Below are 57,671 nucleotides of genomic sequence, written 5' to 3'. Positions count from 1 at the left end.
GTCGAAGTGACGCTGTCGCGTCATACCGCGCAGGACATGCGCCGCTTCGAAGAACGGGTCAACGCGGCGTCCGAAATCGTGCAGTGCTATGCGACGGGAGGCGGTGTCGATTACGTGCTGCATGTCGTCGCACGGGACATCGATCACTATCAGCGTTTCATTGATTCCTTGCTGGTGGAGGAACTGGGCATCGAACGCTACTTCACTTATATCGTGACCAAGGTGGTGAAGAAAGTCGCCGAGGGTCCGCCGTATTGGGCTGAAGAAGCGCTCTGAAAAATCGGCAAGCCAATCGAGATAAAACAGAAAGAACCTCAAGGGAACAGGCGCGAAACGAAAAACAATCAATGCGCCTGAAGCCTAAAGTCGATGCATCGAACGCATCTTCCAGACGGAGACCTCACATGTTGCTCGGACATCCCGTACTCTTCAAATCACACTGCTATATCGACGGCCGTTGGGTTCATAGCGATAGCGCAGCATCCATCGCGGTCACGAATCCGGCGGACCAGAAAGTGATCGGTCATGTCCCGATGCTCGATCAGCCGCAGATCGTCAGTGCCGTCGATGCCGCCGATCGCGCATTTCAATCCTGGCGCTGGGTGCCGCAACACAAGCGCAGCGCACTGCTATTGCGCTGGCATGAACTCATCATGCGGCATCAGGCCGATCTCGCCGACATTCTGTCGCTGGAACAAGGCAAGCCGCTTGCCGAATCGAAAGGCGAAGTCGCCTATGCGGCTAGCTTTGTCGAATGGTTCGCGAACGAAGCAAAGCGGCTCTCGGGCCGCACCATTCCGACGCATATCGATGGCGCGCATCTCGGCACCGTCATGGAGCCAGTTGGCGTGGCCGCACTCATCACGCCCTGGAACTTCCCCGTCGCGATGATCACGCGCAAAGCCGCCGCGGCGATTGCGGCGGGCTGCACAGTCGTCGTCAAGCCCGCGCAAGAGACGCCGTTCTCCGCTATCGCGCTGGCACAACTTGCGGAAGAAGCAGGATTACCGGCGGGCGTGTTCAACGTCGTTATCGGCGAGCCTCAAATGGCGATGGAAACGCTCGTCTGCGACACGCGCGTGCGTGCCGTCAGCTTCACCGGTTCCACGCGCGTGGGCAGCCTCGTTGCGCGGACTGCGGCGCACGCGGGCATCAAGAAACTCGCGCTCGAGTTGGGCGGCAATGCGCCGTTCATCGTGACGGAAGACGCTGATGTGGAACAGGCCGTACGCATTGCGGTTGGCGCGAAGTTTCAAACGTCGGGACAGGATTGCTGCGCGGCCAATCGCATTCTCGTTGCTCGTCCGGTCTATGAGCGCTTCGTTGCACGCTATGGCGAAGCGGTGAAGGCATTGACGGTCGGCAGCGCATTCGAAGCGAATGTCGACGTAGGGCCGCTCATGCATCAGGCCGCTTTCGATGCAACCGTTGCACGTATCGACGATGCGAGAACGCGCGGCGCGCGCATCGTCGCTGGCGGAAAACCGCACGAGCGCGGCGGATGGTTCTATGAGCCGACCGTCGTCGCCGACGCGGAGCCGGGCATGCGTATCTACGACGAAGAGAATTTCGCGCCGATATCGGCTGTTTCCGCGTTCGACACGCTCGATGAAGTCGTGACCCGCGCGAACGACACCGAGCATGGCCTCGCTGCGTACGTCTGCGCGACCCGCATCGACACCATCTTCCAGTTGGTGCGGCGGCTCGACTTCGCAATGATCTCGGTCAACGGCGTCAAGTTCACCGGCGCACCGATTCCCTTCGGCGGCATGAAAGCGTCAGGACTTGGACGCGAGGGTGGTGCAGAAGGCTTCGAGCCGTTCGTCGAAACCAAATACTTCTGCCTCGGCAACCTGGGACTGCCGCTCACGAGCGCAGCCTGAAGAGACTCTTATCAAAGACTCATATCGAGATTCAAGGAGAAGCACATGAGCCAACAACACCAACCGCTCGAACAACTGTTTGCGGAGGACCGCGCGCATTTCATGCACCCGTCGACGCACGCGCACGATCACGCAAGCGGCGCGCTGCAGGGCAAGATCATTACCGGCGCGAAGGGCATTCGCATCGAAGATCATCAGGGAAAGAATTACATCGATGCATTCGCGGGCCTGTATTGCGTGAACATTGGTTATGGCCGCACCGAAGTGGCCGAAGCCATCTATGAGCAGGCGAAGAAACTCGCTTATTACCACACGTACGTGGGCCATTCGACGGAGGCGATCATCGAACTGTCGGCGCGCATCATCGACTGGTCGCCGGAAGGCATGAAGAAGGTGTACTACGGCATGTCGGGATCGGATGCCAACGAAACGCAGATCAAGATCATCTGGTACTACAACAACGTACTCGGCCGTCCCAACAAGAAGAAGATCATTTCGCGCGAGCGCGGCTATCATGGCTCGGGCATCGTGACGGGTAGTTTGACGGGCCTGCCGAGCTTTCACCAGCACTTCGATTTGCCGGTCGATCGCGTGAAGCACACCGTGTGTCCGCATTGGTATCGCAAAGCGCCGGCCGGCATGAGCGAGGCGCAATTCACGGCGCATTGCGTGGACGAGCTGGAAAAACTGATCGCGAAGGAAGGAGCCGATACGATCGCTGCGTTCATCGCGGAACCGGTGATGGGTACGGGCGGCATCATCACGCCGCCGCAAGGCTACTGGGATGCGATTCAACAAGTACTGCGCAAGCACGACATTCTGTTGATCTCCGATGAAGTCGTGTGCGGCTTTGGCCGTCTCGGGTCGAAGATGGGCGCACAGCACTTCGGCATCAAGCCGGACCTCATCACGGTGGCGAAAGGGCTGACGAGTGCGTATGCGCCGCTGTCAGGTGTGATCGTCGGCGAGAAAGTGTGGGACGTCATCGACAAGGGCTCGCAAGAGTTCGGTCCGATGGGTCATGGCTGGACGTATTCGGGCCATCCCATTTGCGCGGCAGCGGCGCTTGCGAACCTCGATATCCTCGAGCGCGAGAATCTCGCGCAGAATGCCGCGGATGTCGGCGCTTATCTTCAGCAGCAATTGCATGCGGCGTTCGATTCGCATCCGCTCGTCGGCGAAGTGCGTGGCGCGGGTATGCTGGCGGCGCTTGAATTCATGGCGGACAAGCAAGGCCGCAAGCCGTTCGATGCAGCGTTGAAGGTCGGTCCGAAGGTATCCGCTGCGGCGCTCGAGCGCGGTGTGATCGCGCGCGCGATGCCGCACGGCGATATCCTGGGCTTCGCGCCGCCGCTGGTCACGACGCGCGCTGAAGTCGATGAAATCGTGGGCGTCGTCAAGGAGGCTGTCGATGTGGTCGCTAACGAAGCAATCGGCTCTGCGTTGACAACGCCTGCGGTTTGAGAGGATGTGGATTCGCTGATGCTGGATGAGTAGTGTCGAACGGCCGGGCGGACATTGCCGCCGCCCTGGCTGTGCGCTTGCGCCGGCTCGTGCGCTGCGGTGAACGTGGGGCCGCCTTCGTTCGCAATAGCAAGGCATCGCAGAAACAGAGCCTTTAGTCAGCGCACATAGCGCCTCGCTTCCAAGCACCGACTCTTGTTAATAACAAGAGCAAGCCTCCTCGTTCTCCGCCAGTAGTAACTGATTCGCCAGCAACGCAATCAATCATGCGCGCAAGGACCGGCGCGCTCTCTAGCTGAGCGTTGGCGACCTCAGTCATTAAGCGATGCGCCGACTCCTTATCACCACACACGCTACGCAGGTGCAAACGGGCGGGCCACGCACCACGCGTCACCGCGCCAAGCACGAAATCGCGCTAGTTCACTCACTCCAGTATCCGGACGCCACGTCCGTTCAAGCCCCTTTCTCCCCTAAAGCCCTCCAGACAAACCCCCCTCAGCAGGGTTATCCCCGATCCGTCTCCGCGCGCAAACATGCAATCATATATATGAATTGCTTGGAGACGACAGATGCAGACGGATAGCCGATTACCCCGTTATCAACGCTTGCGCGACGAGATGGTGGCTCTTATTGCGGCCCGCAAATGGCGTCCGGGGGAAGCGATTCCCACAGAACAAGCGCTCGCTCAAAGCTACGGCCTTGCGGTCGGAACTGTTAGAAAAGCCGTCGATCTGCTCGTCGCGGAGGGTTTGCTCGAGCGCTTTCAGGGCAGAGGAACGTTCGTGCGCCGCGCGAACTTCGACGGCTCCCTGTTTCGCTTCTTCCGCTTCCAGACCCGGGAAGGCGAACGCCGCATTCCTGAGAGCCGTATCTTGCGTCGCGAGGTCGTCGATGCACCCTCGGCGGTCGCCGCGACGTTGCAGATAGCGAGCACTGCGCGCGTGATCCGGATGTCGCGTCTGCGGCTGCTCGACGGGGAGCCGATGCTCGCCGAAGAAATCTGGTTGCCGTACAAGCGTTTTGCGGCGTTCGCGCAGATGGACCTGAGCGAAGTCGGCGATCTCCTGTACCCCGTGTACGAGGCGCAATGCAACCAGATCGTGGCGTCCGCGACGGAAACCCTCACCGTGGAAGCCATCGGCGCGCTGCACGCGAGGCTTCTGCGAATCGAACCCGGTAGGCCGGCCGTCGTCATCGAGCGTCTCGCGTATGGCTACGATCGACAGCCGCTCGAATGGCGCCGCTCACGCGGTCCCGCCAGCGCTTTCATCTACCAGGCTGAGATCCGCTAGCAATCGCGCGCGATCGGAAACACGTTGTTCTCGACGAAGAACGGCGACGAGGAGACGGCATGTTCAAGTGGTTCAGTGAAATTTCAGGCAATGAACGCCGGACGTTCTGGGCGTGTTTCGGCGGATGGGCGCTCGATTCGCTGGACGTGCAGATGTTCAGCCTCGTGATTCCGGCGATCATCGCCGAGTGGTCGATCAGCCGCACGCAGGCTGGACTCGTCAGCGGCGTCACGCTGGTCGCATCTGCGCTGGGCGGATGGATCGCGGGCATGCTGTCGGACCGGTTCGGACGCGTCAGGACCCTGCAATGGACGGTGGCGTTCTTCTCCGTGTTCACGTTCCTGTGCGCGTTCGCGCAAAACTATCCGCAGTTTCTCGTGCTGAAAACGCTACAGGGCTTCGGCTTCGGCGGGGAATGGGCGGCAGGCGCGGTGCTGATGGCCGAGACCATCCGCAACGAGCATCGCGGCAAGGCGATGGGCAGCGTGCAGAGCGCATGGGCCGTCGGCTGGGGCGCAGCGGTGCTGCTCTATGCGCTCATGTTCTCGTTGCTGCCAGCACACACCGCATGGCGTGTGATGTTCGCAATCGGCATCGTTCCCGCGCTCCTGATCCTGTACGTTCGACGTGGCGTGCAGGAGCCGGCCGCGCCGGCGCAATCGGCACGCGACGCACGCGTGGATGGCGACGAGCGCACACGCGATGTGATCTTCGGCATCTTCTCGCCAGCCATGCTGCGCATGACGTTGATCGGTGCGCTGCTCGGCGTCGGCGCGCATGGCGGTTACTACGCGCTGATGACCTGGCTGCCGACGTTTCTGAAGACCGAGCGCCATTTGTCCGTGCTCAGCACCGGCGGCTATCTCGCCGTCGTGATCGTCGCGTTCTTTTGCGGGTGCATTGTCAGTGCGCAACTGCTGGACCGCATCGGACGTCGAAAAACCATTCTCAGCTTCGCGATCTGCTGCGTCATCACGGTGGTCGCCTACCTGTTTCTTCCGCTCGGCGATACCGCGATGCTGTTCTTCGGCTTTCCGCTGGGATTCTTTGCAGCCGGCATTCCTGCGAGCATGGGTGCGCTGTTCAACGAACTGTATCCGCGCGGAATGCGTGGCACCGGCGTCGGGTTTTGCTACAACTTTGGCCGCGTCGTATCCGCCGGATTTCCAGTGTTAGTGGGTCATATGTCCACGAACATGTCCCTTGGAACAGCGATCGGCATCGATGCTGGCCTGGCTTACGCGATCGTCGTGGTGTCCGTGCTGATGCTGCCGGAGACGCGAGGCCGCGTGCTGGGTGACGCTGCTCCCGATGGCGAGGACGCAAGCCTTCTCACTCACGCGCAAAGGCATTGACGGAGTGCGTAGACCCATTGATGGAGAAATATTCATGGTCGTTGAGTCGGGGGCAGACGTGAGCCGTGAGGCCTGCATCGCATCGATCGATACGCATGCACATGTTTTCAGGCGCGGTCTTCCGCTCGCTCAGCATCGCCGTTATGCGCCGGATTACGACGCGCCGCTGGACGCGTATCTGGCGCAACTCGATGCGCACGAGATAGCGCGCGGCGTGCTGGTGCAGCCGAGTTTTCTCGGCACGGATTGCGGCTATCTGCTCGATGCGCTGCGTCGCGCGCCTGATAGGTTGCGCGGCGTTGCGGTGATCCCGCGCGACTGCGAACTGGATACGCTGACTGAGATGTTCGACGCGGGCATCGCGGGAATCCGGCTGAACCTGATCGGCCATGCGGATGAGCCGCTCGAGCACTGGTTAAGCGCGCAAACGCTGGCTCATGTTCGAGCACTCGGATGGCACGTCGAGATTCATGCGGAAGCAGCGCGGCTGGACGGCATCATCGAGCCGCTTTTGAATGCGGAAGTCGATGTCGTCGTCGATCATTTCGGCAGGCCCGATCCTGGACTCGGTGCAAGCGATCCAGGTTTTCGCCGTCTCCTTGAGTGGTCTCAAACGCAGCGTGTCTGGGTAAAGATATCAGGTGCGTACCGGATTGGGTCGGACCGTAGCCAGGTCGGCGATGAGACGCGCAAAGCGTTCGGTTTCCTGAAGGAAGCCTTCGGCGTGCATCGCATGATGTGGGGCAGCGACTGGCCGCATACGCAGTTCGAGGCATCCGAACAATTCACCCGATCGCTGGAATTGTTGCGCACGCTGATTCCGGACGAGGAAGAGCGTAACGTCGTCCTCGCGAGCACACCAGCGAGCGTCTACATGTTCGACGACTAAGCGCCAACTCACCGGCAGCATTGCAGTAGCGTGGTCCATCGAGCTGCGCGCAATCCAGGCAACCCAACCCGAACTCACTCCATGACTAGTCTAGATATCGATCTGTTACTGACCGCGCTCATCAGCGTGTTGGTGCTTGTCGCGCTCATCGTGTCGCGCATCAAAATGCACCCGCTTCTCGCCTTGCTCGTGGTATCCATCGGCGTAGGCTTCGCAACCGGCATGGAGCCCGGAAACATCGTCAAGCACCTGGTCAACGGCGCGGGGAAAACGTTGGGAGCGGTGGGAGTCGTCATCGCTCTGGGTGCGATGCTCGGCAAGATTCTGGCGGATGCGGGCATCACGGAGCAGATTGCCGAGGCCATTCTCAGACGCTCCTCCGACCGGATGATTCCTTGGGCCATGACGCTCGTCGCCTTTGTCGTGGGCATTCCGATGTTCTTCGAAGTCGGCCTGGTGGTTATGCTGCCCTTGATTTTCAGCGTGGCGCGAAAACTGGAAAGCCACGCTCGCTTCAAGGGCTCGGCCTATGTTTATCTGGGGGTTCCGGTTATCTCGGCGCTCGCCGCCATGCATGGCATGGTGCCGCCTCACCCGGGCCCTTTAACCGCGATTGCCACGCTTAAAACTTCGGTCGGACCCACGATGCTGTATGGCTTTCTGGCGGCTATTCCAGCGATGATCTTGGGCGGTCCGCTCTATGGCGCATTCATTTCGCCGCGGATGAATACCAGACCCGATCAAGCTCTGCTGGACCAGTTCACCGTTGGCCAAGCCATCGACAAGGAGCAGCGCGCCGGCGTTGGTCTGGGCGTGCTGGCGGCTTTGCTTCCAGCCATTCTCATGCTGATCCACGCTGTCGCCGAAATGGTGCTGGCGAAGGGTAGCCCGGCACTCCGGTTGGCCAGCTTTCTCGGCAATCCACTGATTGCAATGCTGCTGGGCGTGCTGTTCGCTATCATGGCCCTGGTCGTCGCCCGAGGCGGTGACACTGAAAAGCTGCGCAGTTCACTTGGCAATAGCCTGAAACCCATTGCGTCGATCATCATGATCATCGCAGGAGGCGGCGCCTTTCAGGAGATGCTCACCAGTGCCAAGGTGGGCGATGCCATCGTCCATCTAACGCATTACTTCGCATTTCCCCCGTTGATCCTGGGCTGGTTGATCGCGATGCTGTTGTCGGTCTCGACGGGGTCTGCCACGGTAGGAATCGTTGGTGCGGCGGGCTTGCTCGCGCCGCTGGCGGGCGCCGATCCTGCCTTGAATCTGCCGTTGCTGGCATTGTCGATTGGCTGTGGTTCTCTTTTCTTCAACTACGCGAATCACGCCGGCTTCTGGATGGTTAAAGAATCTTTCGGGATGACCATGGGCGAAGCGACGAAAACCATTTCGGTGGTTCAGTCGATCGTCGCAGTCGTCGGTCTGATTATGGTGCTCATTCTCAACGCTGTGATAGGCGTCCACTGATGCAGGCGGGCGCTCGACTACGTCGCTACAAAGTTGCTGCACGTGAGCGGGGGCGGCGAGGACCTCGCGTATGCAACCCGCATTCAAACACGCGATGCCAGCAACCGAATGCCGGCTGCGCCGAACACGAGCGCGAGGCATGCATCGAGATAACGTTGAATGCGCGCATAGATGCGGCGGGCTGGCGCCATTGAGAACAGCGCCGCATAGCCGCCGAACACGCTCAACCCAATGCACAGGCAACCCGCGACGACGGTCAACATGTGCGAGGGTCCCTGACCTGCGGATGAGCCGAGCGCGGCGACTGACATCCATACGAGAATCGCTTTCGGATTGGTCAGATGCAGCAGCGCGCCGCGTGCATAAAGCCGTCGCGCGTCTGGTTCTGCAGCATTGACCGACGCTGCATGCACCCGCGGACGCCATGCCGAGCGGCCCGACTTGAACGCGAGCCACAAAAGATAGACGCCGCCGCAAATTTTCACTGCGACGAGAAAACCCGAGTACGCCGTCAACGCGGCGGAAAGGCCAAGCGCGGCGAGCATCGCCCAGAAGAAGGAGCCAGACATCACGCCGGCCGCGAAGGCTAACGCCTCGCGCCTTCCCGAAGTGCTCGCGATAGACATGATCGCCAGATTGCTCGGCCCAGGGCTCGCCGTCCCGACGAAGTAAGCCGACCAGGCGAGCAGAACGTTGGCGTTGAAGAAGGCGTGTGCTGTCACGGTGGTTTGTCCCGGTTTCAATGGCTGCGCTCGAGTATCAACGAGCAGCTAGCTCGCGAACAGGCACGGTTCATCACAATAGGCACAGGCCAGTTTGCATACGGCTGCGTTCGCTAGTTGTTCTGTTGAGCGTTCTTACTGCCACGGTACAGGGCGGCATCGAGCTTCCCGGTAGCTGAACAGATATCTTGTCTGGCGAAATGCGGCAACGTGACGGAGATCTGCGGAAGGCATTCAAAACTATGCGGCCTTCGCCTAAAAAGACGCGATGCCCCCGGGTGTGAGTGCGGGGGCGTTTCAGTGAGACATAAAAGCGATTGACGTTGGCGTCAGCGATTCACAACCTTTTTCTGCATCGTCAGAACGACGGCCGCTGCGACGATCAACGAGGCGGCCACACAGTACAGGCCCACATCGGTGCTGTGCGTCATGTCCTTGATCCAGCCGACCAGATAAGGACTGACGAAGCCTGCGAGATTGCCGACCGAATTGATCAGCGCGATGCCCGCCGCTGCCGCCACGCCGCCGAGGAACGCGGGAGGAATCGCCCAGAACTGACACAGCGCGCCGAGAATGCCGATGGTCGCGACGGTGAGCGACGCCACCGCCAGCGCGACGTTGTGCGGCACCAGCGTACTTGCCACGAGACCCACCGCGCCGACGATCGCCGGCAGCGCGACGTGCCAGCGCCGTTCCTTGCTGCGATCCGAGCTGCGTCCCAGCAGCACCATCGCGACGGCGGCCGCGCCGTAGGGAATCATCGTCAGGAGACCGACGTTGAGCGCATCCGATACACCTGATGCCTTGATCAGCGTCGGCAGCCAGAAGCCGATGCCGTACAGCCCCATGATGATGCCGAAGTAGCACAGGCACAGCACCCACACGCGGCGATTGGTGAACGCGCCGCTCGCGCTATGCACCTCGATATGCTCCGATTCGGTCGCGAGCCCTTTCTCGAGCAGCGTCTTCTCATCGGCGCTCAGCCACTTCGCGGAGCTGATCTTGTCGTCGAGATACATCAGCACGACGAAGCCGCCGATGATCGAAGGCAACGCCTCCAGCAGAAAGAGCCACCGCCATCCCGCCATCCCGCCGACGCCGCCGAAGTTGTTCAGAATCCATCCCGACAGCGGACCGCCGATGACGCCCGCAATGGGGATGCCTGTCATGAACAACGCCGTGATCTTCGCGCGCCGCGACGACGGATACCAATACGTAAGATAAAGAATGATGCCCGGAAAGAAGCCCGCTTCCGCAACGCCGAGAAAGAAGCGCAGCGCATAGAACGCGGCCGGCGTTTTCACGAAGATCATCATGCCGGACAGCACGCCCCAACTCAGCATGATGCGCGCGATCCACTTGCGCGCGCCGAAGCGATGCAGTGCGATGTTGCTCGGCACTTCGAAGATGAAATAGCCGATGAAGAAGATGCCCGCGCCCAGGCCGTAGACGGTCTCGCTGAACTTGAGATCGGCCAGCATTTGCAGCTTTGCGAACCCGACGTTCACGCGATCGAGATAAGCAAAGACATAGCATAAGAACAGAAAGGGGATGAGCCGCCAGGTCACCTTGGCATACGTTCGATCCTCGGCATCGGTATGCGCGACGACATCGTCGTAAGTGGTTTTCAACATGATTGTCTCCGTGAATCGTCACCGGCGTGCTACATGGTCACGCCGGCTTGTGGTCCTGATGTTTGGCGGCCTACGCGCCGCCGCTCAGTGGAACATGTCGGGGTTCGTCTGCACAAGCTGCTCGTAGATCGGCTGAAAATGCAGCCAGCCGATGTATTCGCTGCCGACATTCTCGCGGCTGTAGCGCGAGCTATGCTCCGGCACCATGACGGGCTTGATGCCGGTCGCTTCGACGAGCAACTGCTGCTGGCAGCATCGCTCCAACGCGATGAACCAGAACGCCGCCGCTTCGATGCTGTGACGGCTCGCGGTCAGGAGACCGTGATTCTGGTGGATAGCAGCCTTGACGTTCTTGAAGTAATCGGCAACGGACAGGCCCGCCTTCTCTTCGACCGCGACTGCGCCAGCTTCGTCCTTGATGACGACGTGGTCCTCGAAGAATGCGGCGGCGTCCTGCGTGATCGGATCGAGCGGGCGGCCGAGCGCTGCGAACGCGGTGCCGTAGACGGTATGCGCGTGGCACATCGCGACGATATCCGGATTGGCTTCATGCACCGCGGCGTGCAGCACGAAGCCCGCGCGATTCAACGCATATTCGCCTTCGACCACCTTGCCCGCGTGATTGGCGAGAATCAGATTGGAAATCTTGACCTGCGAGAAATGCACGGCCATCGGGTTGGTCCAGTACAACTCGGGAAACTCGGGGTCGCGCACGGTCAGATGGCCGGCGAAACCATAGTCGAAGTTATGCGTCGCAAACGCGCGGCACGCTGCGACCAGACGCTCCTTGCGATGCTGACGCTCTTCCGCGAACGAATTGAAATCGGGCAGTTCGGGGAATTTCAGTCCCGCCTGTTTTGGCCGATAGATCGAATTGTTAGACGGATGGGAGATGGTGCGGCGCAGTTCAGTTTGCTTTGCGCCGGTCTGCTGTTCTTCGACGGTAACGGTCATGGTTGTTTCCGGATCGGGGCTGTTGGCACGCCCGCTAAGATAAGGAAACCAGCCTCGACCATCTACGGGCGCCGGACAATAAGATTTATCACGGGCTCATATAAATGCGGGATTACACCGCCTGCCAGGGTGGCGTTCTAAAGGCATCGACGAAATAGTCGATGAAGGCGCGGATGCGCGGCACCACCTGCCGCTCGGGTAGGTAGACGATATGAATCGCGGTATCGTCCTTCGCTTCGTACTCGCTTAGAAGCCGCACGAGTTCGCCCCGGCGGATGGCCGGCAACGCGAGATGCTCGGCAAGCCGCATGATGCCCACGCCTGCCACGCACAATTGGAATAGCGTGGTGCCGTCCGTGCTGCGGAAACCGCCGCGCACCGCCACGCGTTCGAGCTTGCCGTTGATGATGAACGGCCACTGATTGAGATGCTCGCGTGGCGATTCCCACGTCAGACATGCGTGCTTGGTGAGGCCCTGCGGCGTCACGGGCTGGCCGTGCGCGGCGAGATAGGCGGGCGAGGCTACCACGATGCGTTGCAGGTCGCACAACTTCCGGCTGCGCAGCGAGGAATCCTGTAATCGGCCCATGCGCACGGCAATATCGAAATTGTCTTCGATCAGATTGACGTTGGAATCCGACAACGAGAAGTGCACGCACACCTTCGGATAAGCCGCGAGAAAGCCGGGCAACTGAGGCACCAGTTGATCCATGCCGAAAGCATGCGGCGCGCTCACTCGCAAATTGCCAGTAGGTTCGCTCGATCGAACTTGCGCTTCCGCTTCTTCGAGGCTCTCGAGAATCTCGCTGCACGATCGAAGGAATCGTTCGCCCTCGTTCGTGAGACGCATCGTGCGTGTCGAACGATGAAGCAACTGCACGCCGAGCCGTCGTTCCAGATTGCTAATGCTTTGACTGACGAAAGGCTGGCTGACGTTGAGGACGTTCGCGGCCGCGGTGAAACCGCCCGTTTCCACGACGGTTTTGAATACTCGCATCTCCAGAAGCCTTTCATCCTTCATGAGGGCTGGTCCATGGCGGTGCGGGTTTTGTCGTGGATGTTGAACATGGGTCTGGTGTGGGCGACTTGGACCGGGCATGCGGCCAGACGCTACCGTGACGGACGGTAACACGAGTATTTGCCGGGGTCGTGAGTATCGGATTGCGGCAATGCGGTGATCTTTTCCACATTGAAGGCTGTTTGCCAGGACCGGACGTGCGATTAGCGCCGCGGTGTTCCAGTAGTCTAGCGGGCTACCGTGCGTCAATAAAAAACGTGGACGCACCATTAACACTCAAAACTGCGATGTGAGTTCCGACAAGATCATCTAAAAGCGGCGAGAGGAGCTAAGGGCCGCTCGGCTGCGGATAGAAGAAGCGTGAGCGTCGTGCACGTGCTCAAAGGCGGCGTCGTGAAAGGATGAATTGCTCCAGCTCGCTGCAGGCGTGGTCGATGTGCCGCTTCAACAGCACAGCGGCGCCTCGGAAGTCGCCGGTCTTGCACAGACGGACCAGCTCGCTGTGTTCTTCTTCCGCACGGCGGCAGCTTTCCGCGCTGAGCGAAAGTTGCAAGCGGGTGTAACGGTCAGTCTGCTGGAGAAGGCTGGTTACGATAGCCAGGGTGCGAGGCTGTTCCGCTCGGGACATCAGCAAGTCGTGCAGCCGCGTATTGAGTTCACCCCATCGCGAAAGGTGCTGTGCATGCAATTCTTGTTTGTATTCGGCCAGAATGGCATCGAGTTCAGCGAAGTCCGCTTGGGTGAGCTTGGGCGCGGACTTCTTCAGAAGGAGGGGTTCGAGCAATCCGCGGAGCATGAAGAGTTCGCTGATTTCAGCGACAGAAAGCTCAGAGACGACGGCGCCCTTATGAGGAACGATGCGGACGAGCCCTTCGCCTTCCAGTTGAACGAGTGCTTCCCGGACCGGAATCCGGCTGACGCCGAATTCTGCGGCTAACGCGTCCTGCCGAAGTTGATAGCCCTCCGGCAACTCACCGGAGATGATCTTTCGGCGAAGCGCGTCGGCTGCCTGTTCTGCGACGGTAATGGCTTGAAGCCGGGAGCTGGGCGCTGAGATACTCATGGCAAGAAACTTCCGGCGTCGGTGGACGTTATGCGTATAAAGTATATCACCGAGACTTACTATATCGAGTGAGTTTGCTCCACGGTATCGTCACCGGGTTCGGCTGGGCTTGCAGATTATTTGCCATGAGGGCGTAGTCGCAACTAAGCGCCGCAGCGTTCATCGCGGGGGCGCGACAAAAGACGGCTGTTTCGCCGGTGTGAAACTGATCGGTATGCGGATCTGAGTCCGCGATGGACACGAGTGTTCCGACCGCACGGATGCTCTGGCACGACGAGGCATTCATTTGTCAGGCGTGCCGGATCGCACTCTTGCCAGCAGACGCAGCCGATAGGCGGACCACACCGAAATCGAATTCGCGGCTGGTTAGACACACATAACGAGTCCGCCTTGCTGCTGACACCGTTGCGAGAATGTGAAGTTCGGCTCACTTGCGGCGGACACCGCGCCACGCTTCAATATCGCGAACTCGGTGGCGACACAATACTGAGTAGCCGCCCCTAAGGCTGTCGACTTAGCAGCTCGTAAGCGGCCGTCACTTAAGCCTGGTTTTCTTTCGACCAGGCCGCGTACCATGTGCGGAACAGCTTGTACTGTTCTTCCGCATAACGGCGCTGCGAGTCGCTCAACACATCGGTCTCGTTGAAATGCAGCGTGTACTCCTTGTCGCCGTTGAGCACCATCAGATATTTGTAGTACAGGACGAGGTCGGTGCCTTCGTCGAACGATGAAAGGACGCCGAGAGCCGATTCCAGTTCCCTTGCCTGCCGACGAGCGGTCACATCGCCCTTGCGCGCCTTATTGCAGAGCGCCACGAGATGCAGGACTTCTTTCGGCAGCGCATTGCCGATGCCGGTGATCGCGCCCGTCGCACCGCAATTGACAAAGCCGTGGAACACATGGGTGTCCACGCCAGCCATCAGCGTGACGTTTTCATCCTGCGACGTGATGTGCTCAGCCGCATAGCGCATATCTGCAGCGCCGCCGAATTCCTTGAATCCGACGAGGTTCGGGTACTGGCGACGCAGTTCGAAGAACAGGTCGGCACGGGTCGCGAAGCCGTAATACGGACTGTTGTAGATAACGGCCGGCAGCTTGGGAGCGGCTTCGAGAATAGCCGCGAAATGGGCCTTTTGAGCCGCAGGCGAGGAGCCGCGCGACAGCACGCGCGGGATCACCATCAAGCCCTGTGCGCCTACCTTGGCAGCATGCGCGGCATGTGACACAGCTTCCTTCGAGTTGACAGCACCTGTGCCGACGATGGTCGGGATGCCAGCCGCAACCAGGCGAGCCACACCTTCCTGACGCTGAGCTTCGGACAGCAGAGGCCAGTCTCCCATCGAGCCGCAGTAGACCACCGCGCTCATGCCCGCTTCGACCAGTTCCTTACCTTTGCGCACGAGTGCGTCGAAGTCAGGGGTGCGGTCGGCCGTGCATGGCGTCATGAGGGCCGGAATGGTACCGGTGAAGATGTTGTCGCTCATTACGATTCCTTCAGGAAGTTTGCCGGATAGTCGGAATTCCCTGCATGCTGACCGCAGAGGCGTTTGAGGAAGGCACAGCCCTTCCGCTCGACCGCCTTCGCGAAATACTAGCCGGAATGAATATTTTATACAATCCCCATCGAATGAGCGTTCTCTCCCGATTGGTCAGACGCTTGAAGTGCCACCCTCAACATGCTTCGCCGCCGGCCGCGCTCCGCCACTTGGTGAACGCGGGTGCCTTGAACATGGAATGGGTTTATGCGGCCGTTCATTGATTTCGCTCGACTTTGAGTCCGGACGACCTGAAAGTGCTCGAAGGAGGTAGCCAGTGATCCGCCGCGTCCTCCTTGATGAACATTACTTAGCTAAACGAATAAATCGGCTGACCCAGCGCCTTCGCATCGATCTCGATGCCAAGACCATGCGCCGACGGAGCCGAGCCGAAGCCGTCTCTGCTGCGCGGTTGGTAACCAGCGACGTGCTCGTTGGTCCAGTCGTTCATGAACGACACGCTCAGCAATGCCCGCTCCTTCGTGGACGCAGCCAAATGCGCCGAGGCAGCAGACACGACGTCGCCGCCCCACGTATCTTCGATGGTCATCTGAAGTCCAAGCTCTTGTCCCAGGTCACGCATCAACTTGGCCTTCGTGAGACCACCGACTTTCGAGACCTTGAGATTGAACGCTCCAGCGCCGCCTTCGCGCACTGCCCGAATGAGTGTGGCCGGGTCGTTCACGACTTCGTCGTAGACCATCGGAAGCGTCGTGTGCTTGCGCACCTCGATGCATTCTTCCATCGTCGGGCAGGGCTGCTCGAAGTAGAAGCGCGGAAGATTCTCCATCGCCCGTGCGGCGATGATTGCGTCGTTGACGCGCCAGCCGCAGTTTGCGTCACCAATGATCAGATCTTCTGGGCCGGTTGCATCGATGATGTGCTTCGCACGGATGCCATCGAGCGTCGGATCTCCTCCGATCTTGAGCTGGAACCGGTGAATGCCTTCTTCGCGTCGCGCGAGCACGGAGTTCACCATCTCTTCGGGCGAGCCGAGCGGCACAGCGAAATAAAGAGGGAAGCGCTCCTGCCGTACGCCGCCGAGCATGTCAGCGACGCTCGCACCCCAAGCCTTTCCGGTCAGATCCCAGCAAGCCACGTCAATGGGGCTTTTGGCGTATGAATGGCCCATGAGTACGGCGTCCATGGTGTCGTACACCTTCGAGATATTCGTCGGATCGAGGCCAATGAGCGCGGGGGCCAGCAGTTCGAGCGCGGCTCTCGCGCCCGACGCGTGTTGCGGCAAGTATGCAGAGCCGAGCGGGCAGACTTCTCCCCATCCTTCGTGACCGGAGTCACTGATTACACGGACCATTGTCGAGGGAAGGGAAGTGATGTCTCGACCGCCGGACATCGTGTACGTTCCGTGGATGTACGTCAGGTCGAAGTTGAACACATCAATCTTTGCGATTTTCATTTGTCTTGCCTGGTTGCGGTTGAATGCATCAGCCTACCGATGCAAGGAACGATACGGTCTCCGCTCGCTGCGGATTGCCGATGAACTGGTCCGGCGAGCCGATTTCATGGATTAGCTCGTCTTTGAACAACGCGACCCGGTCGGAGACATCGCGAGGGAAGCGGAATTCACGAGTGACGCAAATCATCGTCATTCATGCCCTCGACAGCATGCGGGGCGTGTCGAGCAACTCGCAGACGAGCATGGATTGGAGTGCGGAGGTCACCTCGTCAAGCAGAAATGTACTCCGTAGACATGGTAAGGGCGTAGTAAATTGCCATGCGGCGTTGCTGGCCGCCCGAACCCTTTGACGGAGAAAACGTCGAGCTTGGCTCCCAGGCCAACGTGACATAGCGCTACGACGCGAGTCCCGTCTTTGCTCTTGCGCGGCACCTCTCTCGTAGCCAGAGATGAGGAAGCGCATCCCATTACTGGAAGACGATGCCGATATTGCCCCTGAGCACCGATTTGAATAACTTGGCCAACACGATCTGTAAGAGCAGGGGGAGGGAGGGCGGCACATCCAGAATTGCCCCGATGATTGCATTAACGCTTGCCGGTACGATCGTTCGCAGCAGGCCGAGAAAAACGGGCATCGGCTGAACGAAATCAAGGCGCTTGCGCTCGTCATCTGGGGACGCGACGACCGCTTCATGCCGATGAATGTCGGCTGGCGTTTCGTCTGGGGCGTGGCGGATGCCAACTTGCTCATGTTGGGCCGCTGCGGACATTGAGCGCAGTGTGAGCATGCCCAGCGATTTAATCAGACCGTGCTGCCGTTTCTGACGTTGCAGTGAATCAATATGATTCGGATGCCTTATGGATTTCGTGATGCAACCTGCTGCAATTTGTCGCATCAAGGATCTCCATCGCCGGGATGCGCCAGCGCAGTGCGCCACAAGCGCGTCGCTTGGGCCGGCCTGAGTAACTCAACGCGTCGAAGCCGCGCCCGCGACGATCAACGCGACTGCAATTTGAACCGTTCGCCGCGAATACCAGCGCGGTCTACCGCAGCAATGCGGTTGCGTCCCTGGTCCTTCGCCTGATAGAGCTGCGCGTCGGTCAAATTGATGAACGCAGTGATGTCGATGCCTTCGTTCGGTGCAACGGTGCCCACGCCGAAACTGGCCGTGACGAGCTGACCGTGCGGCGAGCGCAAATGTGCGATGGCTTCGTCCGCGATCAGCATGCGGCAACGTTCGGCGACGCGCACGGCGGCATCGGCGTCGGTTTCGGGAAGCACGAGCACGAACTCCTCGCCGCCAAAGCGGCTCAGGAACGCGTTGGGCCCGGCAGCGTCGCCGAGCACGCGTGCGATGCGTTTCAGGCACTCGTCGCCTTGCAGGTGACCGTAATAGTCGTTGTAAGACTTGAAGAAATCGATGTCGACCATCACGAGCGAAAGCGGCTTTCCCGATGCTGCGGCGCTCGCCCATTCACGCGTCATCACGGTGTCGAACATGCGACGGTTGCCGACGCCCGTCAGGCTGTCGGACAACGACAGGCGTTCCAGTTCGCGCCGCATTTCGGCAAGCCGTTCCTCGGTGCGCTTGCGCTCGCTGATGTCGAACATGAAACCGATCAGCGCGTCGATCTCGCCATTGTCCTTGCGCACGACGTGGACGACGTCGCGAATCCATACATAGCCGCCGTCGGCGGTCAGTGCGCGATAGTCCGCTTCGTGATCGGCGCCCGCCTGCGATTGCGCGACGCAAAAACTCACCACGGCCTCGCGGTCGTCCGGATGCATGCGTGCGGCCCAGTCCTCGACCGTTTTCCAGGTGGACGGCGCATAGCCGAGCAGTGCTTCGATCTGCGGGCCGATGTAAGCGAACTGCATCGTCGCCCAGTCGATCTTCCACGGGATCGCCCGGGTGGATTCGAGCAGCGTGCGATACACGGCGTGATCGTCCTCGCCGAATGAGTGCCCGGGTGGTGCAAGGCTCTCCTCGTGGCGCAGAAAGGCGGCCCGAAGCGGACTGCCGGCCGAGGTCTTGTCTTCGTGACTCATCGTGATCGTCCAAATAACGCGTGAGTGCGTTAACGGCCGATTGCGGCGGTGTCTTGAACGCAGGGCAGAAAATCGGTCGAAGCAGGCTGACACTGCGTCGCCTTGACCACAAAGCAGATGAACTCTTGCCAAGCGCCGCTTTCGACGGCGGCGGGTCGATAGCGACGCTGATGACTCTGCGCATAGAGCACGCTCGGCCAAGAAACGCCATATGCCAATAGCCTGCATAAACGCGAGAGTGGGCTACACAGCCAACTACGGTTGCTCGATTCAAACGTTGGTCTACGTGTCGGAGATACTCATGCCACTTCTTCCGGGATTCAATCGTCGACGCCACCGAAACCTAAAGACTTGCACAGACCTGCCGATAAACCGAGGAGCAGCACTCTCTGCACGAGTCTCTGTCTCATCTTCCCGGGCGAAAAGTGGATACATCACAAAACGCGGCCATCAGCAGCTATTCGAACAGTCGCTCGCGGAGCTGACGTCGTATGCGATAGCCTGGTCGCTGATCGGCGTGATTGCGCTCGCCGATATCTACTGGCTGTCCAAAACAGGCTTCCGTGTCGTATTCGGCGCTTCGTCACGTACGTTCGTCGCGATCATGGCGATCGTGCTCGTTGCATGCTGGACGGACTATCGAGCCAAAGCCATTTGCAACGGCAATGCGGCGTGGAGGGCGCGCCTGCTGGATCTCGCGTTCACTGGTCGATGGATGGTCGCTCTGCTGACCTTCTGCTCGGCGACCAGCATCCTGAGCCATCTTTCGGTGGCCGTCGCGGCGCCTTTGATCGACGACCAATTGGTCAAAATCGATCAGGCAGTCGGATTCGACTGGCTCGCCTATTATCAGTGGGTACGACATCATCCCGTGTTGGTCTTCGTGCTCAATGCGGCGTATGCGAGTGGACTGGTTCAGATGATCGCCGTCCCGATGATTCTCGGATTATTGGGGCGCAGGACCGAACTCGTCCATCATATGGCGCGATTGATGATCGCGACGTTGATCTGCCTCGCAATCGCGACGCCATTCCCGGCTGCGAGCGCCTTTCTTCACTTTCACGTCCCGGATCCGGGCACCTCTGAGACGGTCTCGACGTTCTTTCCTATCCGGGAAGGCCTTCTTCGCACAATCGATTTGACCCATTCGCAAGGTCTGGTGTCGTTGCCATCGATGCATACAACGACAGCCATTCTGTTCGCCTATGCACTGCGGCGTGTGCATTTCCTTGCTCGCGCTGCGATCGCGCTCAATAGCTTGATGGTGATCTCCACCCCGACGAACGGCGGCCACTATCTTTGCGACGTAGCGGCGGGAATCATGCTGGCAGTGCTGGTGATAGTGTTGATCAACGACAGGCGCTTTCGCGGTGCTCTCGGCGATAAGCGCGCCGTTATCTCGTAGGAATTGCGTTCGGATACTGATCGACGCCGACCGATAGTCATCGAATCGAGCGTCAGGATATTGTCTCTGCGTCCTCCATTGCTGCATGGCGGTGGCGGGCAGCGCCATTGTCGAAACATCATCGACGCCCTGTCTCCTCAATAACGCTCAAGCTACGCCGCAAGCCACGGCGACCATCAACCGATAAAGCCGGCGACCGCCAGACGTCGCCATTTCGCACGGCGCAGCCCTCGATCTATGCAGAACCCAGCGAGCTTCGAACGCCCGTAACGGCCGCGCATCGGCGACTGGTCGGGCTCGAAAATTCCACACGTTACGCCTCCGATAACCCGACAACTCATTGCGCGCCGCACCATCCACGACCCTCGCAAGCAATCTCGTAAACCCGGTTGCATCCGGTTTTTGATGAGCCTATATTGCTATTCACCATCAACTATTGCGATGCGATAACCATGGATGAAGACGTTCTGTTCTCGAGTCACGGCCGCGTGGCGGTCATCACGCTAAATCGCCCGGAGCGCCTCAATGCCTGGACGACGCCGATGCGCAACAAGATCATCGACGCGCTCGATCGCTACAACGACGACGATGAAGTCGCCGCGATCATCATGACGGGCGCGGGCAATCGCGCGTTCTCGGCAGGACAGGACCTGTCCGAAGCGCACGATTTCGACGGCGAGCGCGCGGTGGAATGGGTCAAGGAATGGCAGCGCTATTACGCCGCGCTGCGTGGCCTGAAGAAACCGCTGGTCATGGCGCTCAACGGCACGGCCGCAGGCTCGGCGTTCCAGGTCGCGCTGCTCGGCGATATCCGCGTCGGTCATCCGGGCGTGCGCATGGGCCAGCCGGAAATCAATGCGGGCATCGCCAGCACGACAGGTCCCTGGATCATGAATTCGATGCTCGGCATGTCGCGCACGATCGAACTCACGCTTACCGGACGCCTGATGGACGCGGAGGAATGCCATCGCATCGGTCTGATGCATCACCTCGTGCCGGAGGAGAAGGTGTTCGAGAAGGCGCTCGAGATCGCCACCGAGCTCGCCGACAAGCCGCCGGTCGCGATGCGGCTCGACAAGCAGCGTTTCCGCGAAATGACGGAGCCCGGTTTCGTCGACTGCATAGAAGCGGGCATGCGCATTCAGCGTGAAGCGTACGACTCGGGCGAGCCGGCACGCATGATGGAAGCGTTCTTCAAAAAGCGCGCCAAGTGAGTCGGGCGGAAGCCGAGCCGGTCCTCTTAATCGCAGTGCGGGAGACGTGAACATGACGCAAGACTTCAACCCGACGCGCCGCCGCATCCTGCACGGTGCGGGCGCGCTCGCCGTAGCCAGCGCAATGCCGATCGTCGCGCGTGCGCAAAGCAAGCAGATCGTGGTGTCGGACCCGGGCGGCCCGTACACGACGGCTTATCGCGAGGCGTTCTACGATCCGTTCGAGAAAGCCACCGGCATCAAGGTGGTGAGCGTCGCGCGCGAGTCGCAGCCCGTCGCGCAGTTCGCGGCGATGGTGCAAACCAAAAACTATGTCTGGGACGTCACCACGCTCACGCTGTCCGCCGACATCCCGTATCTCGAGTCGAAGGGTTTGCTCGAACCGATCGGCCTGAAGCCGAGCGAGTTCCCGGACGTCATGCCGGAAGCGATCACTCCGAACTGGCTCGGCGTCGACGTGTATTCGACGGTGCTGGCCTATCGTGCGGACAAGTTCAAGGACAACGGCCCTAAATCGTGGGCGGACTTCTGGGACGTGAAGAAGTTTCCCGGCCGCCGCAGCTTGCGCCGCAGTCCGCTCGACACGCTGGAGCAGGCGCTGCTCGCCGATGGCGTGCCGCTCGACAAGCTTTATCCGCTCGACGTGGACCGCGCTTTCAAGAGCCTCGACAAGATCAAGCCGCACATCAGCATCTGGTGGACCTCCGGCGCGCAGGCGATGCAGGCGATCCAGAGCGGCGACGTCGACCTGATATCGACCTGGAACGGCCGCGCTCAGGCTGCGAAGGATGCGGGCGCGCCCGTGACGATCGTGTGGAACCAGGGCCTGTATTCCATCGAAGGATGGGGCATTCCAAAGGGCACGCCGCGCGCGGAGGCCGCCAAGCAGTTCGTGCGGTTCTGCGCCGATGCGAAACGTCAGGCGTTGCTCACACGCACGCTCGCCTACGGCCCGACCAACAAGCGCGCGTTCGACACCATCAGCAAGGAGCGCGCGCCGCTCTTGCCGACCGCGCCGGACAACATCAAGGAGATGAAGCTGCCGAGTCCGCAATGGTGGGAAGCGAATCGTCAGACGGTGACCGAACGATTCAACTCGTGGATCATTTCCTGAGGGGCGGCTCATGAGCTCGAAACTCGAGGCGATCGGCATCGCCAAGCGCTATGGCGACACGACGGCACTGGAACCGACGGACCTCACCGTGCAGGCGGGCGAGTTCCTGACGCTGCTCGGTCCCTCCGGTTCGGGCAAGACCACGCTGCTGCAGATGATCTCCGGCCTCGTCGCACCGAGCGCGGGACGCATCGAAATCGATGGCCGCGACGTGACGCACATGGAGCCGGGCAAGCGCGGCATCGGCATGGTGTTTCAGAGCTATGCGCTGTTTCCGCACATGAGCGTGTGGGACAACGTCGCGTATGGGTTGCGCATGCGCCGCAAGTCACGCGAGGAAGTGCGCACGGCCGTCGAGGAATCGCTCGGGATGGTGCGCATGACGGAATTCGCCAGGCGCTTTCCGAAGGAGCTGTCCGGCGGACAGCAGCAACGGATCGCGCTGGCGCGCTGCTTCGCCTATCGCCCGTCGGTGATTCTGCTCGACGAGCCGCTCGGCGCACTCGACAAAAAACTGCGCGAGCACATGCAGGCCGAGATTCGCCGCCTGCACAAGGAACTCGGCGCGACCTTCGTCTACGTGACGCACGACCAGGACGAAGCGCTCACGCTCTCCGACCGCATCTGCCTGATGAACCAGGCGCGCGTCGAACAGGTGGGCACGCCCGCCGATCTCTACGACCGTCCCGCCTCGCGTTTCGCGGCGGGTTTCATCGGTCACTCGAATCTGCTGGAAGGCGCGCTCGACGAGGCGCGCGGCGTGAGCGGCGAGCCGATCCTGCTCGCGGCGGGCGGCCGCATTCCGTTGCCGCTCGGCGCGTCGATCAAGCCCGCCGCGCGCCATACGCTGCTGGTGCGTCCCGAGGCGCCGCGTCTGGTCGAACCGCAAAGCGGTTTCGTCGATGGCACGATCTCCGAGGTCGTGTTCTTCGGCAGCGACACGCGCGTGCAACTCGCGATGAGCGACGGCAGCGCGCTCACCGTGCGTTGCGAACGCAGCGTGAGCCCGCGTATCGGCGATCGGGTGGGTCTCGTGTGGGATCCGTATCGTACGACGCTGCTGCACGCCTGAGGACACGCCATGACCATTGCACTGCATGCGCACCGCGAGAGCGACGCGTCGCGGCGCGGCCGCTCGGTGTGGATCGCGCGCACGCTGCGCATCCTGCCGATCGTGCCGACGCTCGTCTTCCTGCTCGTGTTTTTCATCGTGCCGGTGGGCGAGATTCTGCAAGGCGGGCTCGTCAGCGCGGAAGGGCACATCGGTCTGGCGCAGTTCGAGCGCATCGCGCGCACGCCGGTCTATGCGAAGGTGCTGGGCATCACCTTCGGCATCTCGTTCATGACGGCCGCGCTGTCGATCCTGCTCGGCTATCCGGTCGCCTACATGTTGAGCCGTCTGTCGGAGCGCGTGCGCGAACGCTGGCTGCTGTGGATCATGCTGCCGTTCTGGACCAGCTACCTCGTCAAGACCTATGCGTGGATGCTGCTGCTGTCCAAGACCGGCGTGCTCTCGACAATCGCGCTATCGCTTGGCCTCGTGCACGAGACGAACGGCACGATTCCATCGCTGACGGGCGTGCTCATCGGCATGGTGCATTCGATGCTGCCGCTCGCCGTGATGACCATGCTTCCGGTGATGCGCGGCATCGACGAGCGCTTCGCGCAGGCCGCCGAAACGCTCGGCGCGGATCGCAGCACGAGCTTCTTCACGGTGTTTCTGCCGCTGTCGTCGCCGGGCGTGGCGGCGGCTGGCTTGCTGGTGTTCATCTCGAGCCTCGGCTTCTTCATCGTGCCGGCGCTGCTCGGATCGCCGAAAGAAACCATGGTCGCGCAGCTCGTTATTTCGTCGGTCCTCGAACTGTTCGACATGAGATTCGCCGGCGCGCTCTCGACCGTGCTGCTGGTCTGTTCCATCGTCATCTTCTTCGTCTATGACCGCATGGTGGGGCTCACGTCGCTGACGGGCGAAGTCACCGAGCGTTCGCGCGGCTCGCGCGCCGCCGGATTCAGGCTTGCCGTGCTCATCGCGGCAGGGCGCCTCTTCGCGCCGTTCATGATGCGTCGCAAGGTACACGTCGATACGACCGCCCGCGCCGCGAGCCCGCTCGGGCTTTACACGTGCGTCATCATGGCGATGCTGGTGTTGCCGGTGCTGTCGGTCATTCGCTATGCGTTCACGAAGACCGATTACATCGCCTTTCCGCCGAAGCTCTTCAGCGCCCGATGGTTCGGCGCCTTTCTCGAGTCGCCCGTGTGGCACAGCGCGGTCGTGCGTTCGTTCGAGGTGGGTCTCGGCACCGCGTTGCTGTCGCTTCTGCTCGGCTTCGGCGCGACGCTCGCAATGACGCGCATGTCGCGCCGCGTCAGCAAGCCGGTGTTCGCGCTGCTGGTTGCGCCGTTGATCGTGCCGCGCATCGTCGTGGCGGTCGGGCTTCTCTATCTGTTCGGACGGTTCGGGCTGACGGGCACCAACCTCGGCCTTGTGATCGGTCATACGGTGCTCGCGATTCCCTATGTGGTCGTCACGCTTGCGGCGGGTTTCCAGCGGTTCGACTGGCGGCTCGACGATGCCGCCCGCGTGATGGGCGCATCGCCCTTGCGGCGCATCACGTCGATCGTGCTGCCGCTCCTGATGGCGAGCGTCACCGCTGCATTCCTGTTCGCGTTCCTCGTCTCGTTCGACGATCTCACCATCGCCATCTTCGTGAGCGGCGGCATCAATTCGACGCTGCCCAAGCAGATGTGGGACGACATCCAGCTCGCGGTCACGCCGACGCTCGCGGCGGTGTCGACCACGCTCGTCGTCCTGATCGCGCTGGTGGTCGCCGTTTCCTCCTGGCTCAAGCGCCGCGCGCGCTGACTTGCTTCAGACATGCATCGATACTCCGAATACTTCGCCCATCGCCATGCCGACGACGAACTCGATTGCGCGCCGCTGCTGGCCGCAGGCTTGCGCGCCGCGCCCGGGCGCACCGTCGTTCACTTCGACGAACACGCGATCACCTGCGAGGAAGCGTCGCGGCATATCGCGCAATTGCAGCGCTGGTTCGCCGATGCCGGTCTCGTTGCGAGCGACCGCGTCGCGGTCATGCTCGGCAACAGCGTCGAGCATATCCACCTGATCTACGCGCTCGTGCTGAGCGGCCTGGTCTGGGTGCCGGTCAACACGAAACTGCGCGCCGCGGGCCTCGAATATCTGCTGCAACACGCGGAGCCGAAGCTGCTCGTCATCGACGATGAATTCGATGACGTGACCGCCGGTATCGATTGCGGCGAGGCGCGCCGCATGCGGCTGCCTGCGTTCGATGCGAGCGATACGAACGATGCCTTCGCGACGCCCGCCATCGCCGTGGACGATCCGCTGTGCATCATCTATACGTCGGGCACGACGGGCGCACCGAAAGGCGTGGTGTTCACGCATCGCATGATGCGCATTGCAAGCGAGGCCGCGTTGCGCGTCGCCGATGTGCGCGCGGGCGACCGGCTGTTCCTGTGGGAGCCGCTGTGTCATATCGGCGGCGCGCAAATGCTGCTGCTGCCGTTCCTCGAAGCGGTCACGCTGCATGCGGTGCCGCGCTTTTCGGCTTCGCGCTTCTGGCCGCAAGTCGAGCGCGCGGGCGCGACGCAACTGCATTATCTTGGCGGCGTGCTCGACATCCTCATGCAGTTGCCCGAATCCGCGCAGCCCGAGGCGCATACCTTGCGCGTCGCATGGGGCGCGGGTGTCAGCGCCGCAGCGTGGGAAGCGGTGCAGGCGCGCCTGAAAGTGCGCCTGCGCGAGTGCTACGGCATGACCGAATGCTCCAGCTTCGCGACCATGAACGTGTCGGGCAAGCCAGGTTCGATCGGCCGCGCGCTGCCGTGGATCGAAGTCGAATTGCTCGATGAGAACGGCCTTCCGGCGAAAGCGGGCGAAGCCGGTGAGATCGTGCTGTCGAGCAAGGTGGAAGGCACGTTCCTGCCCGCCTATCTGAAGAACCCCGATGCGACGCGGGCCGCCTTGCGCAACGGCAAGCTGCACACCGGCGACCGCGCGCGTCGCGACGCCGATGGCGACCTCTTCTTCATCGGCCGGCAGACGGACAGCATGCGCGTGCGCGGCGAGAATGTATCTGCGTGGGAAATCGAGCGCGTCTTCGCGGCACATCCGGCTGTGCGCGCGAGCGCGGCGATCGGCGTGGCGTCGAGCATCGGCGAGCAGGACATCTTGCTCAACGTGCAGTTCAACGATGCACCGGTCGAATGGGAAAGCCTGCACGCGTGGGCGCGCGAGCGGCTCGCGAGTTTCCAGTTGCCTCGTTATTACCGCGCGGTGCCGGGCTTCGAACTGACGGCGAGCGAACGCATCCGCAAGCATCTTTTGCCGCGCAACGTCGAGGACGCATGGGACCGGCTCGCGGCCTTGCGCTCATGACTATCGCATTTAAATGGCCGGTTGGCGCTATGTGATAATTCTCCATCCGCACCGAACGACATGACAGCAATGAGCGACGAGTTCAAGAACACAGCCACGCGCAGGCGCCGAGTGCCCGCAAGACAAGCGGGCGGTGATTCGGCGGACCCGAGCGCATCTTCACTGTACGTGCAGTCCGTGGAAAAGGCGATGAAGGTGTTGACCGCCTTCGACGGCACCAAGCGGCAACTGTCGCTGTCGGAGATCGCGTCGCTGACGGGCTTCGACATGAGCGCGACGCAGCGCTTCACCTATACGCTCAGCGCGCTCGGCTATCTCTTGAAGGATGCGGACAGCCGCAAGTACGAACTGTCGCCGCGCCTTCTGGACTTCACGTACCACTATCTGACGTCCAACGACCTCGTCAGCCGGGCGACACCGTATCTTCAGCAACTCGGCTCGGAGACAGAAGAGGCGACCAATCTCACGGTACTGGACGACACGGACATCGTCTTCGTGCTCCGTATCGTGAGCCGCAACGTTTTCAATGCGCATGTCATCACCGGCTCGCGTTTGCCGGCGTATTGCACCGCGCCCGGTCTTGCCATTCTCGCGACGTTCCACGACGGCGACATCGACGACATTCTCTCGCGCTCGAATCTCGTGCCTTACACGGCATCGACGGTTTATCAGCCGCGCAAGATCAAGGAGCGCATCGCGCAGATACGCAAGCAGGGTTACGCGCATACGGAGGATGAATACTTCGTCAGCGACATCTCGACGGCTGCTGCGATCACCAATGCGCGCGGGCGCGGCATCGGCGCGGTGAACATCGCGGTGGCGCGCTCTCGATGGAAGGCGGATCGCGATGAACGTCGCGTCGCCGATCTGGTCATCTCGACGGCATCGGCCATTTCGACGCGCAGACGCGTGGAATAGGCAAGGCGGCTCGGACTTGCGACGGTCGCGCTAGCGGGCTCCGTCGCCTGTCTGCCGTTCGCGGCAAGGAGCGGTCTGTTGCTGCTCGTCGACCTTGAAATCCGCCATATCCTCGTGCACGAGTTCGAGAAAAGCCTCGACCACGGGATTGGCCTGCGGCGTCTGCGGATAGAGCGTGAAGCCGCGAAACCATATCTCCGGCGCGAACTGCCGGAACACGATGCGGGCCGGATCGGCATCCACGGTCGCGAGCGGATTGACGATGCCCACGCCCGTGCCCCGCGTGACGAGCGCGGTGCGGGTATCGTCCGCATAGGAAGGCAGGATTAGCCGCTCACCGCGCAAGTCGGCCGCCCCAATCCGCTCGCGCGCCGCAAGCGCATGCCGCGCCGGCAACGCGCATAGCCCCGCGAGCGTGTAAAGCTCGACGCTCGTCACGCCGAACGCATCGGGCGTGATGGTCGCGAAACCCACGTCGCAATGTCCGGACGACACCCAGCGCTGGATCGTGCTCTCGCTGCGCATTTCGAGCGACACGGCGACGCGCGGGTGTGCGTCCACGAAGCGCCCGATCACGGCAGGCAGAAAGGATGCTTGCCTTCTGCGCTCGGCGTTCGCGCCCTGCGAACCAACAAGTAGCACGAACATTCTGAAACGACGCATTGGGCCGGAATTGAGCTTGGTCATCCTCAAGATTGAAGTATCTCTTGGAAGTCACGCATGGCCGCCTAAAATTCAGCGTGCCCCTCAATGAGATTCAAGCGAACCTGGAGCTAAGCGATGAAGACGATCAATGTGCTCAGACTTGCCGCGATCGCCCTGGCGACCGTGTTTTCAGTCAACGTTTGGTCGCAAACGGCCGGCACCACCGCCGCCTCCGCAGGCGCGCCGTCGGCGAGTGCGGGAATGTCGAAGAAGCAGATTCGTACAGCCAACAGGGCGCTGAGCCGGAAAGTGTCCCAGGCGCTTCAAAAAGGCGGCGTTCAGACGAACGGTATCAGCGTAAACGCGAAAAACGGCGTAATCACGCTCAGCGGGCACGCTGCCGATCAGACCCAAATCGACAAGGCCGCCGCTATTGCGAAAACCGTGGATGGCGTCTCGTCGGTGAAGAACGTTCTGACGGTCCAGTATGGAGGGCAGTAAGCCCCACGCCGCCAGGGACTGAGGATTCCATCTCACCACCTCGTGAATCCTGGAGCGAGTCCCCTTTGTTCTGTACAGCGAAGATTGATCAGGCCGACGCTCTATGACGCGCCGTCTGGGCTGACACCGCTGCCCTGGGGAAGGGGTTCGCCGTCCCGGCTTTCATGGTGCGTACCGTCGCGCTCGCACCCATCTTTCCATCGGCCTTCAGCCGACTTTCAAGCCGATTCGCTCAATGCGGGTTCATTGGCGATCTGCTTGACGACCGCCTCCATTAGGCCCGGAAAGCGCGCATCCAGCTCGGCGCGCCGCAATGAATTCTGATGCACGGTGCCGGCAACACGCGTGCGTACCAGCCCAGCTTCGCGCAGGATCCGGAAATGATGGGAGACGCTCGACTTGGGGCGTCCACCGTCGAGGTCGCCGCAGGTGGCTTCGTCGACCGTTGAAAGTCGACGGACGATCTCAAGGCGCACCGGGTCGCTAAGCGCGTGGAAGAGGCGCGCGAGCGTGAAGTCCTCGGCGCCAGGATGGGAATAAGTGCGCATTGTGCAAAGGGTAGAAGTTTCTGCCATACTCAATAGTTCGATATTCATCGAACTAACGTACAAGCCTTATCCAGAGGAGTTTAGCCTGATGTCCGCATTATTTCAGCCCTACAAGCTCAAGGACGTTTCCCTACGCAACCGCATCGCAATTCCGCCGATGTGCCAGTACACCGCCGAAGACGGTCTGATCAACGACTGGCACCGCGTGCACCTGGCAGGTCTCGCACGCGGGGGCGCGGGGCTGGTGATCGTCGAGGCAACCGCGGTGTCGCCCGAGGGCCGGATCACACCGGGCTGTGCGGGCATCTGGACTGACGAGCAGGCGCATGCGTTCGCGCCCGTGGTCGCATCGATCAAGGCAGCGGGCGCCGTGCCGGGCATTCAGATCGGTCACGCGGGCCGCAAAGCCAGCGCGAACCGGCCGTGGGAAGGTGACGACCACATCGCCGACAGCGATCCCCGGGGCTGGGCGACCCTCGCTCCGTCGGCGATCGCCTTCGGCGGTGGCCTGTCGAAAGTGCCGAAAGCGATGACGCTCGACGACATCGCACGCGTTCGCGAAGACTTCGTCGCCGCTGCCAGGCGCGCGCTCGAGGCCGGCTTCGAATGGCTCGAGTTGCACTTCGCGCACGGCTACCTCGGCCAGAGCTTCTTTTCCACGCATTCCAATCAACGCGACGACGCATACGGGGGCAGCCTCGAGAACCGCAGCCGCTTCCTGCTGGAAACGCTGGCCGCCGTACGCAAGGTATGGCCTGAGCATCTTCCGTTGACGGCGCGATTCGGCGTGATCGAGTACGACGGACGCGACGAAGAAACCCTCGCTGAGTCGATTGAACTGGCGAAGAACTTCAAGCGCGAAGGGCTTGATATGCTCAGTGTCAGCGTGGGCTTTTCCACGCCGAAGGCGGCCATCCCGTGGGCGCCGGCATTTCTCGCGCCGATCGCGGAGCGTGTGCGCCGCGAGGCTGGCATTGCCGTCTCATCGGCGTGGGGCATCGATACGCCGGAACTGGCCGACCGCTCCGTCAAGAACGGTCAGCTGGACCTGGTGATGGTCGGGCGCGCGCATCTGGCCGATCCGCATTGGCCGTACCACGCGGCGCGCAAGCTGGGTATTGAACGACCGTCTTGGACGCTGCCGGCGCCTTACGCGCATTGGCTCGAACGTTACGCGGTTGCTTGATTGAAATCGACGCCGATCACGGCGGTTTCTGCTGATCCAACCGGCGGCGCACGCGTCGGGTTGGCGTTCCTCGCGTAATCGTGAGATGGGTCGCGCTGCGGGCACATGCCTGCAGCGCGACTCTATACATTGCGGATACCTTGGGTAAACAAAGCTGCACGGTTCGGATGCACTCCATGCAAGCATCTCCGGTCGGACGCTAATGCCGCGAAACGAACCGGGAACTCATGCGCTTGCCGGTTGCCGGCGTCCTCGGGCACGGGTTTTCGAGCAGGAACAGTGTGTCGGCCTCGGACAGACCGTCCAGCGGATGGAAATGACCGTTGCTCTTCATCAAGAGACGTCCGGCCCACCGAGGGGCTTTACGTGCAGGCACAGCAGTCTACAACCATCTCGACGCGCTCGATGCACACGCGTTCGCAGCGCATGCACAACTAAGCAGGCTTTGATCAAGGCAATTCTGTCAGACATGGACTGACACGCTCATCGAGACACTTCGATCTGTTCCGTGCCCGGGCGCATCGAGCCGATCCCTGGCCCGTCGACCTTGCATCGCCGCGCCAAGGATGCAACGACGTGAAGAAGCGCGCGCTCCAGGGCAGGGCGTCGGTCAGCTTCCGGCCTGCCCGCCCAGCGGCCTCGAAAGCGTGTCCCGTTCGACCACCGGCGCGTCCAGCACGATCTCATCCTCACCGTTTCTGCCGTCGATCAGCGCCATCAGATGCCGCGCCGCACGAGCGCCGATTTCGAGCGACGGCACGCGCACCGTCGTAAGGGGCGGCTGCGTGAGCCGGGCGTGCTCGATATCGTCGAAGCCCGTTACCGAGAGGTCGTCGGGCACGCGAATGTTCTTCGCCCGGCATTCGTCGAGCAGACCGATGGCCTGCAGGTCCGTGCCGCAAATCACGACGCTCGGACGCTCTTCGCTGTCCCACAATTCGCGCAGCGCCTGCCGGCCGCCTTCGAACGTGAACGGCGCTTCGACGATCCAGTCGGGTCTCAGGTCGAGGCCGGCTTCTCTCAGCGCGGCGCGCGTGCCGGCCTGCCGTGCGCGCACTCGCTCGTTGCCCGCTGTGGAGCCGCCGCACATGGCCACGCGCCGATGCCCGAATTCGACGATGCGCCGCGCGAGCCGATAAGCGGCCTCGAAGTTCGAGAAACCGACACAGTGCGGATACTGCGTTTCGTCGACCGACCACGTCAGCACATAAGGCAAGTCGTATTGGCGCGTCAACTCGATGACTTCGGGCGGATGATCGGTGCCGACGAGCACGAGGCCATCGACGCCGCGTTCGAGGATCGCGCGCAGCACTTCCAGTTCGCGCGCGGGCCTATATTCGTGACTCGCGATGAGCAACTGATACCCGTAGCCCCACAACGTCTGCTGCAAGGACTGGATGGAATCGGCGTAGATGGGATTGTTGAGCGTCGGATAGATGGCCGCGACGGTGCGCGTCTTGCGTGACGCCAGCGCCTGCGCCGCACCGTTTCGCACGTAGCCGAGCTGTTCGACCGCGCGCTGCACGCTCGCGAGCGTCTGCGGCTTGACCTGGTCCGGCACGGACAGGGCCCGCGACGCGCTGCCGAGCGAGACGCCGGCGAGCCGCGCAACATCGGCGAGCGTGGCGCGGGTCGGCTTCATGACGCGCTGCGTGTGCGTCCGTAGGCATCGGCGCGAGCGATGCCGTCGATCACCCGCTGCGCCGTCAACGGCGGCGACATGTGCCGGCTATAGCGCGTGGCGAGCGTGGCCTCGGCGATGAGCGCTTCTTGCGCCGGGGTGAGCGGGGCGTGCTGCCCCAGTTGCGCGAGCGTGAGCGGCAATCCGACTGCGGTCATGAGCGTGGCCAACGGTTCGATCTCTTCGGGCGATGAATCTTCGACGAACAATTGTACAAGCGTGCCGAAGGCGACCAGTTCGCCGTGCATCATGGAAGCCATCGCGGGTATCGCCGTGAGACCGCGAATCAGCGCGTGCGCGAGCGACAAGCCGCCGCTCTCGAAGCCGACGCCGCTCAACAGCACGGTCGCTTCGACCACGCGTTCGACGGCTTCGGTGAGTTCGCCTCGCCCGACATCCGCATAGGCGCGCGCCCCGTCTTCGAGCAGGATCGCGAGCGTCGCACGGGTGAGCAGCAGCGCGCTCGGCAGCGGCGGCGTGCCGTATGAATTCAGGCCGGCAGCACGCTGACACTGCGCCGCTTCGAACTTCTTGCTCAACGCATCGCCGATGCCGGCCGCGAACAGGCGCGCGGGCGCGGCGGCGATCAACGCCGTATCGACGATCACCGCATCCGGATTGCGCGGCAACATCTCGATGCCCGCGACGCGATGCGCTTCGTCATACAGGATGATGAGCCGGCTCGTCGGCGCATCGCTCGAAGCGGCCGATGGCGCGACGACGATCGGCGCGTCCAGCGCCCGCGCAACGCCCTTCGCCGTGTCGATGGTCTTGCCGCCGCCGATCGCCACGACCGCATCGGCATGCCGCTCGCGCGCATCGGCGGACAGCTTCGCGATGACGGCCGCCGTGCATTCGCCCGGAAACGCGGCCAGATGCGGCGCGACGCCCGCGGCTTTGAGCGATTGCACGACGTCCGCCGACACGCGAACGGCCACCGCCTCATCGACGAGCACGAATGCGCGGCGCGCGCCGAGGTCCGCGAGCGTCGGTCCGAGAGAAGCCAACGCGCCCGGGCCTTGCGTGTATCGCCCGGGAAAGCCGATGGTTCGCAATGGCGCGTGCGTCGTCATGTCATCAGCCATCCGCCGGCCACGTCGATGACCTGGCCCGTGACGAACGCCGCGTCATCGGACGTGAGGAAGAGGCACGTCGATGCGACTTCGTCCGGCGCGCCCAAACGTCGCAACGGTGTTTCGCGCGCCACTTTCTCGTTGGCCTCGCGCGCGACGCCGCGCACGAGCGGCGTGTCGATGCGCCCCGGCGCGATCGCGTTCACCGTGATGCCATGCGGGCCGAGTTCGCCCGCGAGATGCCGCGTCATGCCGATCAGCGCGGCCTTCGTCGTGCTGTAGTGCGCGGCGACGATGTCGAGATAGGCCTTGCCCGCCACCGACGACATCGACACGATGCGGCCAAAGCGCCGCTCGACCATGCCCGGCGCAAGAATGCGGCAGAAGTTGAAGACGCTGTTCACGTTGACGTCCATGACGCGGCGCCATTCGTCGGGCGCCATCTGCCAGACCGGCATCGGCTTGCCCGCGTGTTTCGGCGAGATGCCCGCGTTGTTGACGAGCGTATCGATCGGTCCGAGCGCCGCTTCGATCGAACGGCACGCGGCCTCGCACTCGGTGAAGTCGCCGACGTCGGCGTGCGCGAAATGCACGCGCAGGCCCGCATCGGCGAGGCGCCGTGCCAGCGCTGCGCCCGTTTCTTCGTTGACGTCGACGATGCCGACTGCCGCGCCGTCGCGCGCATAACGCTCGACGAGCGCCTCGCCGATGCCGCCGCTGCCGCCCGTTACCAGAACCACACGCTTGTCGTGCCGCACGTTATCGGTCTCCCACTTTCAGCATGATTTTGCCGATGTGCCGGCTCGATTCCATCAGTTCGTGCGCAGCCTGCACGTCGGTGAAAGGCAGCACGCGATGAATCACCGGCAGGGCGCGGCCCGCTTCGAGGAGCGGCCACACCTGCGCGTGCAGCGCCTGGGCGATGGCCGCCTTCTGCTCGACGCTGCGCGCACGCAAGGTCGATCCGGTGAACGTGAGACGGCGCAGCATGATCGGCATGGCGTCCAGTTCGATGCGGCTGCCTTCCAGAAACGCAATCTGCACAAGCCGGCCTTCGAGCGCCAGCGCGCGGATGTTGCGCGGGATGTAGTCGCCGCCGACCATGTCGAGGATGATGTCGACGCCCCGGCCATCGGTGAGCTTCGCGACGGCATCGACGAAATCCTCATCGCGATAGTTGATGACGTGATCCGCGCCCGCGTCACGGCACGCCGCTGCTTTCTCCGCATTGCCGACGGTCGTGAACACGCGCGCGCCGAACGCGTGCGCGAGCTGGATTGCAGTCAGCCCGATGCCGCTCGATCCGCCATGCACGAGGAAAGTCTCGCCCGCTTGCAGCCGGCCGCGCTCGAACACGTTCGTCCATACGGTCAAGTAGGTCTCGGGCAAGGCGGCGGCCTGCAAGAGCGTGAGACCTTTCGGCACCGGCAGGCAATGCGATGCATCGGTGATGCAGTATTGCGCGTAGCCGCCGCCCGGAACCAGCGCGCAAACTTCGTCGCCCACGCGCCACTGCGTCACCCGCGCGCCCGTCGCGACCACGCGGCCCGACACTTCGAGCCCCAGATGCGGCGACGCGCCCGGCGGCGGCGGATACGAACCGGAACGTTGCAGCACGTCCGGGCGATTGACGCCCGCGTAGGCGACTTCGATAAGCACGTCATCGGCGCCGGGCGAGGGCAGCGGTCCTTGCGCGAGCCGCATGCAATCGGGCGCGCCGCCCGCGCCGTGATCGATGTACTGCATCGATGCGGGAAGAGTGGATGTCATGGCGTTCAACGGATGATCGATTCGATGTAGTCGGCCGGCAGACCGATCGACGCATAGTGTTTGCGGGCCGCTTCGATTTTCGTGAAGACGTCCTCGTAGCCCTGCGCGACGCCTTGCGGATCGACATACGTGTAGCCGCCCGTCACGTGGAACCACGTGATCATCTCGGGCACGTCTTCAGGCACGAAAAGCGTGTGCGTTTCGCCGGCGGGCTCGAACGCATAGCCGCCTTGTTCCGCGACCCAGTCGTGTTCCAGGTAGTACCAGCGGCCCTTCAGCACCATCGCATGAACCGCTCCGCTATGACGATGCCGCGAGATCACGCCGCTGCGGCGCACGCGCAGCAGGTTCACGTAATAGCCCTGGCTCGCGCTGAGAATGAGCGGCTTGAACGACACGGTTTCGGTCGCGGGAACCCACAGGTTGTCGTCTTCGAGCCAGTCGGTCATCACGCCGCCGTGCACGAGATCCTTCGACATGTACGGGGCTTGCGGCAATTGATAGGCGATGACCTGTTCATCGGGTTTGACTGCGGGCTTCACTTCGGTTTGCATGAGTTGTTCTCCGTGAGTTCGGGATGCGATGCGTCGGCCATTCGATCAATGACCGAGATAGGCGCGCCGCACGTGGGGACTGTCGAGCAATTCTGCGCCGGTTCCGGTCAGCGCGATGGCGCCGTTTTCCAGCACGTAGCCGCGGTTCGCGAGCTTCAGCGTGTGAAACACGTTCTGTTCGACGAGCAGCACCGTCACGCCTCGGGCCGCGACCGTGCCGACCACCTCGAACATCTGTTCGACGAGCAAGGGCGAAAGGCCGAGCGACGGCTCGTCGAAGATGAGCAGTCTCGGCGCGGACATCATGCCGCGCGCGATGGCGACCATCTGCTGCTCGCCGCCCGACAGCGAACCGGCGAGCTGCGTCAGCCGCTCGCGCACGCGCGGGAAGAGTTCGAGCACTTCGTCCATGCGTTCGCGCCGTGCGCCGCGTGCGGCGTGACGGAACGCGCCCATCAGCAGATTCTCTTCGACGCTCAGGAAAGGGAAGAGCTGGCGGCCTTCGGGAACCATCGTGACGCCCATCGCGACGATCTCGTGCGCCGTCTTGCCGACGAGTTCCTTCCCCTCGAACGTGATGCTCCCGCCGCGCGCAGCGACGATGCCGCACAGTGTCTTGAGCGTCGTGGTCTTTCCCGCGCCGTTCGCGCCGACGAGCGTGACGATCTCGCCTTCCTGCACGTCGAGCGAGACGCCGCGCAGAACTTCGCTCTTGCCGTAGCCGGCCGATACGTTATGCAGCTTGAGCATCGAGATACCCCTTGCCGAGATAGGCCTGGATCACCTGAGGATCGTTGACGACATCGGACGGCTTGCCTTCCTTGAGCATGCGCCCGGCATTGATGACGATGATGCGGTCGGAGAGCGCCATCGTCGCCTGCATCATGTGCTCGATCATCAGCACGGCGACGCCCGAGTCGCGGATGCGCCGCACCATCTCGATCGCGCGCGCGATGTCGGCGGGATTGAGGCCGGCCATCACTTCGTCGAGCAGAAGGGCGCGTGGACGCGTCGCGAGCGCGCGGGCCACTTCGAGACGCTTCATGCCGCCGACGGTCAGGCTGCGCGCTTCAGTATCGAGCAACGAGGTGAGGTCGGTGATCTCCGCGACTTCGCGGGCGATCGATTCGGCTTCCAGGCGCACTCGTGTATGCATGAACGCGCCGAGCATGATGTTCTCCAGCACGGAGAGGCCTGCGAACGGCTGCGCGATCTGGAAGGTGCGGCCGATGCCGTCCTTCGCGAACGCATCGGGCGTGCGCGGTTCGGCCCAGCGGCCATCGGCGAGGCGAATCTTGACGATGCCTTCGTTGGGCCGGATGAAGCCCGAAAGCTGGTTAAAGACCGTCGTCTTGCCCGCGCCGTTCGGGCCGATCACGCCGAGAATCTCGCCGGCATGCAGCGTGAGGGACACGTCGTCGGTGGCGACGAGACCGCCGAAGCGCTTCTTCAGATGCTCCGCGACGAGCAGCGGCGTGCCGAGCGGCAGGGCATCGGCGGGTGCGATCGACTTCGCCGGTTGCGCCGGCGGCGTGCGAGCGCCGGGCAGGCGGTCGATGAAACGCAGCACGTAGCCGCCCAGGTGCCCGACGAGGCCACGCGGGATGAACAGCACGACGAGCACCAGCACGACGCCGTAGACGAAGCCGTGCGTGCCGCTGCCGAACGAGCTGAGCCATCCGCGCGCAACCTCGGCGATCGGCAGCACGAGCACGGTGCCCGCGAGCGGCCCGGCGACGCTGCCCAGTCCGCCGATCAGCGCGAACATCGCGATCTGCACCGACAATTCGAGCGAGAACGCGGCGGACGGATCGATGAAGGTGAGATACATCGCGTGGAAGGAGCCGATGAGGCTCGTCAGCACGGCCGAGATCACCGCCGCGCCGATCTTCACCTTCACCGCGTTCACGCCGACGGCGCGCGCCGCGTCTTCACGCTCGCGCACCGCGATCAGATAGAAGCCGAAGCGCGAGCGGCGGATCAGCCACGCGGCCCACAACGTCACCAGCAGGAAGCCGAAGGCGATCAGCAGGTACGCCCACTTTTCGCGGAAGACCATCCACGGCAGGCCGATATTGAGCGGCACATTCAGGCCCGCGGAGCCGCCCGTCCAGCTTTCCTCATGCACGGTGAGCAGGCGGCACACTTCCAGGAAGGCGATGGTGGCGAGCGCGAAGAACGGCCCGCGCAAACGCAAGGTGGGATACGCAATGACGACCGCCGCCGCCGCCGATACGACAGCGCCCGCGAACATGCCGAGCCACGGCGTGATGCCAAAGTGGATCACGAAGAGCGTCGCCGTGTACGAGCCGATGCCGTAGAACACCGCGTGCCCGAGCGACAGTTGGCCGGCGAATCCGCCGACGATATTCCATGCGGTCGCGAGTGCGCCGAAGATGCACACGAGCACGGCCAGGTGAAACGCGAACGGCGATTGCAGCGCGAACGGCGTCGCGAGCAGCGCCAGCAGCGCCAGCGCGCCCATGTAGCCGCGCGGATGCAGGAGATTTGGAAACATCGGTTGCCTCGCTGAACGTTATTCGGAGCCGCGTCCGAGACCGAAGAGGCCGGTCGGGCGCACCACGAGAATCACGAGGAAGATCGCGAAGTAGACGACTTCCTTCATGTCGGGCGAGATGTAGTAGCCCGCGAGACTGTCGATGAGCCCGATCACGATCGACCCGACGAGTGCGCCCGGCAGGCTGCCCAGACCGCCCAGCACGACGATGACGAACGCGGTGAGCACGAAGTACTGGCCGACCGTTGGGAACACCGGATACTGCGCGACCAGCAGCCCCGACGCGAGCCCGACCAGCGCCGCGCCAATGCCGAACGCGAGCACGTAGGTGGTTTCAACGTTCACGCCCATCAGCGAGGCCGCGTAGCGATGCTGCGCCACCGCGCGAAACGCGCGTCCCGTGTAGGTGCGCTGCAGGAACAGATGCAGCCCGCCCGCGACCGCAAGCGCGGCGGCGAACGTGAACAGTTGCCCGCTCACGATGTTGATGTCGCCGAACTGCAAATGCTCGGTGCCGAACGTGACCTCGACTGGATGCACGTCCGCGCCGAAGATCATCAGTGCGAGATTGACGAGCGCGGTCGATACGCCGACGGTCGCGAAAATCTGGATGTGGGCATCGGCGGAGAGCAGCGGCTGGATGATGAAACGCTGGATGAGCACGCCCAGCGCGAACAACAGCACCGCAACCGGCACCGCCGATACATACGGGTGCCAGCCGAGCTTCGCGGCGAGCAGCCACACGGCGTACATGCCGACCATCAGCAGTTCGCCGTGCGCGAAGTTGACCACGCGCACGACGCCGAAGATCAGCGTGAGGCCGATGCTGATGATCGCGTACGCGCCGCCGAGCAAAAGGCCGTTGACGAGAAGTTGCAGAAGAATAGACATGCTCGTTTCCCGGACGCCGCGCGGCGCATCAGCGCCACGCGGTTCGAGTGAAAGAGGAATGGGGCTTGATCGCGGCGGAATTACTGCGCGGCAACAGGCTTGGCGATCGCAACCGATTCCGGATACACGGTCACGAGCTTGCCGCCTTGCCACTGCATGACGTTCGTGGTCGCGAGCTGGTTCTGCCCGTTGTCCGCGAACTGGAAGCCCCAGCCGGCCGCGGTCGTGCCAGTCGCTTTCTTGTAGGCGAGGACGGCTGCGCGAATCTTGTCCTTGTCCGTGGACTTCGCGTTGGCGAGCACGTCGAGGAACGCTTTCGCGCCGACGTAGTTCACGAGGCTGTGACCCGAGCGCGGCGCCATGCCGAAGTGCTTCTGGTATTCGGTGGTGAACGTGTCGAGGCCGGGCGCGCCTTTCTCGTTCATGGCGACTTGCGGGAAGTCGATGTCGTACACGCCGTTCATCGGCGCGCCGACGGCCTTGGCCGTATCGGCGAGCGAATAGCCGCCGCCCGCGCCAATGACGGCCTTCGGTTTGAAGCCTGCCTGCGCGGCCTGACGGAAGAACAGAATGGCATCGTTCTGATACGCCGTTTGCAGGACAACGTCGACGTCCGCGCCCTTGAGCCGCAGAATCAGCGAGGACAAGTCCACGCTTTTGGCGGAATAGGGCAGCACCTGCACGACGTTCAGGCCGAGCTTCTTCGCGCCTTCCTTCTGGAAGCCGCTGACGAGCGTGCCGTACGGGCCGTCTTCGGCGATGATCGCGATCTTCAGCGACTTCGGGTCCACTTTCAGTTGCGGGGCGACGACCTTGGTAAGCGCTTCGAGCGTGCTGTCCGCGAAGGTCTTGGTGGTCGAGTTGCTGCGATAGAGATACTTGAAGCCGCGGCTCGTGATGGTGTCGGCCGTCGCCCCGAGTTCGAAGAAGGGCACGCCGGCGAGTTCGGTCACCTGCGTCGCGGCCGACGACACCGCCGACGAGTAGCTGCCGAACACGGCGGTTACGTTCTCGACCGAAGTCAGGCGGCGCGCTTCGCCGACGGCCTGGTTGGCATCGACGGCATCGGCCTTCACGAGCACGACCTTGTCGCCGTTCACGCCGCCTGCGGCATTGCGTTCGTCGACGGCAAGCTGCACGCCGCGATAGCTTTCCTCGCCGAGCAACGCGAGACCGCCGCTAAACGGGAAAAGCGCGCCGATTTTCAGATCAGCCGCATGTGCGGCACCGACGCTCAGCGAGGCAAGGCAGGCGCTGAGTAAGCCGCGAAGGGCGGTGCGAGGGAAGGTCGAGGACATGCGTTGTCTCCATTGTATGTATTTGATTCGCAGTAACGCGAATTTGAAGCGCTTCAATTTTTAGGTATGGCAGTGGCACTTGGACGCGCGCATGTTGCGCTGTCCGTTCTCTCGGTGATGAAGGTCGCCGCTGTCCGCGCGCAGTTGAAGCGCTTCAATATTGAGTTCTGACTTCGACGCCCGTCAACGAGGGGTTTCCCGACTCCCGCTTTTACCAGCGACCGTCTTCGAGCAGCGCCTTCTCCTCAGAACCGCTTGCTGGCCCAAGCGAATCCAGCGGCCCGCCACAAATCCACCTCGCGTTCCGAGAGTTGCGGCAAAAGCACCGGCGGAGTGCTCTCGATCGCCTGCGCATTCGCGCCCGGCGAACGCCGCCTGAGCAAGACAAGCTCTCTTCGCAGGAACGCCGATCCTGATGCAGGTACATGCCCAACGGTCAGGGCGACGCGGACGTCAGCATCGTTCGGCACCACCGAGGATCCACGCAGCTAGCTCGCGAACCGCTGTCACTTCATCTAAAGCGCCGAGGCAAAGTATGCGGTCCGGCACGTTGGGGCAAAACTTCCTGACCTCGTGCCGAAGGCGGCAAAGATGGCTGTTAGTGAACGCGAGGCGCGGAGATCCGCACATGTGCGAACCAACCGCAATGGTCGGAAATCGCCCGCAACTGGGCCGCAGATCGCATTTTTATCAGCAGTTTTTACTACATTAAGGATTTACATAGCTCTAATTAGTGAAAAAATCATCGGTTAGACGCCTTTCCTATGAAATAACGCGTCCGTTCTTTTCTCAATACGCAGACGATTGCGGGCGTTTTTTCCTCCTTACGGTATGAGCATATCCAAGCTTTGCTTTCTTCCGATTGTTACTTTCAGATACGTTTTTGGTCGCTTTTCGGCCCATATACTTCGGCCTCCTTCACCAAACGTAAAAAATTGCCGTGTCGTTGAACAGCTTTCCTCAAACGCAGGACGAAACTTCCTTTTCTAGCGTCACCAGCACGACCAACGCTCCCTTTTCACGTAGAAAGTTCCTTACCTTCATGATGGCGGGTGCAGGAAGTGCCACATTGGCTGCCTGTGGCGGCGGCGGTGACGCTGTCGGTACCGATGCCGCAGATCCTGCGGCGGTAGCAAAGGCCGCCTCATCGAGCGGGACGATGATTCCGCCGGCAGCATCCATCACTGATAGTTCAGGCGCCGTCTGGACGCTCGTGGGCGGCCGTGCCACGCGCAACGGCGCATCGGTGGCGACCGGTTCCCCCGCCGCGTACACCACGATCCTCTACTTGAACGGCGTGATTCACGCCAAGAACACAGCAGGCAACTGGTACAAGAGCGGCACATCGCCGTGGATGAACCTGGGCGCCGCAGACCCGCGCACCGCGGCGAGCACCGGCTCGCAAGGCACCAGCAACACGAGCACGAACGGCGTGCTGCAAGACAAGTCATTCGGCGTGAAGGGGGATGGCACGACCAACGATCGCGCGGCGCTTCAGGCTGCCATCGACGGCTCGGTCGGCCAGATTCTTCTCATCACCGGCAAGAGCCGCATCGACGCGACCGGTCTCACGCTGCGCTCGAACACGCATATCCGCTTCGCGCCGGGCGCGTCTATCAAGATGCTCTCGCACAACACCGGCTCCTATCAGATGATGCGCGTGTGGGACGTGAGCAACGTGAACATCGAAGCACCGTATCTCGACGGCAGCAAGGAACTGAACTCCGCCGGTTCGGGCGAGTGGGGCATGGGCATCTCAATCAACGGCGCCACCGGCGTCACGATCACGAACCCGACGACGATCAACTGCTGGGGCGACGGCATCTACATCGGCAACAGCCAGAGCGGCTCGAACAAGACCAGTTCGAACGTGTCGATCAGCGGCCACCACGCGAACGGCTGCCGCCGTCAAGGCGCGACGATCACGTCCGGCAACGGGATCACGTTCACCAATCCGCTCTGGGAAAACATTGCGGGCACTGCGCCGGCATGTGGGCTCGACATCGAGCCGAACGACAACAACGCCGTGCTTCAGGCCATCAAGATCGTCAGCCCGACGACTCAGGGTTGCGCGGGCGGCGGCATCCTGGTGTACCTCGGCTTCCTCCCCGGACCCGTCGCAAAGAACGTCGACATCCAGATCACGAACCATACCGACCGCTGCACGACCGATTCGTTCGACGTCCAGGGTCTTCGGCTGAATGGCTGCGTCGTTACGGGCGCGATCACCAGCACGAACCCCGTGTGGAAGAAGAACTGGTATCTCGCTGACTGGGACAGCAACGGCCCGAAGGTGTCGGTCGTGAATCCCAAGGTTGGCTAAGCCCGGAGATGTGCCGCTCGCGATTGCGGACTAGCTGGGAGAAACTGCGTGAGGTCGTGCGTTGTCACGGCAGCATCTCAAGGTCTACTAAGGCCGGCCTTGCGTATCGAGTAGCGGACTGCTGTGGGAATCAGACGGATCGTCATCGGCTGGATCAGCCGGTTGGCGGTGCGCCGAGATAACAGAACGCGTCGATCTCCTTCTGCGCTGCGTTGGTTAGAGCTGCAGGCGAACGGCTGAGGCACTCCGAAACGCGGCGTTGACGCCTCGATCCGCTGAAACGGAGATGGGTCGCAAGCGTTAGCTAGCTGAGTTGGGTGTAGCGTTCACGCCGCATGATGCGGCAAGAGGGCTGCCGAACGAGGCTGCGAGCCTTGGCTGCTACCGGCAGCCAAGGAATCCGGGCCATCGCAAAGCCAGCGCTGGTTCATCGTCAGCGCACACTGTCTCACTTCGGGATCAAAGCGCGTTCAGCTTAAAGACGGAGACCGCCCGGCGAAGGCTGCTCGCCTGCTCTGCCATAGCTTGTGCCGCGGCGCTTGCTTGCTCGACAAGAGCGGCATTCTGCTGAGTGACTTCATCCATCAAGCTGACGGCGACGTTGACCTGTTCGATACCGGTGCTTTGCTCATTGGATGCCGAGGCGATGTCGCCCATGATGTCGGTCACACGTTTGACCGAGCGCACCAGTTCATCCATCGTGTTGCCTGCGTCGAGCACGAGCGACGACCCCGCGTTCACATGTTCCACCGAACTGCTGATCAGGTCTTTGATCTCCTTCGCAGCAGTCGCGCTGCGCTGTGCGAGCGTGCGCACTTCTCCTGCGACGACCGCGAACCCGCGCCCTCGCTCGCCGGCGCGTGCGGCTTCGACGGCTGCATTTAACGCAAGAATATTCGTTTGAAACGCGATCCCTTAGATCACCGAAATGATGCGTCGACGCGGCGTCGGTGTCGCGTGCGGGTGCCGAGGGTGCGCGTGCCTTGGGTTCCTACGCGCTCGTGTCATACAGGTGATCCGGAATGAAGAACGCGCAGACGTTGCTCAGAAAGAACACCGCGCCGAGCAGCAGGAAGCTCACGCCGAACGAGAACTGCGTGGCCATGAAGCCAATCGCCACCGGCGTGGCGCCCGAGCAGAAGTGCCCCCCGTTATATGAGCCGCCAACCGGCCGTGCCGCGAATACGCGTGGCGAGGCTCTGGGACATGAACTCGCCCATCATGGAGAGCGGGACGTCATAGAGAACGCCGCACGACACGCGGCGGCATTTCGCGAAGCAGCATCGAGCCGTCGTGAAAGCGATGGTCGAACGCGACGGCGCAACGACGGCCGCGCGCACGCGTGACCATCTGCTGAACGCGCAACGATACCTACGCAGCGAGAATGAAGCGATAACGCCATCCGATAGCAGCCGGAGTAGACTTGAATTTCGCGGCGCGTTCGCTGCGAAAGGAGCTTGCTATGAGACTCGCTGAATTGTTCAGACACGCGAAACGGGGCGCCACTGCGGCGCATGGCGGCGATGCGGAGCACCACGACGAAAGTGCGAAGTCGGCCCAGAAGGAATCGAAAAAGCTTTGGGACGTGATTGGCCGTAATCGGCACAAGAAAGCGAAATGGCAGTAGGGGAGATGACGCCCGGCGTGCGGCGCGCCGGGCGTTGCGCAGCCCGGATCGCGGTTTCCTCGGGGAAACCGCGTATTCGCCGCTAACCAGCCTGCGGCAACGCATACACAGCGCCCTCTGTCTCTAATAAGTAACCGGCTAGTGTCTGCAGAAGGTCCAACGGCCCTGCGCCGGGTCTACATCCCCGGCTGCGCAGTACTAAAACCTCCCCGCGCGGTAGGGATGTGGACTGGTGAAGCCCGCTTCTCCGCCCATTAACTCGCTCAGCAGCCTGCCCGTCACCGGCCCGAGCGTCAGTCCGTGATGCGCATGTCCGAACGCAAACCAGAGACCGGGATGACGGTCCGCCGGTCCGATCACCGGCCGCATGTCCGGCGTGCAGGGTCGCATCCCGAGCCACGGCGCGTCGTCGATGCGCGCCCCGAGGCCAAACATCGGACGCGCGACGCGCTCCGCTCGTTCCAGTTGCACGGGACTCGGCGGCCTATTGCGGGACGCCAGTTCGACGCCGGTCGTGAGTCGCAGCCCGCGCCGCATCGGGGCCACCACATAGCCGTTTTCCATATCGACGACGGGCCGGGATAGCGCAGCGCGGCCGTCGCTTGCGTAATGCATGTGATAGCCGCGCTTCGCCACCAGCGGAATGCGGTAGCCGAACTTGCGCGCGAGATCGCCGGACCAGACGCCGAGCGCGATGACCGCCCCCCGCGCCTCGACCAGCCCGCTCGACGTCATCACGCGCCAGCCGCTGCCCGACTGTTGGAGTGTCGCCGCGTCGCCGGTCAGGATGCGTCCGCCCTGGCGCTCGAACAGCGCCGCATATCCTTTCGTCAGCGCGCCCGGATCGATGACACTGCGCGGGTCGGTCCAGTGGATTGCGCCCGCGTATCCGTCTGCAAGCGATTTCTCCAGCCGATGCAGCGCGGCCGCATCGAGCGCCTTCATGCCCAGGCCGTGCTCGCTCGCGATGCGCGCGGCATCGCTCGCCTCGCGCTCGAACTGCTCGCGCGAGCGATAGGCTTCGAGCCAGCCCGTGGGCCGCACGAGATCGGAGAGACCCGCGCGCGCGATCAGCGCTTCATGCTCGGCCACGCTGTTGCCGATGAGGGGAAGCATGTCGCGCGCGGCGGCGGCAAGACGCGCCGGCGCCGACTCCCACCAGTAGCGCGCGAGCCACGGCCCATAGGCGGGCAGGGAGCGCAGGTCGTAGCGCAGCGCGGTCGAACGGTTCATCGCGAGCTTGAACACGGTGCGCAGGTCGCGCGGAAACGCATAAGGCACTACCGACGACGCCTCGATCAGCCCCGCATTACCGAAGCTCGTCGCTTCGCCGGGCGCGCGCCGGTCGACGAGCGTCACCTGCCATCCGCGCTGCTGCAAATGCAGCGCGACGCTCACTCCCACGATGCCCGCGCCGAGCACGATCACGTCCTGAGCCATGTTGCAGAGCCTGCTGAAATGGTTATTTGGCGATGATGTCGCGTTTGAAATACTTTTGCGAGAGCTGACTGAGCGTTCCGTCCTTCTTCAGCGAATCGAGCGCGGCGACGACCTTCGCTTTCAACGCGGCGTCGTCCTTGCGCAAGCCGATGCCCGTGCCTTCGCCGAGCGTGGACGGATCGGTCAACGGGCCGCCCGCGAAATCGAAGTCCTTGCCCTCGGGCTTCGCGAGAAAGCCGTCGATCGCCGTCTGCACTTCCTGCACCGCGCCGTCGAGCCGCCCGGCCGAGAGATCCGCGAAAATCTGGTCCTGGCTCTGGTACGTCACGACCTGCACGCCTGCGCTCGCCCAATGCTTGCGCACGTAGTCCTCCTGCGTCGAGCCTTGCAGCACGCCGACTCGCTTGTCCTTCAGGCTTGCGGGCGTCGGCTCCAGATGCGAGCCGCGCTTCGCGATCATCTGGATCGGCATCACGTAGACGGGCGGCGTGAAGTCGATGGCCTGCTTGCGCTTGGCCGTGATGTTCATCGCCGAATTGATCGCGTCGAACTTGCGCGCCTGCAGCGCGGCGATCAGCCCGTCGAAGCTGTTTTCCACCCACACGCACTTCATCTTGACGCGCTCGCACACGGCATTGCCGATGTCGATGTCGAAGCCTTCAAGCGTGCCTGCCGGCGTCTTGCTCTCGAACGGCGGATACGACGCCTCGACGCCGAAGCGCAAGGTCTGCGAGTCCGCGTGCGCCACGCCGAATGTGAACGCGAAACTCGCCGCGCCCGCGAAGCAAATCATCTTCCAGTTCATTGTCGTCACCCAAGGTCGTATTTAATTTGCCGCGCGGGTATCGCCGAGCGCCCATAGGAAATATAGTCCAAAAACAGAATAAAAGTCTAGAATGGACAAAAACGTCTACCCATTCCACAGCGGCTGCATGACAAGACCATGGCCGCGCGAACCCGGAGGCTTCCGCATGAATTCTTTGTCCGAAACCACGCGCGATGAGACGCCTTTCATCGTTCACGAAGACGACGTGCGGCGAGCGCTGCCGTCGCTGGATATCCACGGTGCGCTCGAAGACATGTTCGACGCGCTCGGCCGCGGCGACGCCGTGCAGCCAACGCAGACGCTCACGCCTTTTCCGGGCGGCGCGGGGGATTTCATCACTTATCTCGGCGCGCTCGCGAAACACGGCGTCTTCGGCGCAAAGCTCTCGCCGTATATCGTGCATCCCGGCGCGCCGGTCGTCACTGCCTGGACCGCGCTGATGTCGATGCGCACCGGCGCGCCGCTGATGTGGTGCGATGCCGCGCTCCTCACCACCGAGCGCACGGCGGGCACGACGGCGCTCGCGGTCGCGCGGCTCGCGAGCGCATCGAGCGAGCGCCTCGCGATCATCGGCTCGGGGAGCGTCGCGCTCGCGCATTTGCGGCATGTCGCGCCGTTGCGCGCATGGTCGGACATCCGCATCCATTCGCCGCGCCTCGTGAACGACCACGAACGCGCCAACGAAGCGCGGGCGCTCGACGCACGCGTGCGCATCGCGGCATCGGTCGCCGAGTGCGTGCGCGATGCGGATGTCGTGTTGCTGTGCACGTCGTCGGGTACGCCGGTGCTTTCGCTCGATGCGCTCACGAAGCCCGCGCTCATCACCTCGATCAGCACGAACGTCGCTCGCGCGCACGAGATCGATCCGGCCGCAATGAATGCGCTCGATGTCTACTGCGACTATCGGCACACGACGCCGTCGAGCGCGGGCGAAATGGTGATCGCGCAGGAGCGTCACGGCTGGTCGCCCGAGGCGATTCGCGGCGATCTCGCGGAGCTCGTACGCGGCGCGTGCCCGGCGCCTTCTTTCGAGCGCAACGTGTTCTTCCGCTCCATTGGCCTCGGCCTCGAAGACATCGCGGTCGCGCACGCGCTCCACGTCCATCTCGCGAAGCCGCGCGCCGCGGATTAAGCAGTATCATCGGCTTTCACCGTTTCGGAACTCATGCCCCATTCCCAGTCAATGTCACGACGCAAGACGCCGAAGCCCGATGTCATCGCCCGAGAGGCGCTGCTTGCGCGCTATGCGCACATCGCGGACAGCATCACGACGCTGTTCTTTCCCTATGCCGAAGTCGTAATCCACGATCTGTCGGATCAGACCGTCGCATATCTGTCGAACAATCTGTCGAAGCGCGAGATCGGCGACGACTCCGCACTCGATGATGTCGAGGACACCGCGCGCGACCGGCTCGTCGGTCCCTACGAGAAGCTGAACTGGGATGGCCGCCGCATGCGCTGCGTGAGTACGGCGCTGTTCGACGATGCAGGCAACGCCGCCGGCGTGATGTGCATCAACTTCAACATCGCGGCTTTCGAGGATATGCGTTCGACGCTCGAACTGTTCCTGCGCGGCGCGGGCGTCGTCGCGCAGCCCGTCGAGCTTTTCAAAGACGACTGGCAGGAGCGCATCAACACGTTTCTGCACGGCTGGCTGCGCGAGCGGCAGATCGCGCTGAATTCGCTCACGCGCGAACATCGGCGTGAACTTGTCGAGGCGCTGCACGCGCAGGGCGCGTTCAAGGGCAAGAGTTCGGCGAACTATGTCGCCAAGGTGCTCGGCATGGGGCGCGCGACTGTCTACAAACATCTGCGGGAGATGAAGGACGGCGTTTGAGCGGTGGGGCTGCGCTGGCGTGGAGCGCGCGCGGGTTGCGGCTTGTGTTCGAGTTCTTTATGGATGATGAACTCGACGGCGGGCGGTTCTCTAAGCCGAAACGACAGACGGTTTTGTCAAACGCGGAACTCATCTTCGTCAACTCTGAGTACGTTTTACATAATATAAATTAGCGCATTTTCGTTTGTAGGTCCCAAGTTCAAATGTCGTGTTCTGGCTATTTACAGATGTCGGTGTTTGCGCCGGCGGCAAGCTGGCGGCTGACCGACCCGAACGCGCTCTTACCACTAGCGAAGTGTCGATCCTGGCTGCAAGAACGGATGATGAGGTAGCCAACGCCCTTGGTCCAAGCTAGCAACCCCCGGATCGCGCCGGGAAGAACTGCGGGCCTGTCTTAAATCGCTGAACGGAGAACACGGACATTGGGCAAGCGCTCAACTACTGGCGAGCGCGCCACGTCCACGGGCGATTTCTCAATCCGCCCGCGCGGCCGCGTTCTCGCTTACGTTTGTCACTCCATAATTTCCATCGACGAGAGACCGTTGGGCCGCGAAGCCCGACACCCGATCAGAACGAGGCGATGTATCTGCTTTGGCCCAGCGCGAGCTTCGCTTGTAGCTCTCACTGGCGCCCGACTTCTTTACGCACGCGGGACGGCCTTTGGTCATTGCAGTAGATCGCGCGCGAAACCGAGCATCCCGTCGGCCACGCGACCCGAATCGATACTGTATGTACCACCACGCAGGGCGGCTCTAACGGAAGCGACCTTATCGATATCGATATCGGTCGCGCTCGACGCGCGCAACGTGGAAGTCGACAAAAGCCTGACCGTCGAGCTATCCGCGGCAATCGCGTCGGCATGCTGCGGAGTCATGGCGTAGTCCCTTTCATTCGTTGCACGCTGGACGTTGATTGGTTCCGGCATGGCGGTGTTGTTGTTTGACTGGATCTTCATGGTTTCGCTCCTCGCTTGCATGAGTTCCTTAACGGTGCGAGGGTTGAAATCTTTACCATGCGACGGGGCGCGCGGCACCCCGACCACTGCGGCAAGTGCGCAAAACCCTTATCCCGCGAGGATCTCACGCATTTGCAACAAATTGAAACAAAGTGTGAGCATCGAGTTACGTGGCCGCGTTGAAGATAGCGCCGAACACAGAAGTGCCACGATCTGTCGGGACGGAGCTGACCGGAAGTGGAAGCACTTGGGCAAGCTTGTCGGCCAGTGCCGCCTCGGAGAACGGCTTCACAATGTAGCCGTTAGCACCGGCGCGAATTGCCGCTAGTACGTTTTCGCGCTTCTTTTCAGCCGTGACCATGAGTACCGGCAGGTGCGCCACATCCTCGGATTTGCGGATCTCGTGCAACAGGGAGAGCCCGTCCATATTGGGCATGTTCCAATCAGTAATCACCAGATCGAAATGCTGCGCTTTGAGCTTCTCGAGCGCAGCTACCCCATCCTCTGCTTCTTCGATGACCGGATAGCCGATCGCCCTGAGCATTTTCCGAATCAAACTGCGCATGGTGGCCATATCATCGACTACCAACAAGCGCCTATCAGCATGAATCATCGGTGAAACCCTTCCCTTTTTCCTTGTGTTTGAATACCGCGAACCCTTAAGCCCTGCCGCACACGATCACGCCATGTGCAAGCAAGCGGAGTGGACTTGCCCCCGCATAACCGGACACCCGGTCCCGCTTAGGTTGGAGAAACTGCTTGCCGACGAAACTCACGAGGCGAGCGGTATTTCAGGGCGCTGTGCGGGTGTGACTCGTTATAGTGGTCGTACGTCGTCATGCGGCTGGCGTTGCGGGCGATTGACCAGACGTTGCTGCCAGCGTGCCGTGGAATGCACCGACCGGCCAGCGCGTCCCACTGATGAGCGGTCCCTACTCTGTTCCCTGGGCGCCATCCGATCGGAGGAACCCGTCCAGCTCGACGCAAGCCTTAATGACGGACTCGATTGCCTTCTGTGAGATGCGGCTTTCTATGCCAGCCAGCCGACGCCGAAGCTCATGCAGCTGCTTGACCATGTCATCAACCTCGCAACGGATCAGGCGTTCGCCTTCAGCGTCATCGTTACAAGGCAGAGCTTCGGCAGTGGGCACCCCCAGTGTCAGCGGCTGCTTTCTCGGCGGCATGACGAACATGCTCCAGGCTTAAAACGTCGACCAATCGCCGTCGGATCCCGCATGGACGGGCTGCGCGGCTACAATCGCTGGCTTTGCCGTTCTCGTCATCGTCGGCGACTTCCTGGGGGTCGACGGACGCGCAATCTGCGGCGTGCACTTGTTCGTCGCTGCGACGGAGAGCGTTTGGGCAGTCCGGAACACGGCGACGGCTGCGGACAGTTGCTTCGCCTGATCTTCCATAGAGCCGGCTGCTGCGGCTGCTTCCTCAACGAGCGCCGCGTTCTGCTGCGTCACCTCGTCCATCTGCGAAATGGCTTGATTGACTTGCTCGATGCCGCGGCTCTGCTCGTTTGACGCCGAGGCAATCTCGCCCATGATGTCCGTGACACGCTGGATGGCTGTGCCGACGCGCTGCATGGTCTCCCCTGCCTGCGCGACGAGTTCCGTACCCGCTTGCACTCGGTCGCCGGAGGTTTCAATCAATCCTTTGATCTCTTTTGCAGCGGCTGATGATCGCTGTGCAAGACTGCGGACTTCACTGGCGACCACCGCGAACCCACGGCCTTGCTCGCCTGCGCGCGCCGCTTCGACCGCCGCGTTGAGCGCCAAGATGTTCGTCTGGAAGGCGATGCCTTCGATCATGCCGATGATCTCGGCAATCTTCCCGGAGCTTTGCTCGATGCCAGCCATCGTCTCGACAACCTGTCCGACGATCGCGGCTCCTTCGTTGGCTACGGCGTTGGCATTGTCGGCAAGGCCACGCGCCTGCTTCGCGTTCTCGGAATTCTGCTTCACCGTCGACGTGAGCTCTTCCATGCTCGAAGCCGTTTCTTGAAGCGACGCAGCTTGCTGTTCGGTGCGTGACGACAGGTCGGTGTTGCCGGCCGCGATTTGCTTGCTCGCGCTTCCGATTGCTTCGCTACTGATGCGCACGGTGCCGACTGTGTCCGCCAGCTTGCTCTTCATCGTGGCAATGCCGGCGAGCAACTGCCCCATCTCGTCGTGCGTCTTGATCGCAACGTGGCGCGTCAGATCGCCCGATGAAATATGTTCGAAGTGTGTGAGTGCTTCGGCCAGCGGCGTCATGATCGCGCGGCGGAGGAAGAACCAGCCAGAGACGGCGGCTGCAATGCCTAAAACAAGAGCGAGAATGCCCCACGTCCGCAGAGTCGCGACGCGGCTATCGTTCTCGACGTCCTGACGGGCAGCGTCCGTCAATTGAAACTCCTTGAGCTTCTTGAAGGCGTCGCTTGCACGATTGTAGGCGGCCGGCAGGTCCTTCATCGCCAGACGGGCGATATCGGCCTGCTCCCGCTTCTCGATGGCCAAGCCGAATGCTTCGACCTGCTTGCGCATATCTGCGCGCGCAGCGACCACCTCCTTCGCGAGGACGTCTTCGTCGGGGCTGCGCGGGATGACGTCGTATTTCTTGTACCAGTCGTCGGAATCGGCAAGGAACTTGTCGGCGCGCGCGCGCAGTGTACTGGCGTCAGGCGAATCGGGGGCGAGCGCGTAGCGGTCCAGCGAAAGGCGTGCTCGTCCGAGGTAGACGTCAGAAAGGCCCAGCGCATTGACCGACGGCAACGTGTTGAGGCTTATATCTTTCGCCGAGGCGTTTATCGCGTTCATTCCGAGCAGGCCCAAGCCTACGCACAGGCAAAGTAAAACGCCTAAGAACGTCATGGTGAGGGCAATGCGCGCCCGGATAGTTACAGTCATCATCGTTTTTTGCCTGGTACGAACGGAAGCGATGCCACACATCGCGCTGTCCCCGTCTCTTGTGACGAAGGGGGCAAGTGTTTATCGGCTGCACTGGCGACATCTGAATACTTTCAACCACGAAAACGGACGCAAGCTGATCGTAGCCTGGCACGGAAAGAGTGTTCTGGCTGTAAGGAGGCAATGTGCCCGAATCAATCGCGCTCTTTCTCGCCTCTGGAGTGACAGCGGCCGAGTCAGGGCAACTGATGGTCGATGATCTCGATGTCGCCGACGACCGACCGACTGTCTTCTCGATAAGCACCGGCCTCACATCGCGCGACGAAGCAATCAGTGCACAGCACGACACAATGGTTGTTCATCGCGACCGCAGCAGTAAAACCGATGCTGACGGGCACGATGTTGAAATGCCTGCGTGCTGCTCTTGGAAGGACCGGCTTCGATGCGACCGGCGAGAGCCCGCACGTGCTTAGGAACACTTACAGCCTCCGACATATCGTCTCAGGCAAGACCAAGGAGCAGGTGAGCAACCTAGTGGGCTTGTCTAACCATCGCACCGCTACCCGCCTGCGTCAAACTGTTAGGGAGGCGTGATATCCGACGCGCATGCCTAGCGAACCCTTGCGGCGGACCACAGCCGGCATGGTACGTTCATGCCGTACGTCAACGCGTCTTTCATGCGGCGGCTACAAAGGTTGAGACCGGACATTCGTTGGCGGGGATGCCAAGCCGCCGGCTCACCCCTTCCCCGGCGAGGATACCTATACGCATCCAGCCGCACACAAGCCCACCGTCTAGCCCGCAATGGACTAGCCGATTCCAGTGCAGCGGTGAGGAAGACCCGTTGGGCGATACCAAAAATGATATCAATGCGAGGTTTTTTTATATTGGACGCATGCTAACGCTGCACGTAAGCTTGCTTCCAACCCATCTGAGGGCCAAAAATCAAAACGAACGAGACCGGAGCGGGAGACACGAATTGCATCAAAGGGCGCAGGCTCAGCGGCGTCAAAGGGGCTATCCCAACAAACCCCGGCCGGCGTGAAGTGCCGCCCAATATGTGAACAGCAACCGGGCGCCGGCCGACAGGGCCTTTGCGGGCCGCGGCGAATGCGTCTTCTTAATGTCGCCCGGGTCTTCCGCGCACGATGAGTTCGTACCGAATACGGGTGCGCGTGAACTTGGGCTTGAGGAGGCCGGGTTCGCTTCATCATCGAGACCACGGATAGACGGGCCCGTCACCGGCAAGTCAGAATTAAAACCGCGGTGCTTTAACAATACGATCGCCTGGACCGCGGCCAGAGCGGCACTCATCCAAATACCGAAGGAGACATACCGATGAAACGTCTGTTCTTGAAAACCCTAATTGCGGTCATGGCGTTGCCAATGATCGGTCTTGCCCATGCCGACAGCAAGGGGCTGGTTGCCGTGTCCATGCCGACCAAGTCGTCCGCGCGCTGGATTGCCGATGGCAATAACATGGTCAAGTACCTGCAGGCGAACGGTTACACCACCGATCTCCAGTATGGCGACGATGACATCCCCAATCAGCTCGCGCAAATCGAGAACATGGTCACCAAGAAGCCGAAGGTGCTGGTGATCGCTGCAATCGATGGGACCACCCTGACCGATGTGCTCAAAAAAGCGCACGATGCCGGCATCAAGGTCATTGCATACGATCGCCTGATCAAGGGCACCCCCGATGTCGCCTACTACGCGACGTTCGATAACTACAAGGTCGGCGTGCTGCAGGCGCAGTCCATTGTTGACAAGCTAGGTCTAAAACAGGGAAAAGGCCCGTTCAATATCGAACTGTTCGGTGGTTCGCCCGACGACAACAACGCCTTCTTCTTCTATAACGGCGCGATGAGCGTGCTGGATCCGTACATCAAGAGCGGCAAGCTGGTGGTGCGCAGCAAGCAGTTTGGAATGAACAAGGTCGGTACGCTGCGCTGGGATGGCGCCGTCGCACAGGCCCGTATGGATAATCTGCTGTCGGCTTACTACGGCAATGCCAAGCTCGACGCCGTGCTGAGCCCGTACGACGGCTTGAGCATTGGCATTCTTTCGTCGGTGAAGGGTGTGGGCTATTGCACGGCTCAGCAGCCGTGCCCGATCGTCAGCGGGCAGGACGCCGAGATTCCTTCGGTCAAGTCCATTCTGCACAACGAGCAGTACTCGACCGTGTTCAAGGACACGCGCCAGCTCGCCAAGGTGACGGTTGCGATGATCGACGCAATGGCACAAGGCAAGCAGCCAGAGGTGAACGACACCAAGACCTACAACAACGGCGTGAAGGTAGTCCCGTCGTATCTGCTCAACCCGGTACTGGTGGACGGCTCCAACTGGAAGCCGATCCTGGTTGACAGCGGCTACTACACGGAAGCGCAGGTCAAGTAAGGCAACATCGAGATCCCAGTCTGTCGCCGGAGACGTCACGCGTGCTCCGGCGAGCGGACCCTGCACAACATCAAAAATCAGGAGACGGCGTGGCGGACGAGATCATCCTGTCCATGCGAAGCATCACGAAGACGTTTCCGGGTGTCAAAGCACTCAATAACGTCAATCTGACGGTCAAGGCTGGAGAAATCCATGCGGTCGTCGGTGAGAATGGCGCAGGCAAGTCCACTCTCATGAAGGTGCTGAGCGGCGTGTATCCGCACGGGTCCTACGAAGGGGAAATCCACTTCGAAGGGATGGAGCAACGCTTCGCGGACATCCGCGAAAGCGAAGAGCGCGGCATCATCATCATTCATCAGGAACTGGCACTCGTGCCGATGCTCTCGATCACCGAGAACATCTTTCTTGGCAACGAACTGGCGCAACGCGGCGTGATCGACTGGCATGCGGCGCACAAGCGCACGCGAGAATTGCTGCGGCGCGTCGGTCTGAATGAGTCGCCCGATGCGACGGTCGGAAAGCTCGGCGTCGGCAAGCAGCAGTTGGTGGAAATTGCCAAGGCGCTATCAAAGCGCGTGAAGCTGCTGATCCTCGACGAACCCACTGCGAGCCTGAACGAGACCGATAGCGCGGCGCTGCTAAAACTGCTGCTGGAACTCCAGGCACAGGGTATTTCCTGCATCCTCATTTCACACAAGCTCAACGAGATAACACAGGTCGCGGATCAGATCACCGTCATCCGCGACGGAAGCACGATCGAGACGCTCGATTGCGCCGCAAACGAGGTCAGCGAGGATCGCATTATTCGCGGCATGGTCGGCCGTGACATGGCACACCGTTATCCGCAGCGCGAGCCGCAGATCGGCGACGTGATCTTCGAAGTACGCGACTGGCACGTGTTCCACGAACAGTATTCCGAGCGCGAGGTCATCAAGGGCATTGATCTCAACGTACGCAAGGGCGAAGTGGTCGGCATCGCGGGGCTGATGGGATCGGGTCGCACCGAACTTGCCATGAGTATCTTCGGGCGCTCGTATGGCAGACGGATTAGCGGGCAGGTGCTGATCGACGGCCAGACAGTGGATGTATCGACCATAGGCAAGGCCATCAAGCATGGCATTGCCTATGTGACAGAGGACCGCAAGGGGTACGGCCTGATCCTCGAGCAGGAAATCCGCAAGAACGTGTCGCTTGCGAACCTCGCCGAAGTGTCCAGTCACGGTGTAATCGACGAACACGCCGAGGCAAGGGTTGCGCAGCGGTATCGCGAATCGTTGCGCATCCGCAGTTCCGGCATTCAGCAACCGGTGGTCAATCTTTCGGGCGGCAATCAGCAGAAGGTCGTGCTGAGCAAGTGGCTGTTTACGAAGCCGCGTCTCCTGATTCTCGATGAACCCACGCGAGGCATCGATGTCGGGGCCAAATACGAGATTTACACAATCATCGACGAGCTGGCGCGCAAGGGCGAAGGCATTCTGATGATTTCTTCCGAAATGCCGGAGCTGCTTGGCATGTGCGATCGCATCTATGTGATGAACGAGGGTCGGCTCGTGGTCGAGCTCGATCGAAACGAAGCGAGCCAGGAGCGCATCATGCGCGCAATCGTGAACGCCGGTCATGCGTGATCTATATACATCGAATCAAGGCCATTTCATGAAACTCGGCTTTCTCAAGAACAATCTGCGCGACTACGGCCTGCTGCTGTCGCTGGTCGTCATCATGGGGTTCTTCCAGTACCAGACCGACGGCGTGCTGATGCAGCCGTTGAACATCACCAATCTGGTTTTGCAGAACAGCTACATCGTTGTGATGGCGCTCGGCATGCTGCTCGTGATCGTGGCCGGCTACATCGATCTGTCTGTCGGATCGGTCAGCGGCTTTATCGGCGGGCTGGCTGCGGTTCTGATCGTGCAGTACTCATGGCCCGTGGTACCGACGATCATCGCAACGCTTCTGGTGGGGGCGTTAATTGGTGCTGCGCAGGGCTGGTTCGTTGCTTACGCGCGCATTCCGTCGTTTATCGTGACGCTGGCAGGAATGCTGATCTTCAAGGGACTCGCACTGGCGCTGTTGCAAGGCCAATCGGTCGGCCCATTCCCACTGTCATTTCAGCGCATCAGTACCGGCTTTCTGCCCGATCCGTTCGGCGGCACGGACTTCCGGGTGCTGTCCCTGATCGTGGGCATCATCCTGGCGCTGGGGCTGGTCGCGGCGGAGGTGCGCAAACGCCGCAAGGCACAGGCACACGACATGGACGTCGAACCGGTCGCGTTCTTCGCCATGAAGAACATATTGTTCGCGGGAGCCGTCACGTACTTGTGCTGGCTGCTCTCCACGTACAAGGGCTTGCCCGACGTGTTGATCCTGATGGCCGTACTGATCCTGATTTACCAGTTCGTGACCAATCGCACGACGATCGGCCGCCGCATCTATGCGCTGGGCGGCAACGAGAAGGCGACGCGTCTGTCGGGCGTGAATACCGCGCGCCTGTCTTTCCTGACCTTCGTGAACATGGGAGTATTGGCGGCGGTGGCAGGTCTGATTTTCGCGGCACGCCTGAACACGGCAACGCCGAAGGCTGGCCTCGGCTTCGAGCTCGATGTGATCGCAGCCTGTTTCATCGGCGGAGCATCGGCCTCCGGGGGCGTGGGCAAGGTGGTGGGCGCGGTGATCGGCGCTTTCATCATGGGCGTGATGAACAACGGCATGTCGATCATGGGCATTGGCATCGATTACCAGCAAGTGATCAAGGGGATGGTCTTGCTGGCGGCGGTGTTTCTGGATGTCTACAACCGTAACCGCGCCTGACTGGGTACGACGACACGTCCTTTGCCACTCCGGGAGCAAATATCCGAACCTGCACGGTCTCCATGCCGGGAAGCGCCGGACGGCA

General features: G+C 61.9%; 47 protein-coding genes and 4 pseudogenes (1 of these 51 cut by a window edge). 24 read left to right on the top strand and 27 right to left on the bottom strand.

The genetic code is table 11. From position 1 onward, the window contains the following. From LDZ21_RS22915 to LDZ21_RS22885, 7 genes are all read left to right on the top strand, one after another. Nucleotides 1-276, top strand: the 3' portion of a protein-coding gene (locus tag LDZ21_RS22915) for an Lrp/AsnC family transcriptional regulator (protein ID WP_244796255.1). It extends 204 nt beyond the left edge of the window; only the last 276 of its 480 coding nucleotides appear in the window; its start codon lies off the left edge, out of view; the stop codon is at nucleotides 274-276. Between the two features lie 128 nt (nucleotides 277-404). Further along, nucleotides 405-1,883 carry an NAD-dependent succinate-semialdehyde dehydrogenase gene (locus tag LDZ21_RS22910; RefSeq protein WP_244796254.1) on the top strand — a complete coding sequence of 493 codons (1,479 nt, stop codon included), beginning with the start codon at nucleotides 405-407 and terminating at the stop codon, nucleotides 1,881-1,883. 45 nt (nucleotides 1,884-1,928) lie between these two features. Then, a complete protein-coding gene (locus tag LDZ21_RS22905; protein WP_244796253.1) occupies nucleotides 1,929-3,347 on the top strand; it encodes an aspartate aminotransferase family protein in 1,419 nt (472 codons plus the stop codon). A 569-nt stretch (nucleotides 3,348-3,916) separates the two neighbouring features. Then, on the top strand, nucleotides 3,917-4,639 hold the full coding sequence (locus tag LDZ21_RS22900) for a GntR family transcriptional regulator (RefSeq protein ID WP_244796252.1): 723 nt from the start codon (nucleotides 3,917-3,919) through the stop codon (nucleotides 4,637-4,639). A gap of 59 nt (nucleotides 4,640-4,698) precedes the next feature. Then, complete coding sequence (locus LDZ21_RS22895; protein ID WP_244796251.1) at nucleotides 4,699-5,994, top strand: MFS transporter; 1,296 nt, start codon at nucleotides 4,699-4,701, stop codon at nucleotides 5,992-5,994. 34 nt (nucleotides 5,995-6,028) lie between these two features. Beyond that, nucleotides 6,029-6,883, top strand: a complete 855-nt coding sequence (locus LDZ21_RS22890; protein ID WP_244796250.1) for an amidohydrolase family protein — start codon at nucleotides 6,029-6,031, stop codon at nucleotides 6,881-6,883. Nucleotides 6,884-6,964: 81 nt separating this feature from the next. After that, nucleotides 6,965-8,350, top strand: coding sequence for a GntT/GntP/DsdX family permease (locus LDZ21_RS22885; protein ID WP_244796249.1), 1,386 nt, complete (start codon nucleotides 6,965-6,967; stop codon nucleotides 8,348-8,350). Between the two features lie 83 nt (nucleotides 8,351-8,433). Here the strand turns inward: LDZ21_RS22885 and LDZ21_RS22880 are convergent, their stop codons facing one another. The 8 genes and pseudogenes from LDZ21_RS22880 to LDZ21_RS22845 all read right to left on the bottom strand — a co-directional run. Continuing rightward, nucleotides 8,434-9,072 (bottom strand): LysE family translocator, encoded by a 639-nt coding sequence (locus LDZ21_RS22880; RefSeq protein WP_244796248.1) that lies wholly within the window; start codon nucleotides 9,070-9,072, stop codon nucleotides 8,434-8,436. A gap of 329 nt (nucleotides 9,073-9,401) precedes the next feature. Continuing rightward, nucleotides 9,402-10,706, bottom strand: a complete 1,305-nt coding sequence (locus tag LDZ21_RS22875) for an MFS transporter (RefSeq protein WP_244796247.1) — start codon at nucleotides 10,704-10,706, stop codon at nucleotides 9,402-9,404. Nucleotides 10,707-10,790: 84 nt separating this feature from the next. Then, nucleotides 10,791-11,660 carry a class II aldolase/adducin family protein gene (locus tag LDZ21_RS22870; protein WP_244796246.1) on the bottom strand — a complete coding sequence of 290 codons (870 nt, stop codon included), beginning with the start codon at nucleotides 11,658-11,660 and terminating at the stop codon, nucleotides 10,791-10,793. Between the two features lie 112 nt (nucleotides 11,661-11,772). Further along, a complete protein-coding gene (locus tag LDZ21_RS22865; RefSeq protein WP_244796245.1) occupies nucleotides 11,773-12,681 on the bottom strand; it encodes a LysR family transcriptional regulator in 909 nt (302 codons plus the stop codon). A gap of 376 nt (nucleotides 12,682-13,057) precedes the next feature. Continuing rightward, nucleotides 13,058-13,741 carry a GntR family transcriptional regulator gene (locus LDZ21_RS22860; RefSeq protein WP_244796244.1) on the bottom strand — a complete coding sequence of 228 codons (684 nt, stop codon included), beginning with the start codon at nucleotides 13,739-13,741 and terminating at the stop codon, nucleotides 13,058-13,060. 539 nt (nucleotides 13,742-14,280) lie between these two features. Further along, on the bottom strand, nucleotides 14,281-15,225 hold the full coding sequence (locus LDZ21_RS22855; protein WP_244796243.1) for a dihydrodipicolinate synthase family protein: 945 nt from the start codon (nucleotides 15,223-15,225) through the stop codon (nucleotides 14,281-14,283). Nucleotides 15,226-15,586: 361 nt separating this feature from the next. Further along, nucleotides 15,587-16,693: a mandelate racemase/muconate lactonizing enzyme family protein gene (locus LDZ21_RS22850; protein ID WP_244796242.1), complete on the bottom strand. Its 1,107-nt coding sequence runs from the start codon at nucleotides 16,691-16,693 to the stop codon at nucleotides 15,587-15,589. 28 nt (nucleotides 16,694-16,721) lie between these two features. Next, nucleotides 16,722-17,193, bottom strand: a pseudogene (locus tag LDZ21_RS22845) (ATP-binding cassette domain-containing protein); the annotation flags it as partial. A 129-nt stretch (nucleotides 17,194-17,322) separates the two neighbouring features. Between LDZ21_RS22845 and LDZ21_RS22840 the strand changes: the two are divergent. Continuing rightward, nucleotides 17,323-17,466: pseudogene (locus LDZ21_RS22840) on the top strand (2-hydroxy-6-oxo-6-phenylhexa-2,4-dienoate hydrolase); the annotation flags it as partial. Nucleotides 17,467-17,690: 224 nt separating this feature from the next. Here the strand turns inward: LDZ21_RS22840 and LDZ21_RS22835 are convergent. Next, nucleotides 17,691-18,743 (bottom strand): GGDEF domain-containing protein, encoded by a 1,053-nt coding sequence (locus tag LDZ21_RS22835; RefSeq protein WP_244796241.1) that lies wholly within the window; start codon nucleotides 18,741-18,743, stop codon nucleotides 17,691-17,693. A gap of 301 nt (nucleotides 18,744-19,044) precedes the next feature. Between LDZ21_RS22835 and LDZ21_RS22830 the strand changes: the two genes are divergently transcribed. From LDZ21_RS22830 to LDZ21_RS22800, 7 genes are all read left to right on the top strand, one after another. Next, nucleotides 19,045-20,148, top strand: a complete 1,104-nt coding sequence (locus tag LDZ21_RS22830; RefSeq protein ID WP_244796240.1) for a phosphatase PAP2 family protein — start codon at nucleotides 19,045-19,047, stop codon at nucleotides 20,146-20,148. 452 nt (nucleotides 20,149-20,600) lie between these two features. Further along, on the top strand, nucleotides 20,601-21,362 hold the full coding sequence (locus tag LDZ21_RS22825) for an enoyl-CoA hydratase/isomerase family protein (RefSeq protein WP_244796742.1): 762 nt from the start codon (nucleotides 20,601-20,603) through the stop codon (nucleotides 21,360-21,362). Nucleotides 21,363-21,414: 52 nt separating this feature from the next. Next, nucleotides 21,415-22,476: an ABC transporter substrate-binding protein gene (locus tag LDZ21_RS22820; protein ID WP_244796239.1), complete on the top strand. Its 1,062-nt coding sequence runs from the start codon at nucleotides 21,415-21,417 to the stop codon at nucleotides 22,474-22,476. 10 nt (nucleotides 22,477-22,486) lie between these two features. After that, entirely contained in the window at nucleotides 22,487-23,548 is a 1,062-nt protein-coding gene (locus LDZ21_RS22815) for an ABC transporter ATP-binding protein (RefSeq protein ID WP_244796238.1), read from the top strand. Nucleotides 23,549-23,557: 9 nt separating this feature from the next. Beyond that, entirely contained in the window at nucleotides 23,558-25,339 is a 1,782-nt protein-coding gene (locus tag LDZ21_RS22810) for an ABC transporter permease subunit (RefSeq protein ID WP_244796237.1), read from the top strand. Between the two features lie 12 nt (nucleotides 25,340-25,351). After that, nucleotides 25,352-26,893: an AMP-binding protein gene (locus LDZ21_RS22805; protein ID WP_244796236.1), complete on the top strand. Its 1,542-nt coding sequence runs from the start codon at nucleotides 25,352-25,354 to the stop codon at nucleotides 26,891-26,893. 69 nt (nucleotides 26,894-26,962) lie between these two features. Next, entirely contained in the window at nucleotides 26,963-27,811 is an 849-nt protein-coding gene (locus LDZ21_RS22800) for an IclR family transcriptional regulator (protein WP_244796235.1), read from the top strand. Between the two features lie 30 nt (nucleotides 27,812-27,841). Here the strand turns inward: LDZ21_RS22800 and LDZ21_RS22795 are convergent. Then, nucleotides 27,842-28,402: pseudogene (locus LDZ21_RS22795) on the bottom strand (LysR substrate-binding domain-containing protein); the annotation flags it as partial. A 189-nt stretch (nucleotides 28,403-28,591) separates the two neighbouring features. On the opposite strand from LDZ21_RS22795, the gene LDZ21_RS22790 reads away from it, so the two are divergent. After that, complete coding sequence (locus tag LDZ21_RS22790; RefSeq protein ID WP_244796234.1) at nucleotides 28,592-28,957, top strand: BON domain-containing protein; 366 nt, start codon at nucleotides 28,592-28,594, stop codon at nucleotides 28,955-28,957. Nucleotides 28,958-29,175: 218 nt separating this feature from the next. Here the strand turns inward: LDZ21_RS22790 and LDZ21_RS22785 are convergent, their stop codons facing one another. Beyond that, nucleotides 29,176-29,505 (bottom strand): ArsR/SmtB family transcription factor, encoded by a 330-nt coding sequence (locus LDZ21_RS22785; RefSeq protein WP_244796233.1) that lies wholly within the window; start codon nucleotides 29,503-29,505, stop codon nucleotides 29,176-29,178. An 88-nt stretch (nucleotides 29,506-29,593) separates the two neighbouring features. On the opposite strand from LDZ21_RS22785, the gene LDZ21_RS22780 reads away from it, so the two are divergent. Then, entirely contained in the window at nucleotides 29,594-30,691 is a 1,098-nt protein-coding gene (locus LDZ21_RS22780; protein WP_244796741.1) for an NADH:flavin oxidoreductase/NADH oxidase, read from the top strand. A gap of 610 nt (nucleotides 30,692-31,301) precedes the next feature. Here LDZ21_RS22780 and LDZ21_RS22775 read toward each other — a convergent pair. The 9 genes from LDZ21_RS22775 to LDZ21_RS22735 all read right to left on the bottom strand — a co-directional run bounded on the left by LDZ21_RS22775 (nucleotide 31,302) and on the right by LDZ21_RS22735 (nucleotide 40,476). Then, entirely contained in the window at nucleotides 31,302-32,333 is a 1,032-nt protein-coding gene (locus LDZ21_RS22775) for a LacI family DNA-binding transcriptional regulator (RefSeq protein ID WP_244796232.1), read from the bottom strand. After that, nucleotides 32,330-33,445 (bottom strand): glycerol dehydrogenase, encoded by a 1,116-nt coding sequence (locus LDZ21_RS22770; protein WP_244796231.1) that lies wholly within the window; start codon nucleotides 33,443-33,445, stop codon nucleotides 32,330-32,332. The genes LDZ21_RS22775 and LDZ21_RS22770 overlap by 4 nt, the downstream gene beginning before the upstream one ends. Next, a complete protein-coding gene (locus tag LDZ21_RS22765; RefSeq protein WP_244796230.1) occupies nucleotides 33,442-34,185 on the bottom strand; it encodes an SDR family oxidoreductase in 744 nt (247 codons plus the stop codon). Before LDZ21_RS22765 ends, LDZ21_RS22770 begins: the two co-directional genes overlap by 4 nt. 19 nt (nucleotides 34,186-34,204) lie before the next feature. After that, nucleotides 34,205-35,215, bottom strand: coding sequence for an NAD(P)H-quinone oxidoreductase (locus LDZ21_RS22760; RefSeq protein WP_244796229.1), 1,011 nt, complete (start codon nucleotides 35,213-35,215; stop codon nucleotides 34,205-34,207). A gap of 5 nt (nucleotides 35,216-35,220) precedes the next feature. Beyond that, entirely contained in the window at nucleotides 35,221-35,769 is a 549-nt protein-coding gene (locus LDZ21_RS22755) for a 2,4'-dihydroxyacetophenone dioxygenase family protein (protein WP_035969837.1), read from the bottom strand. Between the two features lie 45 nt (nucleotides 35,770-35,814). Continuing rightward, complete coding sequence (locus tag LDZ21_RS22750) at nucleotides 35,815-36,519, bottom strand: ABC transporter ATP-binding protein (protein ID WP_188885351.1); 705 nt, start codon at nucleotides 36,517-36,519, stop codon at nucleotides 35,815-35,817. Beyond that, entirely contained in the window at nucleotides 36,503-38,287 is a 1,785-nt protein-coding gene (locus tag LDZ21_RS22745) for a branched-chain amino acid ABC transporter ATP-binding protein/permease (protein WP_244796228.1), read from the bottom strand. Before LDZ21_RS22745 ends, LDZ21_RS22750 begins: the two co-directional genes overlap by 17 nt. Before the next feature lie 18 nt (nucleotides 38,288-38,305). Beyond that, nucleotides 38,306-39,178 (bottom strand): branched-chain amino acid ABC transporter permease, encoded by an 873-nt coding sequence (locus tag LDZ21_RS22740; RefSeq protein ID WP_244796227.1) that lies wholly within the window; start codon nucleotides 39,176-39,178, stop codon nucleotides 38,306-38,308. A gap of 80 nt (nucleotides 39,179-39,258) precedes the next feature. Further along, the gene (locus LDZ21_RS22735; protein ID WP_244796226.1) at nucleotides 39,259-40,476 is read right to left on the bottom strand and encodes an ABC transporter substrate-binding protein; all 1,218 of its coding nucleotides are present in this window, start codon (nucleotides 40,474-40,476) and stop codon (nucleotides 39,259-39,261) included. A 1,159-nt stretch (nucleotides 40,477-41,635) separates the two neighbouring features. Between LDZ21_RS22735 and LDZ21_RS22730 the strand changes: the two genes are divergently transcribed. Continuing rightward, nucleotides 41,636-42,799: a right-handed parallel beta-helix repeat-containing protein gene (locus tag LDZ21_RS22730; RefSeq protein WP_244796225.1), complete on the top strand. Its 1,164-nt coding sequence runs from the start codon at nucleotides 41,636-41,638 to the stop codon at nucleotides 42,797-42,799. A 459-nt stretch (nucleotides 42,800-43,258) separates the two neighbouring features. On the opposite strand, the pseudogene LDZ21_RS22725 reads toward LDZ21_RS22730, so the two are convergent. Then, a pseudogene (locus LDZ21_RS22725) lies at nucleotides 43,259-43,732 on the bottom strand (methyl-accepting chemotaxis protein); the annotation flags it as partial. Nucleotides 43,733-44,261: 529 nt separating this feature from the next. On the opposite strand from LDZ21_RS22725, the gene LDZ21_RS22720 reads away from it, so the two are divergent. After that, nucleotides 44,262-44,426: a hypothetical protein gene (locus LDZ21_RS22720; protein WP_244796224.1), complete on the top strand. Its 165-nt coding sequence runs from the start codon at nucleotides 44,262-44,264 to the stop codon at nucleotides 44,424-44,426. Nucleotides 44,427-44,624: 198 nt separating this feature from the next. Here the strand turns inward: LDZ21_RS22720 and LDZ21_RS22715 are convergent, their stop codons facing one another. Continuing rightward, a complete protein-coding gene (locus tag LDZ21_RS22715) occupies nucleotides 44,625-45,866 on the bottom strand; it encodes an NAD(P)/FAD-dependent oxidoreductase (protein WP_244796223.1) in 1,242 nt (413 codons plus the stop codon). Nucleotides 45,867-45,888: 22 nt separating this feature from the next. After that, the gene (locus tag LDZ21_RS22710; RefSeq protein WP_244796222.1) at nucleotides 45,889-46,671 is read right to left on the bottom strand and encodes an ABC transporter substrate-binding protein; all 783 of its coding nucleotides are present in this window, start codon (nucleotides 46,669-46,671) and stop codon (nucleotides 45,889-45,891) included. Nucleotides 46,672-46,837: 166 nt separating this feature from the next. Between LDZ21_RS22710 and LDZ21_RS22705 the strand changes: the two genes are divergently transcribed. Further along, nucleotides 46,838-47,824, top strand: coding sequence for an ornithine cyclodeaminase family protein (locus tag LDZ21_RS22705; protein ID WP_244796221.1), 987 nt, complete (start codon nucleotides 46,838-46,840; stop codon nucleotides 47,822-47,824). Nucleotides 47,825-47,875: 51 nt separating this feature from the next. Beyond that, entirely contained in the window at nucleotides 47,876-48,529 is a 654-nt protein-coding gene (locus LDZ21_RS22700) for a helix-turn-helix transcriptional regulator (protein WP_244796220.1), read from the top strand. A 664-nt stretch (nucleotides 48,530-49,193) separates the two neighbouring features. Here LDZ21_RS22700 and flgM read toward each other — a convergent pair. The 4 genes from flgM to LDZ21_RS22675 form a co-directional block, all read right to left on the bottom strand. Further along, entirely contained in the window at nucleotides 49,194-49,484 is a 291-nt protein-coding gene (flgM, locus tag LDZ21_RS22695; protein WP_244796219.1) for a flagellar biosynthesis anti-sigma factor FlgM, read from the bottom strand. A gap of 166 nt (nucleotides 49,485-49,650) precedes the next feature. Continuing rightward, nucleotides 49,651-50,097, bottom strand: a complete 447-nt coding sequence (locus LDZ21_RS22690; protein WP_244796218.1) for a response regulator — start codon at nucleotides 50,095-50,097, stop codon at nucleotides 49,651-49,653. Between the two features lie 589 nt (nucleotides 50,098-50,686). Further along, nucleotides 50,687-52,381, bottom strand: a complete 1,695-nt coding sequence (locus LDZ21_RS31210) for a methyl-accepting chemotaxis protein (RefSeq protein ID WP_280519433.1) — start codon at nucleotides 52,379-52,381, stop codon at nucleotides 50,687-50,689. Between the two features lie 233 nt (nucleotides 52,382-52,614). Next, complete coding sequence (locus LDZ21_RS22675) at nucleotides 52,615-52,776, bottom strand: hypothetical protein (RefSeq protein WP_244796217.1); 162 nt, start codon at nucleotides 52,774-52,776, stop codon at nucleotides 52,615-52,617. 940 nt (nucleotides 52,777-53,716) lie between these two features. Here LDZ21_RS22675 and chvE point away from each other — a divergent pair. From chvE to mmsB, 3 genes are all read left to right on the top strand, one after another. Beyond that, nucleotides 53,717-54,778 (top strand): multiple monosaccharide ABC transporter substrate-binding protein, encoded by a 1,062-nt coding sequence (gene chvE / locus LDZ21_RS22670; protein ID WP_280519432.1) that lies wholly within the window; start codon nucleotides 53,717-53,719, stop codon nucleotides 54,776-54,778. A gap of 113 nt (nucleotides 54,779-54,891) precedes the next feature. Further along, entirely contained in the window at nucleotides 54,892-56,403 is a 1,512-nt protein-coding gene (mmsA, locus tag LDZ21_RS22665) for a multiple monosaccharide ABC transporter ATP-binding protein (protein WP_244796736.1), read from the top strand. Between the two features lie 28 nt (nucleotides 56,404-56,431). Beyond that, nucleotides 56,432-57,586 (top strand): multiple monosaccharide ABC transporter permease, encoded by a 1,155-nt coding sequence (gene mmsB, locus LDZ21_RS22660; RefSeq protein WP_280519431.1) that lies wholly within the window; start codon nucleotides 56,432-56,434, stop codon nucleotides 57,584-57,586. The last annotated feature ends 85 nt before the right edge of the window (nucleotides 57,587-57,671 follow it).

This window comes from Caballeronia grimmiae (assembly GCF_022879615.1).
Classification (GTDB): Bacteria; Pseudomonadota; Gammaproteobacteria; order Burkholderiales; family Burkholderiaceae; genus Caballeronia; species Caballeronia grimmiae.
The sequence above is the reverse complement of the archived record's forward strand: the minus strand, read 5'-3'. Positions and strand labels throughout refer to the sequence as shown.

Bases quoted from the DNA above. Each gene is read 5' to 3' on its own strand.
- LDZ21_RS22815 (WP_244796238.1), top strand. From the start codon at position 22,487: ATGAGCTCGAAACTCGAGGCGATCGGCATCGCCAAGCGCTATGGCGAC.
- mmsA (WP_244796736.1), top strand. From the start codon at position 54,892: ATGCGAAGCATCACGAAGACGTTTCCGGGTGTCAAAGCACTCAATAAC.
- LDZ21_RS22700 (WP_244796220.1), top strand. From the start codon at position 47,876: ATGTCACGACGCAAGACGCCGAAGCCCGATGTCATCGCCCGAGAGGCG.
- LDZ21_RS22720 (WP_244796224.1), top strand. From the start codon at position 44,262: ATGAGACTCGCTGAATTGTTCAGACACGCGAAACGGGGCGCCACTGCG.
- LDZ21_RS22750 (WP_188885351.1), bottom strand. From the start codon at position 36,519: ATGCTCAAGCTGCATAACGTATCGGCCGGCTACGGCAAGAGCGAAGTT.
- LDZ21_RS22770 (WP_244796231.1), bottom strand. From the start codon at position 33,445: ATGACGACGCACGCGCCATTGCGAACCATCGGCTTTCCCGGGCGATAC.
- LDZ21_RS22885 (WP_244796249.1), top strand. From the start codon at position 6,965: ATGACTAGTCTAGATATCGATCTGTTACTGACCGCGCTCATCAGCGTG.
- LDZ21_RS22825 (WP_244796742.1), top strand. From the start codon at position 20,601: ATGGATGAAGACGTTCTGTTCTCGAGTCACGGCCGCGTGGCGGTCATC.
- LDZ21_RS22820 (WP_244796239.1), top strand. From the start codon at position 21,415: ATGACGCAAGACTTCAACCCGACGCGCCGCCGCATCCTGCACGGTGCG.
- LDZ21_RS22855 (WP_244796243.1), bottom strand. From the start codon at position 15,225: ATGAGCGACAACATCTTCACCGGTACCATTCCGGCCCTCATGACGCCA.
- LDZ21_RS22860 (WP_244796244.1), bottom strand. From the start codon at position 13,741: ATGAGTATCTCAGCGCCCAGCTCCCGGCTTCAAGCCATTACCGTCGCA.
- LDZ21_RS22730 (WP_244796225.1), top strand. From the start codon at position 41,636: ATGATTCCGCCGGCAGCATCCATCACTGATAGTTCAGGCGCCGTCTGG.
- LDZ21_RS22745 (WP_244796228.1), bottom strand. From the start codon at position 38,287: ATGTTTCCAAATCTCCTGCATCCGCGCGGCTACATGGGCGCGCTGGCG.
- LDZ21_RS22830 (WP_244796240.1), top strand. From the start codon at position 19,045: ATGCCACTTCTTCCGGGATTCAATCGTCGACGCCACCGAAACCTAAAG.
- LDZ21_RS22780 (WP_244796741.1), top strand. From the start codon at position 29,594: ATGTCCGCATTATTTCAGCCCTACAAGCTCAAGGACGTTTCCCTACGC.
- LDZ21_RS22895 (WP_244796251.1), top strand. From the start codon at position 4,699: ATGTTCAAGTGGTTCAGTGAAATTTCAGGCAATGAACGCCGGACGTTC.
- LDZ21_RS22810 (WP_244796237.1), top strand. From the start codon at position 23,558: ATGACCATTGCACTGCATGCGCACCGCGAGAGCGACGCGTCGCGGCGC.
- LDZ21_RS31210 (WP_280519433.1), bottom strand. From the start codon at position 52,381: ATGATGACTGTAACTATCCGGGCGCGCATTGCCCTCACCATGACGTTC.
- LDZ21_RS22775 (WP_244796232.1), bottom strand. From the start codon at position 32,333: ATGAAGCCGACCCGCGCCACGCTCGCCGATGTTGCGCGGCTCGCCGGC.
- LDZ21_RS22900 (WP_244796252.1), top strand. From the start codon at position 3,917: ATGCAGACGGATAGCCGATTACCCCGTTATCAACGCTTGCGCGACGAG.
- chvE (WP_280519432.1), top strand. From the start codon at position 53,717: ATGAAACGTCTGTTCTTGAAAACCCTAATTGCGGTCATGGCGTTGCCA.
- LDZ21_RS22850 (WP_244796242.1), bottom strand. From the start codon at position 16,693: ATGAAAATCGCAAAGATTGATGTGTTCAACTTCGACCTGACGTACATC.
- LDZ21_RS22890 (WP_244796250.1), top strand. From the start codon at position 6,029: ATGGTCGTTGAGTCGGGGGCAGACGTGAGCCGTGAGGCCTGCATCGCA.
- LDZ21_RS22800 (WP_244796235.1), top strand. From the start codon at position 26,963: ATGAGCGACGAGTTCAAGAACACAGCCACGCGCAGGCGCCGAGTGCCC.
- LDZ21_RS22715 (WP_244796223.1), bottom strand. From the start codon at position 45,866: ATGGCTCAGGACGTGATCGTGCTCGGCGCGGGCATCGTGGGAGTGAGC.
- LDZ21_RS22690 (WP_244796218.1), bottom strand. From the start codon at position 50,097: ATGATTCATGCTGATAGGCGCTTGTTGGTAGTCGATGATATGGCCACC.
- LDZ21_RS22740 (WP_244796227.1), bottom strand. From the start codon at position 39,178: ATGTCTATTCTTCTGCAACTTCTCGTCAACGGCCTTTTGCTCGGCGGC.
- LDZ21_RS22875 (WP_244796247.1), bottom strand. From the start codon at position 10,706: ATGTTGAAAACCACTTACGACGATGTCGTCGCGCATACCGATGCCGAG.
- LDZ21_RS22870 (WP_244796246.1), bottom strand. From the start codon at position 11,660: ATGACCGTTACCGTCGAAGAACAGCAGACCGGCGCAAAGCAAACTGAA.
- LDZ21_RS22705 (WP_244796221.1), top strand. From the start codon at position 46,838: ATGAATTCTTTGTCCGAAACCACGCGCGATGAGACGCCTTTCATCGTT.
- mmsB (WP_280519431.1), top strand. From the start codon at position 56,432: ATGAAACTCGGCTTTCTCAAGAACAATCTGCGCGACTACGGCCTGCTG.
- LDZ21_RS22865 (WP_244796245.1), bottom strand. From the start codon at position 12,681: ATGAAGGATGAAAGGCTTCTGGAGATGCGAGTATTCAAAACCGTCGTG.
- LDZ21_RS22710 (WP_244796222.1), bottom strand. From the start codon at position 46,671: ATGAACTGGAAGATGATTTGCTTCGCGGGCGCGGCGAGTTTCGCGTTC.
- LDZ21_RS22835 (WP_244796241.1), bottom strand. From the start codon at position 18,743: ATGAGTCACGAAGACAAGACCTCGGCCGGCAGTCCGCTTCGGGCCGCC.
- LDZ21_RS22755 (WP_035969837.1), bottom strand. From the start codon at position 35,769: ATGCAAACCGAAGTGAAGCCCGCAGTCAAACCCGATGAACAGGTCATC.
- LDZ21_RS22760 (WP_244796229.1), bottom strand. From the start codon at position 35,215: ATGACATCCACTCTTCCCGCATCGATGCAGTACATCGATCACGGCGCG.
- LDZ21_RS22790 (WP_244796234.1), top strand. From the start codon at position 28,592: ATGAAGACGATCAATGTGCTCAGACTTGCCGCGATCGCCCTGGCGACC.
- LDZ21_RS22905 (WP_244796253.1), top strand. From the start codon at position 1,929: ATGAGCCAACAACACCAACCGCTCGAACAACTGTTTGCGGAGGACCGC.
- LDZ21_RS22805 (WP_244796236.1), top strand. From the start codon at position 25,352: ATGCATCGATACTCCGAATACTTCGCCCATCGCCATGCCGACGACGAA.
- LDZ21_RS22910 (WP_244796254.1), top strand. From the start codon at position 405: ATGTTGCTCGGACATCCCGTACTCTTCAAATCACACTGCTATATCGAC.
- LDZ21_RS22735 (WP_244796226.1), bottom strand. From the start codon at position 40,476: ATGTCCTCGACCTTCCCTCGCACCGCCCTTCGCGGCTTACTCAGCGCC.
- flgM (WP_244796219.1), bottom strand. From the start codon at position 49,484: ATGAAGATCCAGTCAAACAACAACACCGCCATGCCGGAACCAATCAAC.
- LDZ21_RS22785 (WP_244796233.1), bottom strand. From the start codon at position 29,505: ATGCGCACTTATTCCCATCCTGGCGCCGAGGACTTCACGCTCGCGCGC.